Genomic DNA, 57,671 nt, shown 5'->3' with positions numbered 1-57,671 from the left:
AAGAATATCGCCATTCTCAAGTGAAGTTCTTTTACCTTCCGACGATTGATGGGGCAATAAAACAAACTTTGTCTCAATCAAATCTAAATAGATAGACTCACGCGACATGTTGGTAATCCTAACGAAAATATTTCCATGTGAGGCATAAAATGAAGCCCAGCCTCGTGAACCACTTGTTACAAACGGATTAAAATCTCCTATCGCACAGCAATCCCAATCCTCCGGAATCACCCCCACTTCTGTCTGTTTATACCCTGGCGGATACAAGCCCCCAACCGGCACGGCTTGCCTGACCTCATCCGCCAAATACTTGACATTCGCCTCGGCGACTCGATTCTTGCTTGTCATGGCGCTTCCAAAATCAGTAAATCCGTAGGGTGGATAAGCGCCAGCGCATCCACCGATTTTCCAATAAGGCAAGGTTTTGCTGTTTGGTGGATGCGCTGGCGCTTATCCACCCTACGCTTCTTGCATTTGCATGTGGGTTGGGTCATTCGATCTCCAGGTCGTCTATATTGCTTGGCGGTTGGCTGCCCCAATCCGCATCGTACCAACCTTTTTTCACTGCGCCGGCGAACGACGACCACGGCCAATGTCCGGGGTGTTGCACCAATCCGTGTTTGACTGGATTGTAATGAATATAGTCCATGTGCCGCCGCCAATCGTCTTCGTCGCGTAGAGCGTGTTCCCAAAATCGGCGCTGCCACACACCAAACGTTCTTGGCGAGCGTTGGTGGTGGTGTCGATTTGGCGGGAAACCATTTTTTTAATCTCCCGCCAGCGGGATGAATAATCCGCATCATTTTCCGGCAGCCGCCAAATGCAATGCAGGTGGTCGGGGAGCACGACCATGGCGTCGATTTGAAACGGCCGCGTCTGCTTGACTTTGCGCAAGGCATCCCGGAGCATTTGAACGCGCGCGTCGTCGATAAAAACCCGCCTGCGCCGCCAAGTGACGACGGTAAAGAAATAACAGCCACCAGTGATACGCAAGCGTTGATAGTTGCTCATGAGTTATTGGGTTGGTGGATGCGCTGACGCTTATCCACCCTACATACTTTTATTAAGGGCTGTAGATTGTTGGTTAAATTCATCGAATTGACCCCGTCCGCGAATGGGTGCGAAGCCTTTTGGCGGTCTAGTCGCTTCATTCTTTACTCTCTATTTTCAACTCTCCACTGAGCCGAATTCCCATGGCTTCCAAGTGTCGATAAACCCGCTCGCTCAAGGCCGCGACCGCTGTTTCAATGCCCGGCAGCGGCTCGCTGTAGCGCTCTTCCAGTTCTTTAACGCGATTGGCCAGTTGTTGGGTGACGCGCTCGATTTCGGCTTGAATATGAGCTTGTAAAGTAGCCTGCCATTTATCCTGAACGATCAGCGTTTTAATGGCGTCTTCATTCAACTGGGCGTATTGCTTGAATACTTTTAAATCCAGCGCTTCCTGATGTTCCTTCAGGGATTTTTTGGCTTCGGCTTCGGTGTCGAACAGGCTTTGCGCCTGTTGCAGTACGGCGATTTCTTCCGTCTCGCTGGCGACTTTTAATCGGGTTTTGACGCCGGCGGCGGTGACTTTGTCCTTGTCGTTCAGCGCCTCGCTCAGCAAACCGTCATCGCCGCTGTGTTCTTCGAGGTAGCTTTCCAGTTCCTGAGTGGCGGCATCCAGATCGGTTTGAATTCGGTCGATGACGGCTTGCTCTGATTGGAAGTAACGCGCCACGATCAACGCCGGCGGGATCAGTTCGGTTTTGTATTTGCGTTTGTTGATGACGAGGCCGGGCGCTTCCTTGAGCTTTTCGCCCTTGTTGGCAATCAGTTCACGCAGGGTTTTACCGGCTAGCCAGCCATCTTGCACCAACACGTAAACGTCGTCCTGCATCGTCTCCGACCAATAATCCATCAGGATTTGGTAGATGTCATAGTTGTTCAGCAGCGGCGTCCCCGCATAGGTTTGCAACAAGTCTTCGCTGATGCTTTGGATGATGGCTTTGGGATGCTGGCCGATGGTTATCTTCTTCAACGCCGCGCGTTCGCACCATGCGGCAAAAGGTTTAAGGCTTTGCCGGGCAAAGGCTTCGAATTCGGGATGATGCAAAATCGTGGTTTTGACTTGCGCGGCGGCAATCAAAGCCCGGCAATATCCGGGGCGGTCTTCGGCAAACAACGTGTCGCGCAAGTTGGGGAACTCTTGCCAATACGCTTGCAGCGCGTCGATGTCGCGCTTGGGGATGCCGCCTTGCAGGTGGGCGCTCAAGTCGTGCAGGTCTTCCGGCTCGCCGCTGTCGATATAGCGCGGGATATTCAGGTTGTAATCGTTGGCGGCAATTTCGCTCAAAGCCACCCTGCGGCTGTAGCGCGGCAAGGCCAGTTGCTTGGTAAACACGTCGACGATCTTGTGAATGTCCTGGGCGCGCAAGCGGTTTTTGTTGCCGTCTTTGATAAAGCCTTTGCTGGCGTCGATCATGAAAACGCCAGTGCGGTGCGCGGCGTTTTCCTTGTCGATAACGATGATGCAGGCTGGGATGCCGGTGCCGTAAAACAGGTTGGCGGGCAGACCGATGATACCTTTGATATAGCCTTGCTTGATCAGGTTTTCGCGGATGCGCGCTTCGGCGTTGCTACGGAACAGCACGCCGTGCGGCAGAATTACCGCGCCTTTGCCGGTGCTTTTCAGGCTTTTGAGAATGTGCAGCAAAAAGGTGTAATCGCCGTTTTTCTCCGGTGGAATGCCCCAGACGAAGCGGTCGAACTCGTCTTCTTGCGGATTAATGCCGCTGGTCCAGTTTTTGTTGGAGAACGGCGGATTAGCGACCGCGAAGTCAAAGGTTTTCAGTTTGCCGTTGCCGTCTTTCCATTGCGGATCGGCGATGGTGTTGCCCTTCCAGATTTTGGCGGTAGCGTTGTTGTGCAGAATCATGTTCATGCGCGCCAACGCGCTGGTGGCGTTGTCCATTTCCTGGCCGAAAATGGTCAGGCCGCGCGGGGCTTCGTCGCTGGCTTTCAGCAATAACGAGCCGGAACCGCAGGTCGGGTCGTAAACGGTGGCGTCTTGCGGCGTGCTCGGGTTAATGCCGATGACTTTGGCGAGAATGCGCGACACTTCCGCCGGGGTGTAAAACTGTCCCTTGGATTTGCCGGATTCGGTGGCGAAATGGCGCATCAGATATTCGTAAGCATCACCCAGCAGGTCGTCGCCGTCGGCGCGATTGGCGGACAAGTCCATCCCTTCGAACAGTCCGATCAGCTTGGACAGGCGGTCGATCATTTCTTTGCCCTTGCCGAGCTTGTCTTCATCGTTGAAGTCGGCGACGTCGATCACGCCTTTCAGGTCGTTCTCTTCGGCCAGCGCGCTGATGATTTTGTTGATTTTTTCGCCGATTTCCTTATCACCCTTCAAAGCCACCATGTCGTCGAAGCCGGCGCCTTGCGGTACCACGATCATGCCGTAAGGATCGCCTTTGTATTTGTCGGATACGTATTTCATGAACAGCAGGGTCAGCACGTAGTCTTTGTACTGGCCGGCGTCCATGCCGCCGCGCAGTTCGTCGCAACTGGCCCAGAGGGAAGAATAGAGTTCGGTTTTTTTAATGGCCATTTAGAGGGGGGCTTCCTTTGGTGTCGTATTCCGTTAGGGTAGGTCGGTAATTCGTGCCTGCGGTTTTCAATCGTTGCGTCAGGTTACGCAGCTTGCTAACTCGGCGTCAAGCTCTGGCGAAGGCCGGCGTCTTCGCCGAATTCTTTAGAACCGTAGGCCGGGCTGAGCAAGGCGAAGCCCGACAATAATCTGTTAGCCATGTTGGGCTTCCTGACGTCAGCCCAACCTACCGAGTTTCAACACTCGGCAAATCCCGCCCTGCAGGAATGACGTTGCAGCCTTAATTCAACGGAATTGTAATACGGGGTAATCAGTCCGGAAACACGCCGGTCGATAAATAGCGGTCTCCCCGGTCGCAGACGATCACGACGATCACCGCGTTCTCGACTTCCTGCGCCAGTTGCAGCGCGGCATACACCGCGCCGCCGGAGGAGATGCCCGCGAAGATGCCTTCGCGCGCCGCCAATGCGCGGGTCGTTTCTTCGGCCGCGTGCTGGTCGACCCGGATGATCCGGTCGACGCGGCCCGGATCGTAGATTTTAGGCAGGTATTCTTGCGGCCAGCGGCGGATGCCGGGGATTTTGGATTCGCCTTCCGGCTGAACTCCGACGATTTCTATCGCCGAATTTTTTTCTTTCAGGAATTGCGAGGTGCCCATGATGGTGCCGGTGGTGCCCATCGAGCTGACGAAATGGGTAATCGTGCCCTGGGTATCGCGCCAGATTTCGGGGCCGGTGCCTTCGTAGTGCGCGCGCGGATTGTCGGGGTTCGAGAACTGGTCGAGAATGCGTCCCTCGCCGTTCGCTTCCATCCGCCGGGCCAGGTCGATCGCGGCTTCCATGCTGCCGGCGGCCGGCGTCAGGATGATTTCGGCGCCGTAGGCCTTCATCGAGGCGCGGCGCTCGGCGCTCATGTTGTCGGGCATGATCAGGGTGATTCTGTAGCCTTTGATCGCGGCCGCCATCGCCAGCGCGATGCCGGTATTGCCGCTGGTCGCTTCGATCAGCCGGTCGCCGGGCTTGATTTCGCCCCGGGCTTCGGCATGTTGGATCATGCTCAGCGCCGGCCGGTCTTTCACCGAACCGGCCGGATTATTGCCTTCCAGCTTGGCCAGGATCGTATTGCTGTTCGGTCCGGGCAGACGCTGCAGGCGGACCAGGGGCGTGTTGCCGACGAAGGATTCGATGGTGGGAAACTTCATGTGCGATCGGGATAATTTCACAAAATTGGTGGAATTATCCCATAAAACGGGGGAAATGGGCGGCTGGAATTCAACGCGCGCAAAGGTTTGGGTTAAAAATAACTTCCGCTTATTGTTCCCACGCTCTGCTGGGAACACATTGAAAGACACTCTGCGTCCCGAACCGCAGGAGCGGTTCAGTCTGCATTCCCACGCAGAGCGTGGGAACGATGAAACATCCCAGACCTGCCAGGTTTTGAAAACCTGGCAGGTCTGGGGTAAGGGAGGCATATATGATCGGAAAGCGCCGGAAACTCGGCGCCGGAACGGGACGGATGTCGTCCGCCCCGGCTTGGGTTTAGCGGTTGTTCTGCAAGGCCGCGATTCGCTCTTCCAGCGGCGGATGGCTCATGAACAGGCGCGTCAGGCTGCCGTCGCCGTTGATCCCGAAGGCGGCCATCTGGCCCGGCAGCGTCGCGGTTTCCTGAGTGCGCTGCAGCGCGCGTAGCGCGCCGATCATTTTCTGGCGCCCGGCCAGTCGCGCGCCGCCCGCATCGGCCCGGAATTCGCGGCGGCGCGAGAACCACATCACCAGCATCGAAGCCAGGATGCCCAGCGCGATCTGCGCGGCGATCTGCACGATGTAGTAGGCCGGGCCGTAGCCGCGTTCGGTTTTGAACACCGCCCGGTCCACCACATAACCGATCAGGGTCGCGAAGAAATAGACGAAGGTGTTCACGACGCCCTGCATTAGCGCCATCGTGACCATGTCGCCGTTCGAGACGTGGCTGATTTCGTGGCCGAGCACCGCTTCGACCTCGTCGGCGCTCATCGATTCCAATAGGCCGGTGCTGACCGCGACCAGCGCGCTGTTCTTGTTCCAGCCGGTCGCGAACGCATTCGCTTCAGGCTGCCGGAACATCCCGACTTCGGGCATGCCGATATTGGCTTGCCGGGCCAGACGCGCGACCGTGTCGACCAGCCAGCGTTCGGTTTGATTCTGCGGCTGTTCGATCACGTACACGCCCATCGCGTTTTTTGCGGACCATTTCGACATCAGCAGCGAAATGAACGAGCCGGTCATTCCGATCACGGCGGACATCACCAGCAACGCATTCAGATTCAGGTTGACGCCTTGCGCATCGAGGACGCCGCTCAAGCCCAGCACGTTGAAAACGATACTGATCACCACCAGTATCGCGACATTGGTCGCTAAAAACAGGAAAATTCGCATCATGGTGTTTGCCTTTTATGAAGGGGTTGGTATATCGACAAAATAGGGACTGAATAAGTGAAATCAATACGGGTCAGAGTGATAATATACAAGAAAAGTTTAAAGGAGGGTGTTATGAAGCATTTGAAATCCATCTTGGTTTCGGCCCTGCTGTTCGGCTTGGGATTCTCCGCCTGTGCGCAGCAAACGGCTCCCGAAGACGTGATTGCCAAATTGAATGTGCCGCAGGGTTTTTCGATCTCGCTGTTCGCGCGGAATTTGCCGAACGTGCGCAGCCTGGCGTTCGGTGACGACGGTGTCGTGTTCGCGGGCACCGGCCGGGAAGGAAAGGTGTATGCGCTGCAGGACAAGGATCGGGACGGCGCCGCCGAAACGCTTTACGTACTTGCGGACGGTTTGACGATGCCGAACGGAGTCGCCTATAAAGACGGCGCGCTGTATGTGGCCGAAATCAGCCGCATTTTGCGTTACGACAATGTCCTGCAAAATCTGGCCAGCCCGCCGAAGCCGTCGGTCGTGTACGACAAGCTGCCGACCGACAGGCACCACGGCTGGAAATACCTGCGCATCGGTCCCGACGGCAAGCTGTATACCGCGGTCGGCGCGCCTTGCAATATCTGCAATCCGGAACGGCCGGTGTATGCGTCGCTGGTCCGGGTCGACACGGACGGCAACAATTTCGAAATCCTGGGCCGCGGCATCCGCAATACGGTCGGCTTCGACTGGCAACCCGGAACCGAGGGCCTATTTTTCAGCGATAACGGACGCGATTATCTGGGCGACGACCTGCCGCCCGACGAACTGAACCGCTGGTCCAGAATCGGCGAGCATTTCGGCTATCCCTTCTGCCACGGCGACGCGATCGCCGATCCGGAATACGGCAAAGGTAAGCAGTGCTCGGACTATACGCCGCCGGTCTGGAAGTTCAACGCGCACGTTGCCGCTTTGGGCATTCGGTTCTACCGCGGCGAGCAGTTTCCGGAACATTACCGGAACCAGCTGTTCGTGGCCCAGCACGGCTCCTGGAACCGTTCGGTGCCGGACGGTTACCGGGTTGTACTGGTGACTTTCAGGGATAATAAACCGGTTGACCAGGAAGTCTTCATCGACGGCTGGCTGACCAAGGAAGAAAAGGTGCTCGGCCGACCGGTCGACGTGCTGACCCTGCCCGACGGCAGCTTGCTGATCAGCGACGATCAGCTGGGCGTAATCTACAAAGTGCAATATAAACGAGGCAAATGAGCAAAACCTTTGAAATCATCAGCCAGGAAATCGGCTACTCGGGATTTTTCCGTCTGGAAAAATACCGGCTCCGGCATACCTTGTTCGCCGGCGGCTGGAGCGGCGAGATCGAGCGTGAATTGTTCGGCCGCGGCCAGTGCGTGGCGGTTTTGCTGTACGATCCGGAACGGGATGCCGTCGTTTTGATCGAGCAGTTTCGGATCGGCGCGATCGGCAATCCCGAGCGGGCGTGGCTGCTCGAAATCGTCGCCGGTGCGGTCGAGGACGGAGAGACTGCCGAAGACGTGGCCTACCGGGAAGCGAAAGAAGAAGCCGGCTGCGCGGTCGAGGAGCTGATCAGGGTCATGCGGTTTTATACGACTCCCGGCGGTTATTCGGAAATGATCACGCTGTTTTGCGGCAAGGTCGACAGCCGGGACGTCGGCGGCATTCACGGGCTGGATCATGAGGGCGAAGACATCCTGGTGCGCGCCGTGCCTTTCGCCGAAGCCTACGGGATGCTTGAAAGCGGCGAAATCGAGTCCGCTATTCCGATTCTGGCGCTGCAGTGGCTGGCATTGAACCGGGAAAAGCTGAGGTCGGAGTGGCGGCGCTAACTGCCCGGCCCGGGCGCCTCCAGAACGCGGATTGGGCGGCGCTAAACGGAATTTGATCGTAAAAAATTTTTGGTTTATATTCCAGCGAAATCGCTATGTGGTTAAGCGCACGGAAATTCGCGATCGATGAACAAGATCGGGATATTGTCTTCTTATCGCCCGTATGGATAACCTCGTACGGAGCTTATGCGGTAAAGCGAGGGCAGTCCTTCGGGCGTTTTTAGGCCATCCGTCTCGTTACAGTCAGTTTCTTCGCCCCGTTTATTCCGGGGCCTTCTTCATTTCTTTGGGCGCAAGGCCCGAAAGGCCTGGGGCGGCGCTATTGGCTCTATTGCCGTCCGAAATCGAACCGCCTGGGCTAAAGGCGGCGATATCGTTCGACTGGCGGCCGTGCCGCCGGATGGATTGGGCCGTTTTCAGTCTTCTCGCTAGCGGCGGCCCGAGGGAAGCCCTTCCTTGAAGGCTTGAGTTATACGAACAGTTTGAATAATAAAATAATAATCATTGCGGCGCCGCTTGAGAAACTCGGAAATGACCGAGCCGATGGCCGTTGCAATCGTTTCATCGTTTGGGGGAGAGAAAGGATCATGAAACTCGAATTGAAGTCCCGGCTGCTCGGGCTGCTGCAAATCCACTTTTTTGTTGCAGTGGCCCTTGGCGTCATTCCTCCGGCTTTTGCGGCGCCGGATAATCAGGGAAAAGCCTTCGTATTGGGCTTTATGGAAAATTATGACGGCGGAGGCAGCGTCAGCTTTTACCTGACCGCCGCCAAAGCCACGACGGTGACCGTGCAGGGTGCCGGGTTCGGGCCGGCGGACTTTTCGGTAGACCCGGGAACGATAACGCCGGTCAGCTTGCCGGTAACGGTCCGCGCCACGGGAAGCGGCAGAATCGAAGACAAGGGGCTGCTTTTGTCGGCGCCCGATGAGTTCGTCGTTTATGGATTGAACCAGAAAGTATTTACGACCGATGCTTATCTGGGTTTGCCGATCGACAGTTCGGGCACCGAATACATCGTGCCTTCGATGGCGAACGCGAAGAAGTCTTTACCTGGCGAGTTGCTCATCATCGCGTACGAAGACGGGACAGAGGTCACGATCACGCCGAAAGCAAAGACGCTCGAAGGGCCCGATGTAAAATCGATCAAGGCCGGCAAGTCCGCCCGTTTCACCCTGAACCGGCTGCAGAGCATTCAGTTTAAGGCCAAAGGCGGTACTGCCGCCGATTTGACCGGTTCGGCGGTCATCTCGTCCAAACCGGTATCGGTATTCGGCGGCCATCAATGTGGTGTCGTGCCGGCCCGGGCGTTGGCTTGCGACCATTTGGTGGAACAAATTCCGCCGATCGATACCTGGGGGACGTCGTTTTTGACCACACCCTTGGCTACCCGGACCGGTGGCGATATTTTCCGGATCCTGGCGGCCAAGAACGGGACCAAAGTCGACATTGACGGAAAAACCGTCGCCAAGCTGAAACGAGGAAAATTCAAACAAGTCGATCTGGCGTCCGGTTCGTTTCACCAAATTACCACCAGCGGACCGGCGCTGGTGGTTCAGTATTCCAAAGGGACCACGGCCGATCGCGTGGTATCCGATCCTTTCATGATGATCATTCCTCCGACCGAGCAGTTCGGCGCCGACTACCTGATCAGCACGCCGCCCGAAGATCCGGTTCGCTTCGAAAACTATATCAATATCGTCGCGCCGACGGACAAATTGGGAGGCTTGCGCCTGGATGGAAACGCGATTTCCGGGCCGTTTACCGCGATAGGGGCGACGGGATTTTCCGGCGCGCAAATCAAGGTCGATATCGGCGTGCATCAAATAAGCCATGATCCTCAGAATGTGCCTTTCGGCGTCTATTCCTATGGTTTTGCGGCCTCCGATTCGTATGGCTATTCGGGTGGGGCCAGATTGGCGAAAATCGCGGATGAGTGCAGCCCGACCGAAACGGTGCCGGCCGACGGCATTGACAACGATTGCGACCGAAGGATTGACGAAGAGCTGTTTAACGGGATCGATGACGATGGCGACGGCAAGATCGATGAAGATTTGGCGAGAGTCAGGCCGCCGATTGCCGATACCGGAGGAACGTATACGGTTAATGAAGGCAGTTCGGTTGCTCTTAACGGCGCCAATTCCGAGCATGATCCTTATGGCGATACGCTGACTTTCGAATGGGATCTGGACAATGACGGAAGCTTCGAAACATCCGGCGCAACGCCAAGCTTCCAGGGTATCGATGGTCCTTCTGTTCAGACAGTAGTCCTGCGTGTCACAGGACAGGGAGGGGTGAACCAGGTTTCTACGACCATCACCGTCGACAACGTGGCGCCGGCGGTCGATGCCGGCGCCGATGCGGCCATCGATGAAGGCGCGGCGTTTAGCCAAGCGGGCACGTTTATCGATCCCGGCACGGACAGCTGGACCGCCACCGTCGACTACGGCGACGGGACGAGCGGCGAACTGGCGCTGAACGGCAAGACCTTCGGCCTGGAGCATACCTACCACGCCAACGGCGCCTATACGGTGACCGTGACGGTGACCGATGACGATGGCGGCAGCGGCAGCGATACCGTCCAGGTCACCGTCAACAACGTGGCGCCGGCGGTCAATGCCGGCGCCGATGCGGTCATCGATGAAGGCGCGGCGTTCAGCCAGACGGGCTCATTCGTCGATCCCGGCCCCGGCCCCTGGTCGGCGACCGTCGACTACGGCGACGGGACGAGCGGTGAGCTGGCGCTGAACGGCAAGACCTTCAGCCTGGAGCACCTCTACCGCGACAACGGCAACTATACGGTGACCGTGACGGTGACCGATGAGAAGGGGGCGGCGGGCAGCGATACCGTTCAGGTCACTGCCAACAACGTGGCACCGGTGGTCGATGCCGGCGCCGATGCGGTCATCGATGAAGGCGCGGCGTTCAGCCAGACGGGCTCATTCGTCGATCCCGGCCCCGGCCCCTGGTCGGCGACCGTCGATTACGGCGACGGGACGAGCGGTGAGCTGGCGCTGACCGGCAAGCATTTTTCGCTCAACCATGTCTACGGCGATAACGGCGTCTATACGGTGACCGTGATGGTAACCGATGAGAAGGGGGCGGTGGGCAGCGATACCGTCCAGGTCACCGTCAACAACGTGGCGCCGATGGTCGATGCCGGCGCCGATGCGGCCATCGATGAAGGCGCGGCGTTCAGTGAGGCGGGCTCATTCGTCGATCCCGGCCCTGGCCCCTGGTCGGCGACCGTCGATTATGGCGACGGGACGAGCGGCGAACTGGCGCTGAACGGCAAGCATTTTTCGCTTAACCATGTCTACGGCGATAACGGCGTCTATACGGTGACCGTGACGGTGACCGATGAGAAGGGGGCGGCGGGCAGCGACACCGTTCAGGTCACCGTCAACAACGTGGCGCCGGTGGTCGATGCCGGCGCCGATGCGGTCATCGATGAAGGCGCGGCGTTCAGCCAGACGGGCTCATTCGCCGATCCCGGCCCCGGCCCCTGGTCGGCGACCGTCGATTATGGCGACGGGACGAGCGGCGAACTGGCGCTGAACGGCAAGACCTTCAGCCTGGAACACCTCTACCGTGACAACGGCAACTATACGGTGACCGTGACGGTGACCGATGAGAAGGGGGCGGCGGGCAGCGATACCGTCCAGGTCACCGTCAACAACGTGGCGCCGGTGGTCGATGCCGGCGCCGATGCGGTCATCGATGAAGGCGCGACGTTCAGTCAGGCGGGCTCATTCGTCGATCCCGGCCCCGGCCCCTGGTCGGCGACCGTCGATTACGGCGACGGGACGAGTGGTGAGCTGGCGCTGACCGGCAAGAATTTTTCGCTCAACCATGTCTACGGCGATAACGGCGTCTATACGGTGATCGTGACGGTGACCGATGAGAAGAGGGCGGTGGGCAGCGACACCGTTCAGATCACCGTCAACAACGTGGCGCCGGCGGTCGATGCCGGCGCCGATGCGGCTATCGATGAAGGCGCGGCGTTCATCAGCCAGACGGGCTCATTCATTGATTCCGGCCCCGGCCCCTGGTCGGCGACCGTCGATTATGGCGACGGGACGAGCGGTGAGCTGGCGCTGAACGGCAAGACCTTCAGCCTGGAACACCTCTATCGCGACAACGGCAGCTATACGGTGACCGTGACGGTGACCGATGAGAAGGGGGCGGTGGGCAGCGACACCGTTCAAGTCACCGTCAACAACGTGGCGCCGGTGGTCGATGCCGGCGCCGATGCGGCCATCGATGAAGGCACGGCGTTCATCAGCCAGACGGGCTCATTCATTGATTCCGGCCCCGGCCCCTGGTCGGCGACCGTCGATTACGGCGACGGGACGAGTGGTGAGCTGGCGCTGACCGGCAAGAATTTTTCGCTCAACCATGTCTACGGCGATAACGGCGTCTATACGGTGACCGTGACGGTGACCGATGAGAAGGGGGCGGCGGGCAGCGACACCGTTCAGGTCACCGTCAACAACGTGGCGCCGGTGGTCGATGCCGGCGCCGATGCGGCCATCGATGAAGGCGCGGCGTTCAGCCAGACGGGCTCATTCGCCGATCCCGGCCCCGGCCCCTGGTCGGCGACCGTCGATTATGGCGACGGGACGAGCGGCGAACTGGCGCTGAACGGCAAGACCTTCAGCCTGGAACACCTCTACCGCGACAACGGCAACTATACGGTGGCCGTGACGGTGACCGATGAGAAGGGGGCGGCGGGCAGCGACACCGTTCAGGTCACCGTCAACAACGTGGCGCCGGTGGTCGATGCCGGCGCCGATACGACCATCGGTGAAGGCGCGGCGTTCAGCCAGACGGGCTCATTCGTCGATCCCGGCCCCGGCCCCTGGTCGGCAACCATCGACTACGGCGACGGGACGAGCGGCGAACTGGCGCTGAACGGCAAGCATTTTTCGCTCAACCATGTCTACGGCGATAACGGCGTCTATACGGTGGCCGTGGCGGTGACCGATGAGAAGGGGGCGGTGGGCAGCGACACCGTTCAGGTCACCGTCAACAACGTGGCGCCGGTGGTCGATGCCGGCGTCGATGCGGCCATCGATGAAGGCGCGACACTCAGACAGACGGGCTCATTTGTTGACTCCGGCCCCGGCCCCTGGTCGGCGACCGTCAATTACGGCGACGGGACTGGCGTTCAGCCGTTGACTTTGGCTGGCAAGAATTTTTCGCTCAACCATGTCTACGGCAATAACGGCGCTTATACGGTGACCGTGACGGTGACCGATGAGATGGGGGCGACGGGTAACGACACCGTCCGGGTCACCGTCAACAACGTGGCGCCGGAGGTCTATGCCGGCGCCGATGCGACCATCGATGAAGGCGCGGCGTTCAGCCAGACGGGCTCATTCGCCGATTCCGGTACCGGCCCCTGGTCGGCGATCGTCAATTACGGCGACGGGACCGGCATTCATTCGTTGACTCTGGCCGGTAAGAATTTTTCGCTCAACCATGTCTACGGCGATAACGGCGTCTATACGGTGACCGTGATGGTAACCGATGAGAAGGGGGCGGTGGGCAGCGATACCGCCCGGGTCACCGTCAACAACGTGGCGCCTACGATTACGGATGCTTCATGGTATAGTTGCGAGGGAGGAGCTGTGGTTGTAACTTACTCCGATCCGGCAAACGCTCTTGAGTCGTACGTTCTTACCATTAACTGGTCGGTCGAGACCTGTTCGTCTAGTACCGAGTCTTGTTCTACGACGAATTATCAGCAAACCGTCAATAATTATTCCAGCGGCGACCCTGTTGCGCTTGATTACGAGCCGGAACACAGTGCTTTTATTGTGTATTCTGCTTCTGAGCCAACAAGCCTTACCGTATCCGATAAAGACGGTGGCAGCGATACGACGGCTACGTTGCCTGATCTTTGCGCTGGTTAGCTGAAGCGCTGGGCTATAGCGGGACGGGGTTTATAACCCAATATCCTTTACACAAATGTCGTCATACCCGCCGGGAAGCGGGTATCCAGAGCCAGGGATGGCAAGCGTAATACGTCCCTGTAGCCTGGATTCCGGCAATCCCTGCCGGAATGACGAACTTGTGTATAAGGGCATGATTTATAACTCCGTTCCCCACGATTGAAGACCTGCCGCCCGCATAAAATCCTCGTCTGGACTCGCGCGATTCCAAACGTTACGGACGGGATCAATGTTCCGTTCGGTATCTGTATCTTACGGGTTGTGGTACGCTCGACAGCGGGGATGCAGGAGGTACGACCCCAGGGATGGGGGAGGCAGATCGCGTCGGGAATACGCAATCGAGAGCAATGCAGGAGCAATTGCCGAGTAGTGCGTACCTTGCGACATTGATGGCACGCACAGCGTACCCTACGGGGCTGGACTTATATGCAGGGGATAAAATCCATCATGCCGAAGCGGTTTAAAACTCGGCGCGTACGCCCGCATTGATCGAATGCTCCGAAATATGGTCTCGCCCGACCATGGTTTCATAGAATAAAAAAGCGGAGGCGCCGTGCGTAAACGTTGCGGATAAGCCCGCCCCCAGATTTCCGAAATTACGGTCGGCGCCGTCGCTGAGATTGACGAAAGCAGTCTGGGTTGGAATATTGGCGAAGCTCCAGTTCACCGGCCTGCTGCCGTCGTGGAATTCGTGCACCCATTCCGCTCTCGCGGTCGGCATCAATACGCCGAATGAAGTGCTGATCGCATAAGAAAGTTGACCTCCCAAAGCGGTTTGCAGGGAAACGGCATTTTGCTTGCCGATCGATGTCACGGCGCCGAAGCCGGTCGAACCCGGGTTGCTCGTATTTTCCTGATAGCCGTCGATCTGGACGTTTTGATAACTGACCCGGCCATAGGGGCCATAGGTCAAGCCTTGCTGATGAAAATCGTAGCCGCCGGTGACATTGAAGGAATAATCGTTGCCGCGGGTATTGCCGAGAGCCGTTTGATTGAAGCCGGGCAGTTGGATGTTCCGGCGGGTGTCATATTCGTTCCAGCCGCCCGAAAATATGGTGTCGAGATAGAAGTCGTCGTTGTAATAGGTGCTGTAGAGCGAAAAACTGTAACCGTCCAGGTTCAGGTTTCCCCTGGATGCATCGAAATCGGATTTGATCGCGTTATAGCCGAAGGTGCCGCCCAGCACGAAATTATCGGTAAAGCGGTAATCGATCCCCGCCGTTACGCCCTGGCTGTCGTACTCGAACCCTAACTCCCGGTCGGTGCCGTCCTTATCGCCGACGCCGAAGTTGCCGTTAACGAATATGCCCAGTCTGTCGAACGGGCTGTCCTTGTCTCCACTGGCGCCGCCGCCGTTTGACTGGCGGGAAAATCCGGATAAGGAAGCGGGTAAAAGCGAGTCTGTCGACTGCTGATTGAGGCCGTTGACATCGATCCCGCTGCCGAGGCCGCGGCGCAACAGTATCAGCCGGTTTTTTACGTTCCGGAATTGCTGATTGGCGATTGAAATTGCCAGCGTCGTTTGCGCAAGCGCCTGGTATGGCGTCAATTGGTCACCGGCATTCTGGTACCTACAGGTCGATACAAGATCCTCTTGCGCCGAGGTAAGCGACAATTCGCTTTGAACGAGCTCGCTGAACACCGTGGCACAGGGATCGGGGGCGGCATGGGCTTTGGCGGCTACAAGCGCTAATCCCGTCGTCAGAACTCCGTAACCGATATGTCGAATTAATTTTGGCATAGCCGCATCCCCGTATAAATCTGTTGAAAATTCATGATTTCGCTCAAGACTTCAGTTAAGACGCCCAACTTCTGTTTGGGTGATTGTTTAGAAGGAGTCTGGCTGCGATTAAATCGCTAAGCGTTTTTCTTGTCAAGAACAATATCTCTAAGAATCAAAGCAATATTAATGATTGTTGGTAAAATGATTAAAGAGTTGCTTGATCCGTTTAGCGAATCCCGGTTTCTAGCATCCCGCGAGGACGATCGTGGTATTATCCCGCGCTCCCCGGGCCAGGCAGAGTTCCAATAATTCGGGGGTAGTGGATTAAATCTGTAATTAAGCATGAATATCCAAGCCAAACTCGACTTTGTTAATCAGTAACCCGATGACCGTATCATGCATTATTTCCAGCTTAGAAAAACAAATCGTTTTCCGAGTGAGCCGCTTAATCCAGGTTCTGAAATTTAAATTTTTGCGTTCAATCTTTTGCGTGTTGCGCTTCCCCCTTCATGCTGGTCGCTGTCAAGATGACGCTCATAAGCGCCCCAATCTCAGTGTAATAACGACTGACACCTAAGAAGCTGTCTGGCAAAACATTAAACGCATTTTGCAAGTGTTATTTTAAGCATGGCGATGCGAATCATGTTTTCGGAAGTGGCAGTGAGAATTTCGACCTCTTTGGAGAGGCGACGAAAATTGCCAAGCCATGAAAAAGTGCGTTCAACAGCCCAACGTTTCGGCAGAACCGCCCAGCCATCTTTGATTTTCTTGGAGATGTGTTAAAGGCTTGTGCAATGTTTCCGTGCAAAATGTTACCGCAGTGCCGCCATAGCCGGCATCGGCCGGAAAAGCTTGCAATGAAGGCCATTTATCAACCGTTCTCTGCTACCTCGCAGGCGCTTTTTGTGTCACTGAGATTCGCGGCATGGACCATGACAAACAATTAAGTTACCCAAGAGATCCACGACAATATGTCGCTTGTGCCCTTTGACCTTTTTGCCGCCGTCAATCCCGCGCTCTTCACTGGCGTAGACGGTCTTTACGCTTTGCGCATCCATAATGCCATAGCTCGGTGCGGCGGCACGACCTGCCTGTTCACGGCGATAGGCGACCAATCGATCCGAACAGGCCTCCCAAACGCCACGTTTGTTCCATTTGCTGAAATGATCATAAACCGTTTGCCACGGCGGAAAACCGTTGGGCATCATTCGCCACTCTATTCCGCCTTTGACAATATACAGAATCGCGTTGATTACCGTTCTGATGGCATGTTTGCGTCAACTCCCTCGACGACTCCGCGGCTGAAAATCTGGTTCTATTAATGCCCATTCCGCATCCGTGAGGTCACTTTTGTATCCCATTTGCTATATCACAATAAAAAAATCTTGATTTTACAATATCTTGTTTTGCCAGACAGCTTCTTGGGATTTTTTCTTTGAATTAGAGTCGGAACTCGATTAACATAATCCGGCGCTTTACTGTCCCAATATGCTGAACAGACTATTTATGGCTGACTTGGATGAGTTACTCGAAGAAATTTCACCGGATAGTCCTTGCGGGGATTACTTGGAGTATGACTCCGCTTATCTGGAGTTAGCCAAAGATATCCAGGGTAAACCGGAAGATCCGATCACCGGCGAAAAGGCACAGCCACCAAACTGGCGGGACATTCAAAAATCGGCGCTGGCGATCCTGAAACGGAGTAAGGATCTGCAGGTCGCCGTCTACCTGACGCGAGCGTTGATTCCGCTTGAAGGGATCCCGGGTTTTCGGGACGGCCTGTCGTTATTGCTGGGTTTGCTGGAAAAATACTGGGTCGAAATTCATCCTGTCCTGGATCCGGACGATAATCTCGATCCCACCATGCGGATCAACATTCTTGAGGAATTGAATAACTTTGATTCCGTGCTCAGGCCTTTGAGTTTGGCGCCGCTAGCCGATTCGAAAGCGGTTGGTCGCTATAGTTTACGCGATATTCAGATTTCGACCGATAAGATCAGTTTACCCGAGGGAGAAACAAGAACCGACCTGGGTGTGATCAAAGCCGCCTTTCAGGAACTGCCTCCTGAAAGCATTGCGTTCATGTATCAAGCCATCGTCGAAAGTGTGGATCTGGTTCGGCGACTCCAGGACTTTGTCAACATTCAGGTGGGAATCGGTAATGGAGCCGACTTATCGTCCTTGGCTTCTCTCTTGAAAGAGATGCAGTCAGCCCATAACCAGTATGCGCCAATGGCCGCGCAGGAAACAGCGGAACTGTCCGGTGAAGAAGAACCTGCCGGCGATCAAGCTTCGCAGCAAGCTAATTTGCCCCGTAAACAAAACGTTGGAGTCGGAGAGATCAATTCGCGCCAGGATGTGTTAAAAGCCCTTGATCTAATCTGCAAATATTATAGGGAATCCGAGCCTTCGAGCCCTGTGCCTATTTTACTGCATCGAGCAAAGCGTCTTGTCACCGCCGATTTTATGGAAATTCTGCAGAATTTATTGCCGGATGCGATTTCCCAAATGGATATGATCAAAGGTCCGGAAGCGTCGGAATAATAATTTTTTTATCAAACTAAAAATAGAGAGGGTAGAGGCATGGCCGAAAGTAGTCAAAAGTTTATCCAAAGAAACCGTGCGCCTCGCGTGCAGATTGAATATGATGTCGAAGTGTACGGTTCGCAGAAGAAAGTTCAGCTCCCTTTCGTAATGGGAGTGCTCTCGGATTTGTCGGGCAAGCCGTCTGAGCCTTTGCCACCCGTCGCCGACCGCAAGTTGCTCGAAATTGACGTCGATAATTTTGATGAGCGGCTCAAATCGATGAAGCCTCGGGTCGCTTTTCCGGTTCAGAATAGCTTGACCGGCGAGGGCAACCTGAGTGTCGATATCACCTTTGAAAGCATGGATGATTTTTCACCGGCTGCAGTTGTCAGAAAAGTTGCCGGACTAGACAAAGTGCTCGAAGCCAGACAGCAATTGGCCAACTTGATCACCTACATGGACGGGAAAACCGGCGCAGAAGAATTGATCGGTAAACTGATCAACGATCCGGCTCTGCTACAGTCGCTTGTCGCATCGGCGAAACCTGCTGAATCCAGCGGTGACGCAACCGCTTCAGAAACTACCGGAGGTTAGTCATGTCGGTATTGGAAAGCCAAGTCTCACAAGGGGCAACAGAAACCCTGGAAATTGATGAATTTTCCGCGCTGTTGGCAAAGGAGTTCAAGCCTGGCACCGAGGCGGCCAGTCATGTGAATACGGCCATTTCTACCCTCGCGCAATATGCCTTGCAGGACGTCACGAAAATTTCCGATGACGTGATCGGCAGCATACAGGCGATTATTGCTGGCCTGGATCAAAAGATTTCCGAACAGCTCAACCTGATCATGCATCACCCCGATTTCCAGAAGCTCGAAAGCGCATGGCGGGGATTGCACTATCTGGTCAATAATACCGAAACGGACGAGATGTTGAAGATCCGCGTGTTCAACATTTCAAAAAATGAGCTCGGTAAGACATTGAAAAAATTCAAGGGGACTGCCTGGGACCAAAGCCCGCTCTTCAAAAAGCTTTATGAAGAAGAATACGGTACGTTTGGCGGAGAACCTTTCGGTTGTCTGGTCGGCGACTATCATTTCGATCATTCTCCTCCCGACGTCGAATTGCTCGGCGAAATGGCGAAGGTCAGCGCGTCCGCGCATACCCCGTTCATTTCTGGCGTGGCGCCGGCGGTCATGCAGATGCAAAGCTGGTCGGAACTGGCCAATCCCCGCGATTTGACCAAGATTTTCACCACGCCGGAATATGCCTCTTGGCGTTCGCTGCGGGAGTCCGAAGACGCGCGTTATCTCGGTTTGGCGATGCCGCGCTTTTTGAGCAGGCTGCCGTATGGCGCAAAAAGCGATCCGGTCGAAGAGTTCAATTTCGAGGAAGATACGGAGAGCAGCGACAGCAGCAAATACACGTGGTCCAATGCGGCGTATGCGATGGCAGTCAACATCAACCGCTCGTTCAAACTGTACGGCTGGTGCTCGCGGATTCGCGGTATCGAATCCGGCGGCGCAGTCGAAGGCTTGCCGGTGCATACCTTCCCGACCGACGACGGCGGCGTCGACATGAAATGCCCGACCGAGATCGCAATCACCGATCGGCGCGAGGCCGAGCTTGCCAAAAGCGGTTTCATGCCGCTGATCCACAAGAAAAACACTGATTTTGCGGCATTCATCGGGGCGCAATCGCTGCAAAAGCCGGCCGAATATGAGGACCCGGACGCGACCGCCAATGCAAATCTGGCGGCACGCCTACCGTATTTGTTCGCGACCTGTCGCTTTGCGCATTATTTGAAGTGCATGGTGCGCGACAAGATCGGCTCATTCAAGGAGCGCGAAGACATGGAGCGTTGGCTTGGCAATTGGATCAATCAATATGTCGACGGGGACCCGATCAACTCCAGCGAAATTACTAAGGCTAAAAAACCGCTGGCGGCTGCCGAAGTCGTTATCGAGGAGGTCGAGGGCAACCCAGGTTATTACAGTGCCAAGTTCTTTTTAAGACCGCATTATCAGTTGGAAGGACTGACGGTCTCATTGCGTCTGGTTTCGAAATTGCCTTCCGCAAAAAGCGGCTAATTAGGCGTGCGGAAAGCTTTTTCGCTTTGCCGGCAAAGTATTTTAAATGCTTTACTATTCATTAATCACACTAAGTAGGAGATTGAAATGGCTGTAGATATGTTTATCAACATGGGATCTAAAATCAAGGGAGAGTCGAAGGATAAGGCTCAAGGAGCAAAAGGCGATATCGACATTTTGGCTTGGTCTTGGGGTATGTCGCAATCGGGCTCGTTTCATGTAGGTGGCGGCGGCGGCGCCGGTAAAGTCAATGTGCAGGATATCTCGTTTACCAAGTACATTGATGCGGCGTCTCCGGCAATCCAATTACATTGTTGTGGCGGGACGCATATAGATCAAATGGTTCTATTATGTCGCAAGGCAGGGGAAACACAGGAAAAATATATTGAAATCACGCTGAAAAAGTGCATTATCTCCTCGGTTTCGACCGGAGGGAGTGGTGGCGAGGATCGTTTGACCGAAAACGTGTCGGTGAATTTTGCCGAATTCAAGTTTGAATATTTCAAACAGGATGATAAAGGTAAAACTGCTTCTGCGGGCGTATGCGCATGGAACATCGAAGAAAACGTCAAATCAGGCTAAGCCTTTGCTAAAAAATGACCGGGCAATTTTTTTGCCCGGTTCTTTTTATTGCCGTTTAAGGATTATTTGCCGTGAGCGCTGAATCAAGTTTACAAATGGGCGATTTGGATGAATCGCTGAAACAGTTACAGGATCAGGTTAGAAAAGACTCCGCCAATCCGAAACACCGGGTATTTTTGTTTCAGTTGTTGGCGGTGTTGGGCAATTGGGAAAGAGCGTTGGCGCAATTGAATGTTGCCGGCGAATTGTCTGCCGAAAACTTTCCGATGGTGCAGACCTATCGCGAAACGATTCGCTGCGAACTGCTCCGCGAGAAAGTGTTCAAGGCGCACACGATGCCGATCATGTTCGGCGAGCCGCAACAATGGCAAGCACTGTTATTGGAATCGCTAAAATTGCTCAATGCGGGCAATTACGAAGCCGCGTTACAGGTTCGAGATCAGGCCTATGAACAGGCACCGACGGTCACCGGCACGGTCAACAATGAGCCTTTTGACTGGCTGGCCGACACCGACACCCGCTTGGGACCGGTGCTGGAGCTGATCGTGAACGGTAAATATTATTGGGTGCCAAGCACAGCAGTACGCAAATTGGCAATCGAAGTGCCGGTCGATTTGCGCGACTTGGTTTGGTTGCCGGCCCAAGTGACTTGGGTAAACGGCGGCGGCGCTGCCTGCTTTATTCCCACGCGTTACCCCGGTTCGGAAACGTCGGCAGACTCCGCGATCCGCTTGGCGCGCAAGACCGAATGGCTGGAACCGTATCCAGGCCATGCGTTTGGTATCGGTCAAAAAGTCTTGGCCACGAACGATCGCGATTATGCGCTGTTCGAAATCCGGGAATTGGTTTTCAATCATCCCGACAGTTGACGCATCATGGCCGAATTGACCCATCAAGAGCGTTTGCAGCCGTCCTTACTGGACCGTTTGACCGACGGCGCCCCTGATAAATCAATCGAAAGCCGGGAGCAACGGGTGTTGTCTTTGCGCCAATTGAGGCAAAGCGTACTGCGCGATTTGGGTTGGTTGTTGAGCGCTTCCGCGTTCGATACCATGGTCGATCTGACAGCTTACCCTTTTGTCGAACATTCGGTGATCAACTACGGTACGCCGTTATCTTCCGGTACTTCGGTCAGCAGCATGGATGCGGCTAAAATTGAGCGCAAGATCAAACAAGCGATTCTCGACTTTGAGCCGAGAATTCTTGCCAATTCGCTGACGGTCAAATTGGTGTCCGATGAAGGCAAAATGAACCAACAAGCGGTATCTTTTACGATAGAAGGCGAGTTATGGGCGCAGCCGTTGCCGACGCATTTGTTCATCCGCAGCAGTTTTGACCTCGAAACGGGAGAGGTGACGGTCAAGGATCTGGGAGGTTAGGGTATGGATCCCCGCTTATTGAATTACTACAACCGCGAATTGCAGCATGTGCGCGAGATCGGCGCCGAATTCGCGGCCGAATATCCGAAAATCGCCGCCCGTTTGGGCCTCGATACCTTCGAGTGCGCCGATCCGTATGTCGAGCGTTTGTTCGAGGGCTTCGCGTTCATGGCGGCGCGCGTGCAACTCAAGATCGATGCCGAGTTTCCGCGCTTTACGCAGAATTTGCTGGAAATCGTTTACCCGCATTATTTGGCGAGCACGCCGTCGATGGCGGTCGTCGAGTTTGCGCCGAAATTGAGCGAGTCCGGTCTGGCGGAAGGCTTCGTGATTCCTAGGGACACCGTGCTGCGCGGCCAAATCGGCAAAGGCGAGCAGATCGCTTGCGAATACCGCACCGCGCATCCACTCAAATTGTTTCCGCTCGAAATACGGCAGGTCGATTATTTGCCGACCCTGGCGGCCGTATCCGCCTGCGGCCTGACGTCCGGCAAACATTTGACGAACGTCAAAGCCGCGTTGCGCATCGTACTGAATACCACGGCCGGCGTGCCGTTCGATAAAATAGCACTCGACACGTTGACGCTGTTTTTACGCGGCACGGCCGGCATTCCTTACCGTCTCTACGAGCAACTGCTGGCCAACAGCAAAGCGGTGGCCGGCAAATTTCGCGTCAACGAGGTCGCTCGGGTGAACTATGCGGAGAGTGCCGGGCTCGTGCGGGGCATGGGATTTGCCGAAGACGAAGCGATGCTGCGCAACACCCCGCGCTCGTTCACCGGTTACCGGATGCTGCAAGAATATTTTGCGTTTCCCGAGCGGTATTTGTTCGTCGAACTTTCCGGTCTGGCGCCGTTGTGCGGCACCTGTCCGGGGCACGAGTTGGAGTTGTTCGTGCTGTTCGAACGCAGCGACGCCAACTTGATTCATGCGCTGGACAAGTCGAATTTCGGTTTGTTTTGCGTGCCGGCGATCAATCTGTTCCCGAAGCGGAGCGACCGCATTCACGTCGACCCGCGCCAATCCGAATTCCATGTCGTCGTCGACCGGACGCGGCCGATGGATTACGAAGTCCACAGCATCGAGCAGATGACCGGTTACGGCAGCGAACAACGCAGCGAGCAAACGTTTCTGCCGTTTTACGGGTCGCGCAGCGCCTATCAAGGCCAAGGCGAAACCGCGTTTTATACGCTGAATCGCCGCAAACGCGTGTTGTCTTCCAGGCAGCGGCGCGAAGGCATCCGCTCCAGTTATATCGGTAGCGAAATGTTCGTCTCGTTGGTCGATGCGGCGGAAGCGCCGTTTTCGCCGAACATCTCGATGCTGGGCCTGGACATTTTATGCACGAACCGCGATCTGCCGCTGTTGATGCCGGTCGGCGTAGGCGACACCGACTTCACGTTGCAGATCGGCGCGCCGGTGCAAACGATCCGTTGCGTCGCAGGGCCCACGCGGCCCTTGCCTGCCGCATACGAGGGTGATACGGTCTGGCGTCTGATCAGCCATCTTTCTTTGAATTATTTGTCGCTGATCGACAGCGATGCCGGTCAAGGCGCCGTGGCCTTGCGCGAGCTCTTGAGTCTTTACGCCGATCAACGCGATTCGGTCAAGCGCAAACAAATCGAAGGCGTCGTGTCGGTCGGCGCCAGAAACGTCGTGCGCCGGATCGATACCAAAGGACCGATCGTGTTCGGGCGCGGTTTGGAGGTGTCGTTGACGCTCGACGAATCGGCGTTTGAAGGCGGCGGTTATTTTTTGATGGGTAAAGTCCTGGAACAGTTTTTTGCGCAGCACGTGTCGATCAATTCGTTTGTCGAAACGGTGGTGCGTTCGACCGACCGCGGAGAGGTGGCCAGATGGCCGGCGAGAATCGGACGGCGGCACATTTTTTAAGCGCCGAGCTGGAAGAGGCCGCTTACCGCTTCGATTTTTTCGAGGCGATGCGCTTGATCGAAACCTGGCATCCCGATAAACCGAAATTGGGCGACAGCTTGAAGGCGGCCGACGATCCGGTGCGTCTCGGGCAAGTGCCGGAGCTTCAATTTCCTGCGTCCGCCTTGGCGCATTATTCCCGTGACGCCGCGCCGCCGCGCCTGGCGGTGCATTTTTTCGGTTTGTTCGGTCCGAACGGGCCTTTGCCGCTGCATTTGACCGAATATGTGCGCGATCGGCTCAGAAACCATCACGATTCCACCTTGTCCGCGTTCGCGGACGTTTTTCATCACCGCATGCTGTGCCTGTTTTATCGGGCCTGGGCCGACGCGCGCCCGGAAGTCGCCTACGACCGGCCGTCTGTCGACCGCTTTCCGTTTTACGTCGATACGTTGTTGGGGTTGGGCGGCCAGGCTTTTCGGGCACGGGATGCGTTGCCGGATCGGGCGAAGCGGTTTTATGCGGGCCGTTTTGCCGAGCAGGCGAAAAATCCCGAAGGTTTGCGGGCGGTCGCCTCGGATCTGTTGGGCGTCGAAGTCCGCGTCGAAGAGTTCGTCGGTGAATGGATGAAAATCGAAACGGAAGAACATACGCGCCTGGGTTATTCGCCGCAGGTGGCGACGCTCGGCCAATCGGCGCTGCTCGGCGCGTACGTCTGGGGCTGCCAGCATAAATTTCGGCTGACCGTGGGGCCGTTGTCGTTGACGCAGTATTTGGCGCTGTTGCCGGGCGCGGAAGCGTTGGCGAAGCTGACCGCGATCGTGCGCAATTACGTCGGCGATGCATTCGTCTGGGACATCAATCTGATTTTGCGCTGCGACCAGGTGCCCCGGGAAGTCTCGCTGGGGCGGCCCAAGACCGAACGGCCCGACAGCATGAACGGCGGCGCGCAGTTGGGCTGGAGCGTGTGGTTGGGACCCAGGCCGGGTTTCGGCGACGCGGACGATTTGATGCTGAATCCGTTCGTCAAACAAAGTAGGCTTTAACGTTTTGAGGTCTCCCATGATTTTTTTAAGAGAAATAAAAACAACCGCTTGCAAAATCGCCAAACACCTTCTTTCTGGGGGAAGCGTGTAAAGCACCGGTGTCGAGACCCGCGCTTTAAAGCCGGACGGCACACACTATAACAACAATCGATCAGCAGGAACGAGTCATGGCAGAAATAAGCCGAGTCAAATTATTTGGAAAGTTAAACCGGGTTTGCTACAAGGCCGTCGAAGGCGCGACCGTGTTCTGCAAACTCAGAGGCAACCCCTACGTCGAGCTGGTGCATTGGCTGAGCCAGCTCTTGCAATTGCCCGATTCCGATTTGCACCGCGTGCTCAAACATTACAGCCTCGACGCCTCGGTGCTGGCGCGCGACGTGACCAACGCACTCGACCGGTTGCCGCGCGGATCGACCGCGATCTCCGATTTTTCGCCGCACATCGCCGATTCGATCGAGCGCGGCTGGGTGTACGGTACGTTGATGTTCGGCGAAAGCCAAGTGCGCGGCGGCCACCTGTTGGTTGGCATCTTGAAAACCCCCACCCTGCGCAACCAATTGGTCGGCATTTCCCGCGAGTTCGAAAAAATCAAGCCCGACGTGCTCAGCGACGAATTGTCCAACATCGTGGCCGGTTCGCCCGAAGACGGCTTGGCCGCGAGCGACGGTTTTCAAGCCGGGGCGGCGCCCGGCGAGGCGAGCGGCGCGATCGCGCCGGCCGCGATGGGCAAACAGGAAGCGTTGAAGCAATTTACCGTCGATTTGACCGAACAGGCGCGGCGCGGCAAGATCGACCCGATCGTCGGCCGCGACGAAGAAATCCGTCAGGTGATCGACATTTTGATGCGCCGCCGGCAAAACAACCCGATTCTGACCGGCGAGGCCGGGGTCGGCAAAACGGCGGTCGTCGAAGGCTTCGCGCTCAAAATCGTTGCCGGCGACGTGCCGCCGTCGTTGAAAGACGTGACGCTCAGAACGTTGGATGTCGGCTTGCTGCAAGCCGGCGCGAGCATGAAAGGCGAGTTCGAGAACCGTCTGCGTCAAGTGATCGAAGAAGTGCAGTCGTCGCCGAAGCCGATCATTCTGTTCATCGACGAAGCGCACACCTTGGTCGGCGCGGGCGGCGCGGCCGGCACCGGCGATGCGGCGAACCTGTTGAAGCCGGCCTTGGCGCGCGGCGCGTTGCGCACGGTCGCGGCGACGACCTGGGCCGAATACAAGAAACACATCGAAAAAGACCCGGCGTTGACCCGCCGTTTTCAAGTCGTGCAAGTGCACGAACCGAGCGAGGAAAAAGCGATCCGCATGATGCGCGGCGTCGTCTCGGTGCAGGAAAAACACCATCAGGTCCTGGTGCTCGACGAGGCGCTCGAAGCGGCGGTCAAGCTCTCGCACCGCTATATTCCTGCTCGGCAATTGCCGGACAAAGCGGTCAGCCTGCTCGATACCGCTTGCGCGCGGGTCGGCATCAGCCAGCACGCGGTGCCGGCCGAGGTCGACGATTGCCGGAAGCGGATCGATGCGCTGAATACCGAGCTCGGCATCATCGGCCGCGAAAAAGCGGTCGGCATCGAGGTCGCCGGGCGTGAACAGGCGGCCAACGAAAAACTCGAAGCCGAAAAAGCCCGCCTTGCCGAGCTCGACACGCGCTGGCAAGCCGAAAAAGAATTGGTCGGCAAAATTCTCGATTTACGCGCGAAACTGCGCGCGGCTGGACACGAAGTCGACAAAACCGGCGTAGCGCCGGCCGAAGAGGCAAACGACCGCGAAGCGTTATTGGCGGAACTGAAAGATTTGCAGGAAAAACTGCACGAACAGCAGGGTGAAAATCCGTTGATTCTGCCGACCGTCGATCAGCACGCGGTTGGCGCGGTCGTGCAAGACTGGACCGGCATTCCGGTCGGGCGCATGGTCAAAAACGAAATCGAAACGGTGCTGAAATTGCCCGGCTTGCTCGAACAGCGCATCGTCGGCCAGCGTCATGCGCTCGAAATGATCGCCCGGCGCATTCAAACCTCGCGCGCGGGGCTCGACAACCCGAACAAGCCGATCGGCGTATTCATGCTGGCCGGCACTTCCGGCGTCGGCAAGACCGAAACCGCGTTGGCCTTGGCCGAAGTATTGTACGGCGGCGAGCAAAACGTGATCACGATCAACATGAGCGAATATCAAGAGGCGCATACTGTCTCGACCTTGAAAGGTGCGCCGCCTGGTTATGTCGGTTACGGCGAGGGCGGCGTGTTGACCGAAGCGGTGCGTCGCCGCCCGTACAGCGTAGTGTTGCTCGACGAAGTCGAAAAAGCGCATCCCGACGTACACGAAATTTTCTTCCAGGTGTTCGACAAAGGCTGGATGGAAGACGGCGAAGGCCGGGTGATCGACTTCAAGAACACGCTGATCCTATTGACCACGAACGCCGGCACCGACCTGATCGCGGGGCTGTGCAGCGACCCGGAACTGATGCCGGACCCGGAAGGCATCTCGAAAGCGCTCCGAGAGCCGCTTTTGAAAGTGTTTCCGCCGGCCTTGCTCGGCAGGCTGGTCGTGATTCCGTATTACCCGCTCAGCGACGAAATGATCGGCGCGATCGCCCGCCTGCAACTCGGCCGCATCAAGAAACGTATCGCCGAAAGCCACAAAGTGCCGTTCACGTATGACGACGAAGTGATCAAGCTGATCGCGAGCCGTTGCACCGAACTCGAAAGCGGCGGACGTATGATCGATGCCATCCTGACCAACACGGTGCTGCCCCGGATCAGCGAAGAGTTTTTAACCCGGATGATGGAAGGCAAGCCGATCGATCGGGTACATGTAAGCGTCGCGGATGGGGATTTTGGGTATGGGTTTGAATAAGCAACTCGCTTCATCGCCCGTTTTTTCCGTTCGATAACGAATCCGGGAGCTATCTATGCCGGAACCAGGTGTTTCTTTGGTTTGTTTAAGGAAAAATGATGGTGACGAGGAGATGCAGACAGATGCAGAGTTGCAAAGAAAACCTACAAAAATACCTTCGAGAATGCGCCTGCTCGAAAAAAAGGGCTGCCCGATTTTTTCGGGTATGCCATAGAGAAAACGATTCTTAATCGAATGGATTCGCACCAAGAGCTGACGAATAATCAAGGGTGGGTTCGAGTTTTGGAATAGTAAGAACCGAACCTGCCGGTTTTGCATCGGCGCTTCCCGAAACCACATCATACATAACCGAAACGCACAGAGGAGTCATCGAATGGCCAAGAAGCATCTGAACAAGAAGGAATTGGTTCACCCTTGTCTGTTGATCAAATACAGCGACCAGAATAAGCCCGACAAAGCTACCAAGAAGAAGCTGGTGGAGGCCGTGAAGTTATCGGCCGAGATCATGCGCGCCACCGTCTGGAAGATGGATCGCGTGGTGTTCTTTCAGCGTCCTGAAACCTATTTGACGGATATCGTAACCGAACACTTCCATTTGGGACAGCCGGGTGAAACCAAGTTTCAGCGGCTGCGCTACCTGAACAAGATCAGGGCGTGCATGTTGTCGACTTCATTTCACATCAACACGGGCATGTATCTGCTCGACATAGACGGAGGCAACCGCAAAACTATGGGTGGCTCTCCGCTCAGCGCGCAAGACGTGATTGACATGCCTTACATCGAAGGCTACGTGAGCACCCGGAAAGCGCTCTTCCTTGAGCTTGCCGGGCCGGTGCACGTGGCGTTCGATCTGGCGAAGCAATATTCCAGTCGCGGGCTGGCGCGTCTGATTATCCACGAAGCGACCCATTCATACTGGCATACCGACGACGTCTTTTACGGTCACGAAGGCGGCTACGCCACGATGACGCCGGATGAGTCGGTGCGTAACGCTGACAGCTTTGCTTATGCGGCCCTGTCGATTCACGCCAAGCAAGTGCAGACTTGGGCTACGCTTGACGCGAACGGCGACCATTAAGCGCCGAAAACGCGAGCAAAAAACCGAATGACGGCGACAGTTTTATCGCCGTCCGACGATCAGGAAGGCTGATAAGATGACCGCAATTTTGAAGCTGGATGGAGACCGCTGGCGTCAAAAACATGCCCGGCCTACAGCTCATTAACTTAACGGCATTGCCTACACACGGCGGTAGCCCTAAATCAACAGCTAAGTGAATAGAAATTAGATAAATGAAAGGGGAAAAGCGAGATAAATGGAAATGAAACGAAATGAAGAGGGATAAAACGGAACAAAAAATAAAAATAATTTCCGCAGAGCGAAAATAAAAAAATCAGCTTGTTTGATCCAAAATTCCGAGTGTTTTTATATCCACAAACGTATCACGATATTTGATCTCATCAAGATAATGAGGATCGTCTAAACGCGCTTCTTGGGCCGCCATACCGGCCTTGTCGCTTCGCAACTGATAAAGCTCCCATAAATGAAGCAGTCTATTATCATGATGCCGCGAACTATGCTGTTCATAATCTTGCCGTGATGAAAACGCATCACGAAACAAAATGAAAAACTCTTCTTGGGTAGCATGATGCGGAGCATCAAAAATAGACTCAATCATATTCTCTCCCTGCCAAATGCTTAATTTTGGTTTGAATGTGGTCTCGAAATTGAGGATATTTCGCAGCCAGTGTCTTGATCAGATCGTCTTGCATCGTCCACCAATTTGCATGCCGATCGATATGAAAGAAATTATCCATCACCTCAGAATCAATAACGAGAGTCACCGGATCCATCGCGCCAATCTCGACCAACAAATTCTTAAAAGTACCCGCACTTTTAGTATAACTCAGCTGGGTAGCCCGATGTTTCAATGCTTCCGGGCTCTGAAATGTCGGGCAGAAAAGCGCTGCCCGATCTACTCGGCTATTTGTAAGACCATAAGCCGCGCCACAGAATGTGCCGACGTAAGGAGGCGCATCGTTCGCGATCGATGCGCTTCGCTATCGTTCATCCGATGGCTTTTTTTGTAGATATAAACGACTGTAAATAAGAGGGCAAGCATGCTAATCGATGTCAACCACGAGGGTAAACTGAAGAAAGAAGGCTACGGTCAGTACAATACGGCAACGTGTTGGCTTTCGTGTTACCGTATGATTTACAAATGGCCGGCAAGGACGAATCGACGATTCCCGGTAAATTGACTGCTGCCGGTTTGGATTACAAGGAATTATGCAAGCGTGGCATCTATATTGAAGAATGGCCGGTTGCAGGTTCCGCGCTGAGAATGTGCGGTTGGGAAGGTCGTTTGGTCAAAGCGTGGGACGACGAACAGCTCGTTTATGTGTTGAAAGGCTACGGTCCCTTGTTTTTTACCTGGGATTACGGTTCTTCGGGGCATGCCTTGCTGATAGTGGGCTTCGAGGCCAAAATGAAAAAATTCAAGATTTACAACCCTTACAATCAATTTGAAGTCGGAACCGTCGATGTGGAGTGGGCTACCGCGTCTCAACTTCGCGAAAAACTGCATAAGGCGCGTTGGGCGCTTCAGGCGTGGTACGGATGACGAAACGCGCATGAGTATGGATCATGGAGTTGAATCGCATTATTATCGATTTTGCTGGAAAATATTCACTTTTTTAAACCATTTAAAATCGGAGGCGTTATGGATATCTTTACCGAGGTATACACCAAGATAATCGATATCTTGAAAACCAAGTCCCTCGATAGCAGTTGGTCCGATATCGAGGCGGAGCTGAAAGCGTTATGTGTCGATACCGGCCCAAACGCGGCAAAGAGCGAGGCTTTGAGCAAAGCCCGGAAAAAAATCGAAAGCGCGGCGGGTATTTTCGATCTCTTCAATCCCGGCAGCGCCCATGCGGGTGAAATTTTGAAAGCCGCCAAGTCCAGCACGACGGGTTTCCAGAACCGGGCGGCCACGCTTAAAACGTTTAAGCATGTGTATTTTGTAGCCAAAAAAGGTAACCAAAGCATTTGGGTGGTTGACCATCCCAAGACTTACACCCAATGGGCGTTTGACCAGTTCGATGGAAAGCAGCTAAAAAACGTCGAAACGATGTTGGCGGAAGAGGAGGAAACCTTCGGCGCTTCTCGTCGCAAAATGATGTCCGATGCATTGCAACTGGCGCGCAAATGGTCTATGGATATCGTGATCAAACTGGGCACCGCAGACGCAAGCACACTGGCTGTCGTCAAGCGTTGGTTTCATACCGACAGTGCAACTGAACAGGAAGTCAAAGCCACCGCGGCCGTTTTGCTGGACGGCTATAAAAAAATCGAAGCGGTCTGCAACTCCACGACCGTTATTTTTTCAGACAGGCCTCATAAGCGGGCCGATAAGGACTGGAACGATACGACTTTTGCGTCGGTCCGCGCGGACGACACTCTGCCGGTCATCTACATTTTTCAGGCTTTCCTGGACGCAGGAAAGCGTACCTTTTTCGGTAACATCCCGAAACTATGGCTGTGTGCGTTGACGGTGGTGCATGAGTTGTCGCATAAAAAAGTCCATACCGACGACATAAGATACGACTATGACGGTCTCAAACCGGGCAGCGGTATCAGTCCGGCAAATGCAATCAAAAATGCCGACAGTTGGGCGTATTTTGGCGCAGATTTAGTTGGCGTCCTGTCCGAGGCCACCGTTAAAAACGTTTTGAAATGAACGCGGTCGATTTTATTCGCATTTGCTGCGGCGTTGGTATGTTGTCAATGGCTTTGTCCGCCTGCGCCAATGATCCTATTCCCCAAACACAGCCCAAAGAGGTAGTCCCTATGGAAGAAAAAGCCAAACGAAAGGCACCGAAGCCTGTTGATCCAGTAGAGATCGATCACATCCGCTACGAAGTCGTGCGCGGTGCGAAGTCACGCGGCTTCGATCAGAATGGCGGTGTCATCGCCGCCATCGATATGACCAAAAACGAAGAATTATGGACCCTGGTTGTCTATCGAACGGTCTACGACCCCAACGAAGAGAAGGATGTGCAGGAGGTCCATATCACCGACATGACTGCCAGCCCGGATAAAAGTCAGTTACGCATCGAAAACGAAGCGCATAAAATCTACTTGCTCGACCTGAGGACACGGGACGTCACGGAAGAAAAATAATCGACCGATACAGTTTCCAGCATTGGCTTCGATTGAAGTGTCGAGCGATGAAACGCCGCTCGACCTACTTTGCCGGGAATCGGCGGCGAGTTTTACAGGTGGATGATGCCAAGTAGGCGGTGCGAACGATCGGTGGATGTGTAGATGTGGGTAATGGATTTGAATGATGTAAACGGTATTGCGAACGAAAACGCCACGTTAAGTACGTTCGTGTTGCATTGGCCGTTGTCGATGCAATGGAACGACGAACGGTTTTTCGAGTTTTGCCAAGCCAACAACGCATGCGCATCAAGCGCGGCGCTTTAGGAGGCGGGGGGAAGGAAACCGGTTCGAGAAATACCCGTCTAACCAGGCATACGATATTCATTTGAACAATTCGATTAGGTATGAAAGATGAAAATATTTACCGAAGCCTATAAAAAAGCAAAAGAATATAGTCGACACCAAAGAGTTTTCATCTCCTGATTGGCAGAAGTTTTTGAAGGACGAGGCACAAATAGCGAGTCTGTTCGGGCCTGATGGCTTTAGTTCTGCCCACTTTAAAACTCCCGATAAGGTAAGAGATAAAATTTACTCGCAAACGTCTTATGCAATCGTTCGTTTTTTCGGCGCGGGAAAAACGAGCGGTGACGTGATTTACGAGGCGGCAAACAATACCGCCAGCCCGACGGCAGTGAATGACCGCGCCGCGACGTTGAAATTCGTCAAGCATTTATACCGAGCTAAAAAACGCGGGGCACAAGACGTTTGGATTTACTCGCCGCCGAGTGAGCATGCGGGTTGGATTTTCGACGAGATCACCGGCAATAAAGAAACCGTGATAGCCAAGTTGAACAAGGAGGCGGAGCTTTTCTCCGAGACTGACAAGAACAGCATGTGTTCGGCGCTTGCGTTGGCGCTCAAGATATTCGAGGATACCAAGATAAAGCTTGCAGATAACAACGAAACGACCAAAAGTTTTGTAAAACGCTGGTTTATGGATGAGGATTGCGGCGACACCGAAATTAACGAGGCGATTGCTAAATTGTCTGATGGATTCAAGAGAATCGCGGTTTGCTGTAATTCAAATACCTTGGTTTTTACGGATTATCCCGATTGGCGAGACCGTAGAAACACGCTGATGGGGGGAGCGATTCCAGGCGGGGGCCGATTATTTATATTGAAGGCGCTTTTACCGACCTGGCGAACAGAAGCGGGAATTTGTGGACCTGTGCGAGAACCATTATCCATGAGTTCTCACATCATGAGATTCGTACCGAGGATCATCGATACAGGCATCAAGGGTTGAAGCCCAATAAGTCGAATTTGCCTTATACAAAAACGATCACCAATGCGGATAGTTGGGCCTGTTTTGCCGTAGATTTGGCGGGCTATATGCCCGAGTCCGATAGGAATAGCTTTCTTAAATGATATGCTCGGATGGAGGCTTTTTCTTATGTCTTCATTTATGATGAGACAAACTGTCTTTTTAAAATTGACAGCCCTTATAATTATCTGTGTGCATATGAACTATGCGTATGCAGGACAAGATGCCAAAATGGCGCCTAAAAATTCAAAAGAGGTTAATGTGATGATGCAAGCAGATAGGATTCCACCGGCTAATGTATCGCCCATTATTATAGAGGGTATTAGATATGAAGTCATTCATTGGGGAAAAGATTGAGGTTTATGACAGAACGGAGGTTATATCTCGGCCATTGAGATGGCTAGCGGGAAAGAGCTGTGGGTATTAAAGATTTATGATGTGACCTATGATCCAGGCATGGAGAAAGATGTTCAAGATATCTTTATTAAATCCATGTCAAAACCCTTTTTTAGCAAAAAACTAAAAATTGTTGATGAGAAGGGGCGAAAATTCATCGTTGATATCACCAATCGCTCAGTGCGGCAGGAGTAACAGGGGCGTTTCAGAACTCAACTCTCGCGAGCCCGGTAGGGTGGGCAAACTGACTTACCTCGTTTTCAATATTGGGGCTTTGTCAGCGTTCGTGAGCCCTACAAGCGCAGCGTAGGCGGAAGCTATTATTTGACCCAATGCTAATTTCCAAGATACGTGAATCACTTGAAATGCGGAAACGTCAAGCGTGTGGCCGATTGACCGTATTCCACCTTTCATCGACATGTCGCGAATGGCATTTTTTCTATGGATTGGTGTGGTATTTAAATGATGCGTTTGATGGCGATGAATAAAATTTATTTTCGGAGATTAGCATAGCCCATTTCCGCAAAATCGGAACACGCAATCAGCCAGGGTTCGATACCGGCTCGAGCCGACAATTATTGCCTCGTGGTCAAGAGACAAATTTTTACCTTGTCGCTGGACCCGATCTTTCCATCCAAGTGGATGATGAAGCAGTCGCGAGGGTGTTTAGCGGTTCAGGTGATCATTTGGTTGAAAATGTTAAGGTTTACCCCTACCGAATAGATTATGCACCCGAATCAAAAATGCGCTAACAGTGCTGAGAGAATACAACGATAGATCAGTCATCTGGCTTGGCTCTCTTCCACGATCACAGGGCGAACGCCAAAATGGAACATCCGGCCGTGGATGCCGAAAGTTAATTCTTGGAAGCCCTTTATTTCTTTATGAAGAATATTTATACTGAAATATATTTATACTAATAAAGCGCACAACGGGGTTTGCTGGTTTTCATACGGTAAACGATTTATGCGATAGCCTTGGATGCCGATATGTCACACAGTTTTTCCAAAGAATATGAAGCGGCGCGCGACAGCATTTGCAACGGCGCTTTTCCTGCCGACAAGTCAGTTGATGATCTGATCAAAAAGCTGAAAAAATTGCTCGCTTCCGATGGCTTCGATGACGCCAGTTCGGATGCGCTCGAGCTGCTCAGAAAAGAGATCATGACCTTCTCGCTGAGCCGTGTGGTGCTCGGAACCAGTTCCGGAGAAGCCGCGAAAATTCTCGGAATGGCCGGCGCCTACGATACCGCGAAAAAATTCAGCGGTAATGCCGTTCTGGTACAGCGCGCGAGCGCGCTGAAACTGCTGCGCCACAGTTACTTCATTTCGAAAACCGGCGCCAAAAGCCTCTGGGTGATTTCAGTGCCGAAAGGGTATACCGATTGGCCAAGCCTTGAGCTGAAACCGTTGGCCAGCGACGAAACGCGGTTAAAAGACAACCTAGGCAAAGTTCGCGAATATTTCAGTTCGTCGCAAAAGAAACACATGCACGAAGGCGCTCAGTTTGCGCTGGCGTGGGTGCAAAAAACATTGATAGTTCTCGCGAATGCCGGCAAGGACAAAGGCGAATCAATGACACTGGTCAAACGCTGGTTCAAAACCAAGGGCACGTCCGACACCGATTTGACGTCGATTGTCAGCGAGCTGACTGCGGGCTTCAAAAAAGTTCAGGGGGTGCTTAACGGCAACCGTTTGATCTTTACCGATAACCCGCCGGATCGCGGCACCGCGGACGAAACTAACACTGAAGCTTTCGTCTGGAGCGGCGGTTGGAAGGACAGTTTGAAAGTCGTTTACATCGAAAAGGGATTTTTTGCCCGTGGCGCGAACGTGTTGTCCGGGCGCAATAATTGGGCGCGCATCATCATCCATGAGCTGACGCACAGCGAGTTGGATACGAAAGACTACCCGCGCGACAATTCTTACGGTTGGCAGGGCATCAATCCGATGGACCCGAAATTCAATGGCAACAAGGCGATTACGAATGCCGAAAACTGGGCTTACTTCGCCGCCGATTGTGCGAATGCACTGTCCGATAGCGAACGCAAGACGGCATTGAAAACGCCGTAAAGGAGGCGTTCATGCGGATTGTTAGTTTCATGCTCGCCGCGCTGTTCATGTGCCGGAGCCTGCCAGGAGAGGCCGGCGTTTCCGCCAACCAGCCGGCACCTTTCGCTCCTTCCGTTTTTTCAACAGAATCTCACGAGGTACTCATCATGACCGATGCTTCAGACGGCCGCCCTATACGTTCATCCAGCCGGATTCGCGCCCCCGAGGTTGCGCCGGTCGTGCACCAGGGCATACGCTACGAACAAATCAAGGCTCCTTCGTCAAAGGGATTACCGCCGGGGGGCTACGTCAGCGCGACCGAGGTCGCGACGGGTAAACGCGTGTGGCTCGCCAAAGTTTACGATACCGCACTCGATTCGAACCGCGAGACCGACGTGCAGATCGTTTTTTTCAAAAGCCTTGTGTTAAACCAGGGCGGCGATGCGCTGCTGATCGAAGACGAAAAACAACGCAAATATCGGGTTTCGCTGGTGGACGGAGCGGTCCAATCCGTTCCGTGAAGAACGGATTAGACTTTTGAGAAAGGAGAACGAGGCACCTCTTCGTCCCCAAGCGAATGGGATATGATCGGTTCATCCTGGGATTCAGTTTAACCGTCAGTAACAGATGCACAAAGACGGTAAAATTCGAAGTGCTAAAAGCTATACGCCGTTCTGTCGGAGCTGGAGTTCGAAATCATCCGTAAAGCATTGAACGATGCGATCGGCTTCGACATGGATCAACACGGCGGAGGTTCAGTTCGCTGGGCATGGCGACGAATCGATTAAGGTGTCATGCCGGACGGCCCCGCCTTTGCAATATTCAATTCTCGGTAATGCCGAAGCGGTGCAACGTCGATATATGGATCTAAACCGTAATTGATCGCCAAAATAGGAAAGGATGCTTTGGGCGATAAGAGCCGTTGGTTCTGGTATGACGATCATGGCAATCTATTTCTGCCGGAACTGACAGGACCGTCCGGAAGTAGTCTAAAGAAACGCCATCTGGTCATAGCTTGCCGCTTGATTTCATGTTAAAGTCGGCTCTTTCATTTACTGCCGATATCGCATGCGACGGCATGGAGTCAGTGCGCGCTGCGGGAGTTCGAAAGACAAGGGGCAAGAAGAACAAATGGCCGGTTTTGACGTATTGAAGAAAGTTGTTTCACCGAAAGCTGCGGCGCTTTGTCAGGACATCGACCTCGATCCGGCGGCGGTGCAGTGTCTTGCGAGTGACCCCTCGCCGGTTGAATTTCTGAATGCTTTGTTTGAACGCGAGTCTTACCCCGACGCGGTACGTTTTCTGGCGCGCGTGCTGCCCAAACGGGAAGCGGCATGGTGGGCGTGTATTTGTACGCGCGGCGTGCTGGGTCCGGAGGCGCCACCGGTAGCCGTCCAAGCACTTGCAGCGGCGGAACAATGGGTATACAAGCCGACGGAGGCCAATCGCAGGCTGGCCGAGGCGGCGGCACAGGCCACGGCTTTCGACAGTCCTGCCTCCTGGGCGGCGATGGCGGCGTTTTGGAGCGAGGGCAGCATGGTACCTGAAGATGCCCCGGCGGTGCCGCCGGCGGATAATTTGACGGCCAAGGCGGTCGCGGGTGCGGTGATGCTGGCGGCCGTGATTGGGCAACCGGCGTCGATCCAGGAAAAATACCGTTTCTTTTTGACCCAGGGCGTCGACATAGCGAACGGCGGCAATGGGCGTCCCTGGCAAGGTTGATTTGGAGGCTATAAACGATGGGCCAGCCTGCGGCACGTGTTTCTGATATGCATGTTTGTCCGATGTTTGACGGTCCTAAACCGCATGTCGGGGGGCCAATTTTGCCGCCGGGAGAACTGACGGTGCTGATTGGCAAACTGCCTGCGGCAAGAGTCGGCGACATGGCAACCTGCGTAGGCCCTCCGGATGCGATTGTTCTGGGATCTTTCACCGTATTTATCGGTGGCATGCCGGCCGCCCGAATGGGAGATTCGACCGCCCATGGGGGAATGATTGTTTTGGGGTATCCCACGGTTTTGATCGGCTAATAAATAACAACAAATAACGCAGTGAATTCCGGGAAATATCAAATGGCTCGTTTTAGTGGGGCCGTTATAGTCCATTGACAAATTAAAGCCGAATTGATCAGGAATTGTTATGCCCATTTCTCAAGCAGGCCGTGTGGCTTCGGTTACAACACCGCTACCTGAAAACGATTTATTTCTGTGGCGCGTATCCGGCAGCGAGCAGCTGAGCCGGTTGTTCGAATACGAACTGGACCTGCTCAGCGAAAAAAATAATATTAATTTAAAGCCTTTGCTCGGCAAGAGCATGACCATCAAGTTGAACCTTCTGGACGAAGCCGGGCAGCGCTCGATCAATGGCATGGTGATCCGGGCCAGTCGGTGTGGGATGATGGGCCGATTTTATCATTACCGGGCTACGCTCAGGCCCAAGGCCTGGTTATTGACGCGGCGCAGCAATTGCCGAATCATGCCCACCCTGAAGACCGTGCCGGAGATCGTCAAACTGATCCTCGAAGAGCACGGAGTTTCGGAGGTTGAACTGAAACTTTCCCACGAATATTCGAAACGCGAATATTGCGTCCAATACCGCGAATCCGATTTTGATTTTATCAGCCGCCTGATGGAGGACGAGGGGATCTATTACTATTTCGATCATGGCAATACGAGCCATACTTTGATGCTCTGTGACTCAGTATCCTCACAAAAAAGCGCTCCGGTTAATGCCAATATTTTGTATTTTCCCCAAGCCAACGAAAATCGCCGCAAGGAAGGGCACATATACGAATGGAGTTTGAGCCAAGAAATACAGCCGGGAAATTACGAATTGGACGACTTCGATTTTGAGGCGCCGAGCACTGATTTAACCTCCAAGTCATCCAATCCTGGAGCGCACTCTGAAGGGAGTAAAGAAGTTTACGATTATCCGGGGGGCTATAAAAAGAAGCCCGAGGGCGAACACTACTCTAAAGTACGCCTGGAAGAGTTGCGCAGCCAGTTCGAACAAATCTCCGCGCGCGGGAACGCACGTCAGCTCGCGGCCGGGATGAAATTCACCCTGGTCGATTTTCCGGTAGCCGACCAAAATCGCGAATACGTAATCGTTTCCTCGGATCTTCGGATTCAGAACAACGGTTACGAATCGGATGGAATCAGCGATTGTGCCGAGGAATACGAGTGCGCTTACCGCGTGCTTCCTGCCAAAGCGGAAAACCAATACCGGCCGGTCCGCCTGACTCCTATCCCGGTCGTGCAGGGCGTACAGACCGCTATCGTGGTCGGTAAATCCGGAGAGGAAATTTACACTGACAAATACGGACGGATTAAAGTCCAGTTTCATTGGGACCGAGAGGGTAAAAAGGATGAAAACAGTTCCTGTTGGGTGCGCGTCGCCCAGATCTGGGCCGGTAAAAACTGGGGCGCGATCCATATTCCGCGTGTCGGCCAGGAAGTGATCGTTGATTTTTTGGAAGGCAATCCCGATCGGCCGATCGTTACAGGGGCAGTCTATAATGCCGACCAGATGCCGCCGTACGAACTTGAGGCGAACAAAACCCAAAGCGGGATAAAATCCCGCAGCAGCAAAGGGGCAGGGGCGGAGAATTTCAATGAAATCCGTTTCGAAGACAAAAAAGGCGAAGAAGAGCTTTATATTCATGCCGAAAAAAACTTCACACGGATTGTCGAGAACAACGACGTGCAAAAGATCGGCTTCGATAAGAAAGACGCCGGCGATCAAGCCATTGATATCTACAATCACCGGACTGTTACGTTGGATCAGGGTAACGACAGCCTGACGGTAAAAACGGGCAACCGGACGGTCAGCGTCGATACCGGCAATCACGAACTGACGGTGAAAACCGGAAATCGCTCTGCCAGCATCGACACCGGGAATGACAGCGTGAAGGTCAAAACAGGCAACCGTACGGTAAAGGTCGATCTCGGCAGCATCGAAGAAGAGGCCATGCAGTCGATCGAACTGAAGGTTGGCCAGAACAGCATAACGATCGATCAGAAAGGGATTACCTTGAAGGGCATCATGATCACGATAGAAGGACAGGTTAAGACCGATCTCAAAAGCCCGATGACCACCGTTAACGGCGACGGTATACTAACCATGAAGGGTGGAATCGTAATGATCAATTGATCTCCTTTAGAAAAATCGGATCGCCTTGAGTATCTACGAAGCTCTCGAATGTAAGTGTTAAAAGTGGAAATGAGTAAATGAAACGATCCCGTTTTGTACCGGTTTTGAGTTTTGTATTGTTGCAGGCTTGCGGCAGCGCGCCTCCGGCGCCCCCTGCCCCCGTGCCGGAGCCGCCGACCGTCGTGAATTTAAAGATCAGCAGCGCGGCAAACCTGAATGCGGACGCGATCGGTGCCGGCGCCCCGGTCATGCTCCGGATTTATCAATTGCGGGAGACCAGTGCCTTTAATTCCGCCGACTTTTTTTCGCTGTTCGATAAGGATCAGGCGACGCTGTCCGCTGAAATGGCAAGGAAACAAGAACTGCTGATCAAGCCGAACGACCATCTGTCGCTTTCGTTGCAGCTGGAGCCCGACATCAAAACGCTAGGAATCTTCGCCGCTTTTAGGCTGCTGGATAACGCGCAATGGCGCGCCATGCTACCGGTGACAGCTCACCAGACGCAAACGGCCGAAATCAAACTGCAAGGCAATACGGTGCGCGTTGAGCCGCTCCAACCGGGCATAAACAAGCCATAAGGAAGATGCTTGTTGAAAATATGGCAATATTTGTATCATAGGCGTTTTTAATGATTGGCTGTTTTCTCGGTTCGATGCTCTGGTCCGCTTCCCCTTATCTGTCAATTCAGTTCTCCGCTCATTTGTCCGTGCTGCCGTTCAATCGTTGGTGGGGGCGAAGATGACATTGATCATTAAAGCCGTCAGTTACAAGGATGCGCCGCTGACGTCAGAAATCAGCGTTCGGTTTGAAGAGCAGGGCGGTTCGATCGGACGTTCGCCGGATAACCAGATGGTGTTACCCGATCCCGAAAAGTACATCTCCCGCCTGCATGCCGAGATTCAATACGAAAGGGGGCAGTATTTCATTCAGGACTGTAGCGCCGGAGGGACTTACCTGGAACAGCAGGGCCAGCAGCTGCAGCAGGCCCGAGCGGCTTTGACCGATGGCGAAAAACTGCGCATCGGTGAATATGAACTGGTGGTGACGATAATCGAATCGGCGCCGGCATTCTCGCAGCCTTATCAGTCTTATGTAGAGCCTGTCCGTCAGCTGGATTTGGCCGATAGCAGCGCCTTGGGCGGACTTTCTGGCCCTCAACCCAGTGTCGCAGTAAAAACCGAAACACATCAAAGTTTCATCGAACAGCCCGATGCTTCGGTTTTTCATCAAAGCTTTACCCCACCGGAAGCCCAAGCGGATCCTCGGCTTCAGAAGAAGGAAGAGGTGAAAGATGATCTCGACTTCGGCGATCTACTCTCGACCCTGGATCATTTGTCGGCTTCCCCGTCTGCGCCGGACGGCCGCGCTTTTAAGCCGTCAGCCTCGAGCCCTTCATTGCTTTCCGATTTCCCCGAACTGCCAGCCGATTTTTTTGAGGAAGAGAGTATGCTGGAATCCGCTAAGATGTCGGCTGCCACTTCGCCGCACCTTGATACGGCGGATTTGCCGGCTTCGCCGTTTAATACCGCGGCAACCGATCAAGAGGAACTGGTAGCGGCGAACGAGCTACCTGCGTCTCCATTTTCGTCAAATCCATTCCCAGAGGCAGGTTCCGGACGCGAAGCTGATCCAGCCGCGCCCTTTAGCTTGGAGACGGCAATTCACAGTGTCGAGGCGAGAGAACCGGAGGCGGTAGCTCCAATACCGAAGCCCCATGTGGCTCCTCAGGAAGCCCGGGTGCGCATGACCGCCCCTTCCAATACTGAAAGAGCGGCAGCGGACAGCGAACTGATTCGTGCATTTCTAACCGGGGCAGGGATTGACGATTCCCAGTTTTTGTCACCGGAACAATGGTCGGAGTTGTTCCGGACCTCTGGCGAACTGCTGCGCAGCATGGTCGAAGGACTGATGTGCGTACTGCGCGCCCGCGCGGAGCTGAAAAGCCAGTTTCGCGTTTCGGTGACCACGATGCGGTCGGTCGACAATAATCCGTTGAAATTTACCCCGAATGTCGATGATGCGCTGCGCCTGATTCTGGCGCCGACGAATCCCGGCTTTTTGACGCCGAAAGAAGCGGTGCGGGAAGGATTTGCGGACATCATGAATCATCAGATGGCGATGACCGCCGGCATCCAGGCCGCGCTGGCGGATATTCTGCGCGGTTTCGATCCCGAATTGATCGAGAAAGCCCAAGGCGAAGGGATCCAGTTTCAGAAAAAAGCCAAATGCTGGGAGCACTATACGAATCAATACCCGAAGCTGAAGGCTTCCGCCCAGGAAGACTTTTTCGGGGACGCTTTCGGCGATGCTTATGAGCAGCAAATGCAGTTGCTGAGCCGCTCCTCAAAACAATAGCCTTATTACCGCACTTCTGCCGGGAAACCACAATATGTCTGAACACAATAGGGTAGTCTGGTCCGAGGGAATGTTCCTTCGTCCCCAGCATTTCCAGCAGCATGACCGCTATTTTGAAAGCCTGCTGCATGGCTTGTCGCTGGGCATTCACGCCTATGCCTGGGGCTTTGCAAGCCTGAAACTCGACCAGGGATGCCTCGCGATCGGCAAGGTCGGGCTTTGCGAATGCAAGGGCGTCTTTCCGGACGGCACTCCCTTCAACCTGCCGCAAGACGATGATCTGCCGATGCCGCTGGACGTACCCGAAAATGAAAAGGCCAGTATTGTCTATTTGGCCTTGCCGCTGCGCCGGTCGGATGCTACCGAAGTCGACAGCGAGGCTTTTCCGGACAACATGGCCCGTTACCGCCTGACCGAACGCCAGGTCCGCGATCATAACAGCGGCTCCGACGGACGCTACGACGTACAGATCGGCGCACTGAAGCCGCGCCTGATGTGCGAAAGCCAGGAGCGTTCGGGCTATGTCTGTCTGGGTATCGCCAGGGTCGTCGAAGTGCGCGCCGACAAGACGGTAATTCTCGACAAACAGTACATTCCGCCGGCCGTGCACTGCGCCTCTGCGGGCCTGTTGGGCAGCTTTGCCGGCGAGTTGCAAGGCTTGCTGCATACGCGCGGCGAAGCGTTGGCGGGACGAGTCGCCGGCAGCAGCCAGGGCGGCGTGGCAGAAATCGCCGACTTCATGCTGCTGCAGCTGATCAACCGCTACGAACCGCTGCTGGCGCATCTGGCCAATACTTCGGTGATGCATCCGGAAGATTTTTTCCGGCTTTGCCTGCAAATGGCCGGCGAATTGGCGACCTTTTATCGCCCCGGCAAACGGCCGATTGCGTTTCCCGATTACCGGCACGACGACTTGAAAGCCAGTTTCATTCCGTTGATTGACGAACTGCGTAGCCTGTTGAGCATGGTGCTGGAACAGAATGCGGTGCAGTTGCCGTTGGCCGAAGCCCGGCCTGGCGTCTATGTCGCAAAACGCCCGGAATTACAGTTGTTGGAGGGTGCAATTTTTGTGCTTGCCGCGAAGGCTCAGGTATCTTCCGAATTGATCCGCAGCCATTTCCCGCCGCAGGCTAAGATTGGCCCGGTCGAAGACATTCAATTGCTGGTGCGTTCGGCGCTGCCCGGCATTGCGATTCAGGCCTTGCCGGTCGCGCCGCGGCAGATTCCTTACCATGCCGGTTACTCTTATTTCGAGCTGAACAAGCAAAGCGAGCTATGGGCAAAAATGGCGGCTTCCGGCGGCTTTGCGATTCATGTCGGCGGCAGTTTTCCGGAATTGGAACTCGAGTTTTGGGCAATTAGAAAAGGTTGAACGGTATGAATCCAAGCAATCCTTCAGGACCCTTCGATGACGGCGATCGTACGATCATCCGGCCGATGCCGGGTGGACGCAAGCCCGCCGCCGCACCGACGGTAACGGATATTCCGCCGGTGCCCCCCATTTCTCCGGCACCATCTTACCGTCCCACAGCCCCCGTGGAACTACCCCCTGCCGAGTTTAAGCAGAATCCGATCGTTGCGGCGGCGCTGTCGCTGATCTCGCTGGCCGGGCGGCTGCGGCAAACCGCGGTGTATCCGGCGGTTGAGGAACTGCGCCAACGGATGAGCAACGAAGTGACTCTGTTTGAAAACCGGTTGCTGCAATCCGGGATCAGCGCCGACCATACCCGTATGGCCAGTTATGCGCTGTGCAGCTTTCTGGATGAAACGATTTTGAATACCCCGTGGGGTTCGCAAAGCCAGTGGGGTCAGCAAAGTTTATTGATCTCTTTCCATCGCGAAGCCTGGGGCGGTGAAAAGTTTTTTGATATTGTCGCGGCATTGGTCAAACAGCCGGCCCAGAATCTGGTGCTGATCGAATTGACCTATCTTTTTATCAGTCTGGGATTCGAAGGCAAGTACCGGATATTGACGAACGGTGCGAACGCGCTGGAGAAATACCGCGCCGAACTGTATCAGTTGATTCAGCGCGTGAAGGGCGATAGCGAACGCGAACTGTCGCCGCGCTGGCAGGGCTTGAAGGACGTGCGCAATGCGCTGGTCCGGTATGTGCCGCTCTGGGTGGTCGGCGCGGTATTGGGCGTGCTTTTGCTTCTGGTTTACATCGGGTTTGTTCTGGCATTGAATGCGAGGTCCGACCAGATTTATAAGGACCTGTTCGCGCTGGCCAAACAGCCGGTCGAGATCGCGCACGCGGCGATTCCGGCGCCGGTCGTAAAACCGGCGGATCCGGATCGGAAGGAACGTTTCAAGCGGCTGCTCGCGAATGAAATTGCGGCAAATATGGTAGAAGTCGTCGACGACCGGCTGCTTCGGATCCGAAACTCGTTTGCCTCCGGCAGTGACCAGTTAAAGCCGGAATTCAGGCCGATGCTGAGAAAGATCGCGGATGAGTTTGCTGCCGGCAAGGACAATGTGCTGGTGACCGGGCACACCGACGACAAACCGATCGTGTCGGCGCGCTTTCCTTCCAACTGGCATTTGTCGCAATCGAGAGCCAAGCAGGTCAGCGAAATATTGAATAGTCTGGCCACGCAAAGCGGGAAGATCCGCTATGAAGGACGGGCCGAAAGCGAGCCGTTGATCCCGAACGATACGCCGGAGCACAGGGCGATCAATCGTCGCGTCGATTTACTGATTTTGTGAGAGCGCAAATGGGAAAGCTCAAGGCATTTTTTACCAATAAATGGGTGATTCAGTTTCTAGGGCTGGCGGCGCTCAGCTGCCTGGTATGGTTCGCGGGGCCGCTGATCGCGATCGCCGGCAGCGTGCCGCTGGAGTCGGCGCCGGCGAGGATACTGGTAATTATCGCTTTGTTCGTGATTTGGGTGATTTTTCGGCTGGTCATGCAGCTTCGTGCCGGCAGCACCGAGAAAAAACTGGTCGAGCAATTGGTCACCGGCGACAGTGATCATGTGGCGGCAGCGTCGGCCGATGAAGTCGATATGTTGCGTAAAGGCTTCGAGGACGCGTTTGCGGTATTGAAAAAATCGCGCACAGGCAGTAAATCCTCTGGCCAGTTTGTTTATCAATTACCGTGGTATGCGATCATCGGACCGCCCGGCTCCGGCAAAACGACTGCACTGATCAATTCCGGCCTGCATTTTCCGCTCGCCGAAAAGCTCGGCAAACATGCGATCCAAGGAGTCAGCGGGACGCGCAATTGCGATTGGTGGTTTGCCGATAATGCGGTTTTTCTGGATACGGCCGGCCGTTATACGGCTCAGGAAAGCCACAAGGCCGTCGATGCGGCCGGATGGGCCGGATTTTTGGCGCTGATCAAAAAATACCGTCCGCGTCGGCCGTTAAATGGCGTGATCGTGGCGACCAGCCTTTCCGATCTGCTGCAGCAGTCCGAGCAGGAGCGCCTGCTGCATGCGAAGGCCGTGCGTGCGCGGATTCATGAGCTTTATCAGCATCTCGGCGTACGGCTGCCGGTCTATATGATGTTTACCAAGGCCGATCTGGTGGCTGGCTTCAACGATTTTTTCGCCGATCTGACTCCCGAGCAGCGCGCCCAGGTTTGGGGAGAAACCTTTTCGGCCGACACCCTGACCGGCGATCAGGATTTACCTGCGCGTTTCGCGGATTCCTATGACGAATTGCTGCAGCGCCTGCAGAATCTGACGATCGGACGGATTCAGGACGAGCGCGATGTGCGCCGGCGTGGCGCGATTCTGGATTTCCCGCAGCAAATGACATTGCTGAAACCCGCGCTGCTGGATTTTTTACAGGCAACTTTCGCGGCAAACCGGTATGAGCAGCCGGTACTCCTGCGCGGCTGTTATTTCACCAGCGGTACCCAGGAAGGCACGCCGATCGACCGGATGCTGGGCATCCTGGCCGGCGCTTTTCACCTGGACCGGCAGGCTGTCCCGATGTACAGCGGCCAGGGAAAGAGTTTCTTTCTGACGCGCCTGCTGAAGGATGTGTTGTTTCCCGAAGCGGAACTGGCCGGTCAGGATCCGAAACTGGAAAAACGGACGCGCTTACTGCAGCTGAGCGCCTATGCCGGCGCCGGGCTCGTTTTTTTGGCCGTGATTTCGCTCTGGACGGTCAGCTATTTCAACAATCGGGCCGCGTTGGAACAGATCGAAGAACAGATTGAGCAATACCGCACGATCAAAATGTCCGCAAGCAGTACCCAGGATAATTTTCGGGTATTGTTGCCGCGTCTGAATATTTTGCAGACGGCGCGGAATGTATACAAAGAGGCCGGGCTATGGACCGGATACGGCCTGTCGCAGGGCGACAAGATCGAGGCGGCCGCAGGCCATGCCTATGAGGCAATGCTGCGCGAGTATTTTCTGCCTTCGATCATGCTGCGTTTGAAAGAGCGGATGCAGGGGGCTGAAGGCAATAAACTCGACGTGCTGTATGAGCTGCTGAAGGTTTACCTGATGTTCAACCAGACTGACCGGCTGGTGCCGGAAACTGCGATGGCCTGGGTGCGCGCGGACTGGGACCTGCAATACGCCGGCGATCCCGAAGCCGTTGCCCAATTGGCCGGGTATCTGGATAACCTGCTCAAACTGCAGCTCGACCCGGTGCAGATCGATCAGGCTTTCGTGAACTCGGTTAGAGGCAAGCTGACGCAGGTGCCGCTGATCGGCCAGATTTATTCACGCTTCAAGTCGGAGACATCGCTCGACCAGGCGCATGATTTCCAATTAGGCAAGGCCCTCGGTGTGGATGGCGCGCGAGTTTTCACCCTATCGGACGGCAAGGATTTTTCGTCTTATGCGATCCCGGCGGTGTTCACCGGTTACGGCTATAAAGAGCTGTTTTTGACCAAAAGCCGCGATTTCGTGAAGGATGCGGTCGAGCAGAACTGGGTGCTGGGCAGTCAGGCCAGACTGGAAATCGCGGAAGTCGAAAAACTGCATGCCGAATTGAAGAAGCTGTACGTCAACGAATATAAAACGGTCTGGTCGGACCTGATCGCCAAGCTGAAGCTTCAACCCGCGTTGACGACGAGCCAGACCGCCCAGATGCTCGACATTCTGTCCAGGCCCGACGGTCCTTTGCGCAAATTGCTGGACGGCATCGAGGCGAATACGGCATTCAGTCAGTTAAGCAAACAGGCCAGCGACTCGATGGCGAAAGCGGTCGGTAGCGCATTGAAGTCGCCGGATACGAAGACCTCGCAATTGCTCGCTTTGGCCAAAAACGCGGCCGGCGTCGATGCCGGGCCCGATCCGGCCCTTGCGGCGGAGGCGCAGTTCGAGCCTTTGAACAATCTGGTGCGCGGCGGGCCGGATAAACCGGTAGCGCTGGATTCGGTATTGCAGCAATTGAAAAGCCTGCGCGATTACTTTCTGCAATTGAGCAGCGCCAATACCGGCGGCCAGGCCTTGCAGAATCAGGCGAGCCTGTTTAGCGGCGCCGGCACGGACGTGCTGAAACAGGCGCAGCTCGAATTTGCCCGCCTGCCCGAACCGTTGAAAGGCTGGCTGCAAATCGTCGTGAACAGCGGTGGGCAAAAACTGTCTTCGGCAGCCAAGGGCCAGCTGAGCGAAATGGTCAAAACGGCCGTCGCCTCGCCCTGTAAAGCGGCTTTAACGGGACGTTATCCGTTCAATGTGAAAACGAATCAGGACGTCCTGCTGGCCGATTTTTCGAAAATCTTTGCGCCTTCCGGGCTGATGGACCAGTTTTTCCAGGCGAATCTAAAACCCTTTGTCGACACCAGCAGGCCCGTCTGGTCTGAAATGGTGGCCGAAAAGCCGTTAGGTTTGTCGCAGGAGTCAATCCGTCGGTTTCAGCTGGCGGCCAAGATCCGGGATGCCTTTTTCGCCGCCGGGCCTTCGCCTCAGGTGCAATTCGAGCTGAAACCGCAGGGGCTCGATACGAATGTCGGGACCTTCCGCCTGCAAATCGAAGGCCAAGAGGCGGTTTATCGGCACGGTCCGGAACAGGCCACCAGTCTGAAGTGGCCTGGGCCGACTCCCAGCCAGGGTGTGCGGATCGTCTTCGAAAGTCTCGACGGGCGTCAGGCCAGCCGCAGTAAGGAAGGCACCTGGGCTTTTTTCCGGTTGCTCGACGAAGCGACGATCGAACCGACTTCGGCGCCGGAAAAATTCAATCTGACGTTTCAACTGGACGGTATGAGCGCGCGCTATGAGCTGCGCGCGGCCAGCGTGACGAACCCATTCAATCTGCGGGAACTGCAAAGTTTCCGTTGTCCGGAAGGTTTGTGATTCAGCCGCAATCCGCGCCGGGCTTTTACGGCAAGATCCCGAGCCACGGCGACTTTTTATCCCGGCGTTTGCCGCGCCAGTTTATCGAACCCTGGGACCAATGGCTGCAGGCGGGTTTGACCGCCAGCCGCGAGCAATTGGGTCCGGCCTGGCTGGATACCTTTCTAATTAGTCCGATCTGGCAGTTCGCCCTGCCGGCGGGTCTGTGCGGGAACGATGCCTGGGCCGGGGTCATGATGCCGAGCGTCGACAGGGTAGGGCGGTATTTTCCGCTGACGCTGGCCGCGAAAGTCAATAACTGGCCGTTGACCGATCTGTTCGAGCCCGATTGCAGCTGGTTCGAGGCGTTGTCCCAACTGGCGCTGTTTTCGCTCGATTATGATTTCGACCTGGACAGTTTTGATGGCAGGTTAGAGCGCCTGCATCTTCGCGAATTCGTTTCGGTGCAGCCGATTCGCTATGGCCAGGAGCGGCTTGATACCGCTTCGGCTCGACAGGCTTTTCATTTCCGGCTCGATACGGCCGCGGATACGCCCCGGGCCTTGCGCCAGATTGGGAGCCGGTTGGGCGCACGTTTTTTGGAACGTTGCAGCTACTGGCGCTCGACCGCGCTTGAAGCTTCAGAGACTTCCTTTTTGCTCTGCGACGGGATGCCGCCGGTCGATGCTTTTGTCGGGTTTCTGAATGGCGTATGGCCGAATCGCCAATGGAACTTGTCGAATCTTAGCTTGGCCGGGAGTTTGCCGGTAACGGACACCAAGGTTTCGCAACCAGCGATCGAGGCCGAAGCTTCTTCAACCGGACCGGCCGCGGGCGATCCGGTTTGGGAGCACGGAGAGATTACGCGCGGCCGGGAGACGCGTGCCCCGTTACGACGCTCGGGCGCAAAATGGGTGACGGAGAGCGCCGGGTTGAGCGTGGTCGGGATGCGGCGTAAGCTCAATGAAGACGCGATCCTGGAGAGGTGCGAGGCCGGGATGTGGGCGGTGGCCGATGGGATGGGCGGGCACAGCGCGGGGGATGTTGCGAGCAAAACCGCGGTAGCGGCCCTGGCGAAGATTTCCGGCCAAGATGGCATTGACCGCTATCAGGAACGGGTCGAGGCATGCCTGCAGTCGGTCAATCGCGAACTGCTGCGTATGGCCGAAAGTCGGGGCCATGGCCAGATTATCGGCAGTACGATCGTAGTGTTGCTGATATCCGGCAAGCACTTCCGTTACCTTTGGGCGGGCGACAGCCGTTTGTATCGTTACCGGCAAGGGATTCTCGAGCAATTGACCCAGGATCACTCCTTATCACCGCCAATAGCGGACGGCGGGCTTGGCGCCTCCGAGGCTTCAGCCGTTCCGGTCCATGAAAATGTGATTACGCGTGCGGTCGGGGCGGATGAGCTGCTGGAGCTCGACGCTGGGGAAGGAGAAATTGCCGATCGGGATTTGTTTATTTTGTGCAGCGACGGGTTGATCAAGGAACTCGCGGATGCGGATATCATCGCTTATTGCATGGCAGGGTCCCCGGAAGAGATTGTTCGGAATCTGGTTCGCGAAGCGGAAATGAGAGGGGGCAGGGATAATATTTCGGTAGTCATCGTCTCGGTCGCCTGCGAAAAACTTTGAAAAACTCTTTAAGAAAGGGTTTAATGTATGTGAATTTAAAGAGCTTTACGGTTTTAATAAAGCTTGAATTCGGCAAGAAAACCTAATTGAAATGTTTGACGGACGCCGGTTTTGACGGAGGGATGGGGGCGGACGCTGGGTTTGATACGGATTTTTTACCTGCCGTTCCCGTACTTCTTTTTAAACCGTGCCAACCGCCGACGGATCCTGCAATAAAATTTTCAGTCATGGGCAATTTTCAATTACAGAGTGTGAGTAACATGACGCCAACCCTAAATCTTCATAAAAATTCAGCCTCAGGCCAATTACCGGATTGCCGTGCACCCAGATTGCTTCGTTATGCCGCGCATGCGGTTTTGACGGCCGAGGTCCCGCTGGGAAGTATCGAGTCGGCTTTCGCGAATCCCTGCAGCATATATTTTAATCAGAATTCACAATCCGAAGTTTCAGCGGCCCGATTTTTTCCGACTTTGGCAGAGCTGGATCTTTCCAGTACCTGTGCCAATGCCCTTTTTGGCGGGCCTAACGAATCAACTAATTTCGAGGCCCTTGCGCAATTGACTCCCTATCAAGCGCTGGCGCAGTCGACGCTGGCGATCTCGGTTGCCAACCAGCAGTTCCGCAACGTCAAGAACCGGCTGATGCTGCTGCGCCACAGCGACTGGGGCGGCTTCATCGTCAGCGGGGTGAGCGGTCCCAACCTGCTGGCGTCTGCAGGCCTCCCCGGCCAGTCCAGCGGCGGTGCCGGCGGCGACAAGGACAGCTCGCTCGACAGGCTCGGCGTGTTCATGAACGGCAACTTCGATGCCGGCGACAAGGATGCGACGAAGCGGGAGTTGGGCTTTGAGTACGACTGGTCAACTGGCAGTTCAACAATGATCCCGCGCAGAACGTCTTTACCGTCGTCAGCGACAACCCGGACCGCAACTATGCGAACCTGGGCGCCGGCATGTCGGCGACGTTCACGCACGGGCTCTCTGCGTTCCTGTTTTACGAAGCGATGGTGGGACGCGAAAACCTGTCCGAGCACTCGATTAATCTCGGCGTGTGCAGCGAATTTTAGGACTGGCCGATGCGTATCCTGATCCTGGGCGACTTCAGCGGGGCCGGTATGCGACGGGAAGCGAAGCGGCAAGGTTTTGGCGAGCGCGTCATTCATCAGGTGGACATCGATAATTTCGATGCGGTGATGGCGCGGATCGCGCCTCGCCTGCATCTCGATGCCGACGTGGAACTCGCGTTTCGGCAGATGGACGACTTCCATCCCGATACGCTGTTCCGAAATCTCGAAATATTCCAGGAGCTTGCCCGCGTCAGGAAGCGGCTGAACGACGACGCGACATTTGCGCAGGCGGCGGAAATGTTGCGCGGCCTGATGCAAGTTGCGGCGCCTCCGGTAACCGACGGGGAACCGTCCCCACCCGAAGACGATCAGGCGACCTTTGATCGCCTGATCGGAGGGCGCGCCGTGCATCCTGAAGGTTCCCGTAAGAATCCAGGCGCATCGGTTACGGCCCGGTATATCGAGCAGATCGTGGCTCAGTATATCGTGCCCGACCCCGGGCCTTTCAAAGCCGTTTACCTCAAAGCGGCGGACGAGGCGTTGAGCGTGAAAATGCGGGAGTTATTGCATCGGCCGGATTTTCAGGCGCTCGAAGCGGCTTGGAGAGCGATGTGGATATTGGTTTCGAATCTCGAAACCGGGGAGCATCTTTCGTTGCATCTGCTGGATGTCGGCAAGGATGAATTGTTCGAAGAGATAAGCGCTGCGAGGGAAAACCTGAGCCGCTCCGCTTTGTATCGCCTGCTGGCAGGGCAAAACGCCGGTTCGTTCGGCGGGGAATCCTGGTCCGCGATAATCGGAAATTATACCTTCGGCAGCGATCCTGAAGACGTCGCTTTGCTGGCGGCGTGCGGCTTGGTGTCATCTCAGGCCGGCGGCCCCTTTATCGCTGCGGCCGATTCCGGACTTTTGGGGTGCCGCGTCCTGGCCGAATCGCCTGATCCTCACGACTGGAGCGAGATGAGTCCGGAGGCGGAAAAACGTTGGGCGGCGTTGCGGCAGACGCCGATCGCTCCGTGGCTTGGCTTGGCGTTGCCCCGAATTCTGCTGCGCTTGCCGTACGGGGGCGATTCCGATCCGGTCGAATCTTTTGCGTTTGAGGAGACTGCACAACCTTACCCCCATGCGGACTTTTTATGGGGTAACCCGGCTTTTTTTTGCGCATTGCTGTTGGGTCGTTCCTATCTTGGGCGCGGCGATGCGATGCGGCCTGGGGATGACTTGCAAATCCACGATCTGCCGGCGTACATTTTAAAACAGGACGGCGGTTCAACGCTGTTGCCGTGCGCGGAAACGCATTTGACCGATCGGGCAGCGGAAAAAATTCTTGGCCTCGGAATCATGCCCTTCCTGAGCCACCGCAACGGCAATGCCGCGCGTCTGGCAAGGTTTCAGTCGCTTGCCGATCCGCCTGCGGCCTTGCGTGGCTTCTGGACCGGTTGAGGACTCGGTCCGTCCAATCGAAGTGATATTTTCAAAATGATGCCTGTCCTCCGCCGGCGAATATTTTCGTTGAACGCCTTCACCAAGTTTCCTTACTCCGGCCCGGCCAGCCAATCCGATGCAGGACGATAAAACCGTTTTCAAGCCGTCCCTCTCTCCGCCCGCCGTGCAGGACGCCGACCGGACCGTGATATTCCGCTCCGGTTTGCGGGTCTTTGTCCAGGACAGCACCGGCAGAACGCTGAAAGACTATCATTTTGCCGAGGGATTTACCGCCGGGCGCGCGCATGACAACTCGGTCGTGCTGGAGAGCGGAGACATAAGCCGCCACCACCTCGAAGTGAAACAGGAACAGGGCGGATGGTGGCTTGTCGATCTGAATAGCGCGAATGGAGTTTTTATCGGTGACGAACGGATGGAGCAAAAAGCCCGATTGGCGCTGCCGACTCGGGTGCGGGTGGGCAATGCAGAGATTTTTCTGCAAATTCAGGCGGCCGGGCGGGAGCCGGCCAAAGGACCGAGCCCGAACAAAGCTCCGACGCCGCCGGCTCCTTCTTCGGTCACACTGACGCAACAAGCCGCGGAAAAACACCATCTATCCAAAGAGGCGGTCAGGAATCGGCTGATGTCCCAGGAGGAGGCCGAGGATGCCGGCGAATACACCCGGATGGTGCGGACGCTGATTCGCGAAGACCGAGTGATCCGAAGCAAAAAATACAATAAATGGATCACGGTTCTGGCCGTGCTGTTTCTGGTTGCCGGCGGCATGGCGGTGTATCAAAGGATCGCGCTGTCCAATGCCCGCGCCCTGGCGATCGATTTGTTTTACGATATCAAAACGCTCGAAGTCAGCCTGTCGCGTGCCGAGATCACGATCGAATCCAGCGCGGAAGTGCTCGAACAGACGGTCAAGACAGTCGCGCAGGAAAAGTTGAAGGCCGAGCAGGAACGCATCAAGGCCGAACAGGCAAAAGTCGCCGCGGAGAGCCTGCGGCTGGCGGAGGAGCGCAAACGGCTGCAACGGATGAAGGTCAAGTACCAGGAGTACGTGAAGGAAGCGGAATCCCTGCGTATCCGTTTTCTAAGCCCGGCGCGTTACGAAGAAGAACTGATCGTCAGGGTTGCCCGGGAGTTCGGCGAAAGCGAACTGGAGCTGCCCGAGGATTTCGTCGAAGAAGTCAAGCGTTATATCAAGTACTGGCAATCCACGCCGCGCATTGGGCAGGCGATGGCAGCGCTGGAGGGCAACGGTTATGCCCCGATGATCCTGGCGGCTCTGGAAAAGGAAGGCTTGCCGCCGCATTTCATTTATCTGCCGTTGCAGGAAAGCGGCTACGACAGGATGGCGGTCGGCCCGGAAACCCGCTTCGGGATCGCGAAAGGCGCGTGGCAGCTGCTGGCGTCGACCGGTGAGGATTTCGGGCTGAAATCCGGCCCGCTGGCCGCGACCCGGGAATACGACGAGCAGGATCAGCGCTTCGATTTCGACCGCGCGACCCGGGCCGGAGCGAAATATTTAAAGCTGATCTACGGGACCGAGGCGCAGGCGTCGGGCCTGTTAGTGATCGCCAGTTACAATTACGGGCAAAATCGGGTCAAGGAAATGATCAGAAAGATGCCCGACAATCCGCGCGACCGGAATTTCTGGAAATTCATCCGCCAATACCAGATTCCGAAAGAAACCTACGACTATGTCTTCTATATCTTTTCGGCCGCGGTGATCGGGGAAGATCCGAAATATTTCGGTTTCAAATTCGCTCCGCCGCTGCTATTGAAGGAAACACCAAAGCCGGTTTAGAAACGGGCGGGACCTGTTCAGGTTCGCAGGGCTGAATTATTCCGGGCCGGGCGGGTCCGGACGCGTTGCGATCATGTCCAGGATCGCATGCCATCGATTCTCCCAACAGCAGTCATGATCCGCTTCGGGGATGACGACCCATTTTGCCGAAGGCTGGCGCCGTACGGCCGGATGAATCAAATCCGGCGGGATATTCGTGTCTTTTTCGCCGGCCAAGTGCAGTTGGAAGATGTTTTTGGGCAAGGGTGGCCGCCTGGCAGGATTTTCCGAACCGGTCAGCGGCGAATAATGGTGATGCTTGGCCCAGGCGTCAGGGTCCAGATTGCCCGCGATCGTGACGATGCCGTTCACAATATTCAGTTGTTCCGCCATCAGCATCGCCAGGGCGCCGCCGCCGCTGAAGCCGATCAATACCGTTCTGCGCGGATGCAATGACCGGTGGATTTGCCGGAAGGCGGCCGTCATCGATTCGACGACGGTTTTGGAATAACGCCGACCGGTCCAGAGATCCGCGGAGCAGGGCGGTTTCGCGCCGTAGCCGTGATAACACGGACGGCCCAGATAAACCGAGGGCATCGGGTCTTGCGCCATCAGCCTGAGCACGAGCGGATTGCGCGGGGTCGGATTGTCCGAAATCCAGCGGTGATGCAGCCAGGGCGAGCCGTCGCCGTCCAGGTAGACGTGCAGTTCGCCGGTTTGGTTCTGCGTTCGACTCAGATAGGCGACATGTACAAAATCGCTGCCCTTGACCACGGTCCGAATCAAATGCAGTCGTTCGGCTTCCCGGTCCAGGCGGATTTCGGGAGTCGCGCAACCGGCCAGCCACAGCGTCAGGCAACCAAGCAATAGGGCGCGTCGCGGTATGGACTTCAAGGTTGCGCGAGGCGCTTTTATTGTTGGCCTTCCAATTCCAGAATCTGCTTTTTCAACGCCAGCAGGCCGTCGTGTTTCGGCACCGCTTCCAGCCCTTCTTCGATCTTGGCCATGCTTTCGGTGATGCTGTTTTGGGCGAACAATTCTTCCGCCTGTTGCTCGCACAGGTTGGCGATTTTTTCGAGTCCTGCTTTGGCGGCTTTGTTGTATGGATCGATTTCGAGTACCTGCCGATAGGCCCAGAGCGCATTGCTGCCGGAAGGGGCGGTGATGAAGCCGACATCGTAGTGAATCTGTGCGAGTTCCAGCAGGTCCTTGATTTTGAGTTCCTGTTCGGGCGTCAACGCGATGACCTTGTCGGCCAGGGGATCGACATTGTAGTAGAGATAGACGTAAGCGCCCGAGGCGCTCAATAGCGCCAGCACGGTGATTGCCGATAAAATCCAGGTGATCCTCGATCGCGGTTCGAATTCGCTGATGAATTGAGGAATAGAGGGCGTGCGCTGCGCTTTTTTAAACGCGAGCGCATGCGTCAGCGCATTCCATTGCCGCCGCTTCAGGCCTGGGATGGCCGGCGGCTGCAAATTGACCGCGTAGGCTTTCGGCGCCTCGATTTTGCCGAACGGATGCTTGCCGGTCAGCAGTTCGTAAGCGACGCAGCCCAGTGCATAAATATCGTCGCGCGGGTCCGGCGGCTGATTTTCGAACATTTCGAGGCTGGCGTATTCGGGGGTCAGCGCGCCCAGGTCGCGGGCGTTGAAAACGGTCTTGTCGTGGTCCGAACGGGCCGCCGCGCAGGCGATGCCGAAATCGAGCACTTTGACGTCGCCGCCGGTCGTGATGAAGACGTTGCCGGGTTTGAAGTCGGAATGGACGATATTGTGTTTGTGCGCGTAAGCCAAGGCCAGGGCCAGCCCTTTGATGATCGGCCAGGCTTGCTTGAAGGGCAGGCCATCCGGCGCCTGTTCGCGAATGTATTGGCGCAGCGACTGGCCTTCCAGAATCTGCATCACCATGAAGACATTGCTGCCGTCCCGGTCGAAATCGTAGACTGTCACGATGTTGGGATGCGCCAGTTGCTGGGTTTTTTTGGTTTCCCGCTGCAGCGCGATAAACAGCTCCGGGTCCTGGCGGAATTCTTCGTTCAATACCTTGATGGCGACATCCGGGGATTCGTCCTGCGCTTCCTCCCGGCGTAAATCGGTGGCCCGAAATACCGTGCCCATGCCGCCGCAGCCGATGATTTCCTTAATCACAAAACGGTCCTTGATCACCGAGCCGATGGTCAGCGGCGCCGAGGGCGAACCGGTGGAAAAACTCAGCGTCTTGGCCATCGCCGCGGTGCGCCAAGTGGCGGGCGTGGGCGTAGCGGGCGCCGGACTCACGACGATCGTCTCGGCATCTTCATTCGGCGGGTTTGCGGGCGCCGGCGGCTGAGTCCCGGTTTTGACGGCGGCAATGACCGTCGCATCGTCTTCCGGGGCCGATGGCTGCGTACGGAACGAAGCGCTCAAGCGCGTCTTCGCATCCTGGGTATCCGCCGCGCTTGCCGAAGCCGCTGCTTGGCCGGCCGTTGGATTAGGCGGTCGCGGCGCAATCCGGGTCACATCATCGGCATCATCGTCGGGGTTTTTGTCGTTCATAAACGGCTCGTAATCGAGTTAACTTTTAGGTACGAAGAAGAAGGGACTGCCTTCGTGCCCGGCATGCTGCAAGGCGGAATATTCGGGCGACTGTTGAAAGCCGACCATCGAGGCGGATTTTTTGACCTGACCGGAAACGATCCGGAACAGCTCGTAATCGACCATCATGCCCTTGTTCGAATTCAGCGCGGCCAACAGCGCCTTGGCAAAGACCGAGTGGTTGCCGCCGCCGGAATCCAGCACCGGTTCCTCGCCGCCCGATGTCATGACGGTGCGGGCCTTGCGGTTCATCATGAACTTGAGCCATTTTTCGCGCTTGTCTTCCGGCATGTCCTTCGGCAGGCGGACGATCGCGCCCTGCGTCATGGCACCCGAATAACACGAATCCGCGATAACCAGAATATGCCTGGCCGGAATCACGTTCAGATATTTGGTTACGTTGAAGCTGGACAGCCAGTTCGCGGTATTGTTCGGTTCGGCGTCGGTCGGCAGCCAGTAGGCGCTTTCGTCGCTTTTGTCGATTTCGCCGTGGCCCGCGTAATAAATCAGCAGATTGTCCTGGGAGGTCAGGCTCTGGCGCAGGTCGTTGAAAGCGGTCATGATTTGGTGCCGGTTCGCGTTGACCAGCAGTTTGGTCTTGAAGCCGTAGCGCGAGCGCAGCACTTCA

General features: G+C 55.4%; 46 protein-coding genes and 2 pseudogenes (2 of these 48 cut by a window edge). 34 read left to right on the top strand and 14 right to left on the bottom strand.

Translation table 11 applies throughout. From position 1 onward, the window contains the following. The 5 genes and pseudogenes from METAL_RS15120 to htpX form a co-directional block, all read right to left on the bottom strand. Positions 1-348, bottom strand: partial view of a restriction endonuclease subunit S gene (locus tag METAL_RS15120; protein WP_005373643.1) — the 5' end (the start) only. The gene continues 1,044 nt to the left of window position 1, outside the view; 348 of the gene's 1,392 nt are visible here — the first part of the coding sequence; the start codon lies at positions 346-348; the stop codon falls past the left edge of the window. A gap of 142 nt (positions 349-490) precedes the next feature. Continuing rightward, positions 491-1,011, bottom strand: a pseudogene (locus tag METAL_RS15115) (REP-associated tyrosine transposase). 136 nt (positions 1,012-1,147) lie between these two features. Beyond that, a complete protein-coding gene (locus METAL_RS15110; RefSeq protein ID WP_005373640.1) occupies positions 1,148-3,592 on the bottom strand; it encodes a type I restriction-modification system subunit M in 2,445 nt (814 codons plus the stop codon). A 310-nt stretch (positions 3,593-3,902) separates the two neighbouring features. After that, on the bottom strand, positions 3,903-4,793 hold the full coding sequence (gene cysM, locus METAL_RS15105) for a cysteine synthase CysM (RefSeq protein ID WP_005373636.1): 891 nt from the start codon (positions 4,791-4,793) through the stop codon (positions 3,903-3,905). Between the two features lie 337 nt (positions 4,794-5,130). Continuing rightward, a complete protein-coding gene (htpX, locus tag METAL_RS15100; RefSeq protein ID WP_005373634.1) occupies positions 5,131-6,009 on the bottom strand; it encodes a protease HtpX in 879 nt (292 codons plus the stop codon). A gap of 111 nt (positions 6,010-6,120) precedes the next feature. Here htpX and METAL_RS15095 point away from each other — a divergent pair, with 111 nt between their 5' ends. From METAL_RS15095 to METAL_RS20115, 3 genes are all read left to right on the top strand, one after another. Continuing rightward, complete coding sequence (locus tag METAL_RS15095; RefSeq protein WP_005373632.1) at positions 6,121-7,248, top strand: PQQ-dependent sugar dehydrogenase; 1,128 nt, start codon at positions 6,121-6,123, stop codon at positions 7,246-7,248. Next, on the top strand, positions 7,245-7,844 hold the full coding sequence (locus tag METAL_RS15090) for an NUDIX domain-containing protein (RefSeq protein WP_005373631.1): 600 nt from the start codon (positions 7,245-7,247) through the stop codon (positions 7,842-7,844). The genes METAL_RS15095 and METAL_RS15090 overlap by 4 nt, the downstream gene beginning before the upstream one ends. A gap of 587 nt (positions 7,845-8,431) precedes the next feature. Beyond that, a complete protein-coding gene (locus tag METAL_RS20115) occupies positions 8,432-13,759 on the top strand; it encodes a PKD domain-containing protein (protein WP_005373629.1) in 5,328 nt (1,775 codons plus the stop codon). A 499-nt stretch (positions 13,760-14,258) separates the two neighbouring features. On the opposite strand, the gene METAL_RS15080 is transcribed toward METAL_RS20115, so the two are convergent. The 4 genes and pseudogenes from METAL_RS15080 to METAL_RS21675 all read right to left on the bottom strand — a co-directional run bounded on the left by METAL_RS15080 (position 14,259) and on the right by METAL_RS21675 (position 16,741). Then, the gene (locus METAL_RS15080; RefSeq protein WP_005373627.1) at positions 14,259-15,539 is read right to left on the bottom strand and encodes an autotransporter outer membrane beta-barrel domain-containing protein; all 1,281 of its coding nucleotides are present in this window, start codon (positions 15,537-15,539) and stop codon (positions 14,259-14,261) included. 318 nt (positions 15,540-15,857) lie between these two features. Then, positions 15,858-16,022: pseudogene (locus METAL_RS21105) on the bottom strand (IS1 family transposase); the annotation flags it as partial. 95 nt (positions 16,023-16,117) lie between these two features. Further along, positions 16,118-16,264, bottom strand: coding sequence for a transposase (locus METAL_RS21680; protein ID WP_245549542.1), 147 nt, complete (start codon positions 16,262-16,264; stop codon positions 16,118-16,120). A gap of 165 nt (positions 16,265-16,429) precedes the next feature. Beyond that, positions 16,430-16,741, bottom strand: coding sequence for a transposase (locus METAL_RS21675; protein WP_245549541.1), 312 nt, complete (start codon positions 16,739-16,741; stop codon positions 16,430-16,432). Between the two features lie 286 nt (positions 16,742-17,027). Between METAL_RS21675 and tssA the strand changes: the two genes are divergently transcribed. The 10 genes from tssA to METAL_RS15025 all read left to right on the top strand — a co-directional run bounded on the left by tssA (position 17,028) and on the right by METAL_RS15025 (position 28,943). Beyond that, the gene (gene tssA / locus METAL_RS15070) at positions 17,028-18,065 is read left to right on the top strand and encodes a type VI secretion system protein TssA (protein WP_005373625.1); all 1,038 of its coding nucleotides are present in this window, start codon (positions 17,028-17,030) and stop codon (positions 18,063-18,065) included. 39 nt (positions 18,066-18,104) lie between these two features. Beyond that, on the top strand, positions 18,105-18,641 hold the full coding sequence (gene tssB, locus METAL_RS15065) for a type VI secretion system contractile sheath small subunit (protein WP_005373623.1): 537 nt from the start codon (positions 18,105-18,107) through the stop codon (positions 18,639-18,641). A 2-nt stretch (positions 18,642-18,643) separates the two neighbouring features. Then, positions 18,644-20,134 (top strand): type VI secretion system contractile sheath large subunit, encoded by a 1,491-nt coding sequence (gene tssC / locus METAL_RS15060; protein ID WP_005373621.1) that lies wholly within the window; start codon positions 18,644-18,646, stop codon positions 20,132-20,134. Positions 20,135-20,221: 87 nt separating this feature from the next. Next, positions 20,222-20,716, top strand: a complete 495-nt coding sequence (locus METAL_RS15055) for an Hcp family type VI secretion system effector (protein ID WP_005373619.1) — start codon at positions 20,222-20,224, stop codon at positions 20,714-20,716. Positions 20,717-20,787: 71 nt separating this feature from the next. After that, positions 20,788-21,585, top strand: a complete 798-nt coding sequence (locus METAL_RS15050) for a type VI secretion system accessory protein TagJ (protein ID WP_005373617.1) — start codon at positions 20,788-20,790, stop codon at positions 21,583-21,585. A 6-nt stretch (positions 21,586-21,591) separates the two neighbouring features. Next, positions 21,592-22,095: a type VI secretion system baseplate subunit TssE gene (gene tssE, locus METAL_RS15045; RefSeq protein ID WP_005373614.1), complete on the top strand. Its 504-nt coding sequence runs from the start codon at positions 21,592-21,594 to the stop codon at positions 22,093-22,095. Between the two features lie 3 nt (positions 22,096-22,098). Beyond that, complete coding sequence (gene tssF / locus METAL_RS15040) at positions 22,099-23,988, top strand: type VI secretion system baseplate subunit TssF (RefSeq protein WP_005373612.1); 1,890 nt, start codon at positions 22,099-22,101, stop codon at positions 23,986-23,988. Continuing rightward, the gene (gene tssG / locus METAL_RS15035) at positions 23,952-25,013 is read left to right on the top strand and encodes a type VI secretion system baseplate subunit TssG (protein WP_005373610.1); all 1,062 of its coding nucleotides are present in this window, start codon (positions 23,952-23,954) and stop codon (positions 25,011-25,013) included. Before tssF ends, tssG begins: the two co-directional genes overlap by 37 nt. Before the next feature lie 167 nt (positions 25,014-25,180). Continuing rightward, on the top strand, positions 25,181-27,865 hold the full coding sequence (gene tssH, locus METAL_RS15030; protein WP_005373608.1) for a type VI secretion system ATPase TssH: 2,685 nt from the start codon (positions 25,181-25,183) through the stop codon (positions 27,863-27,865). 373 nt (positions 27,866-28,238) lie between these two features. Beyond that, a complete protein-coding gene (locus METAL_RS15025; protein WP_005373602.1) occupies positions 28,239-28,943 on the top strand; it encodes a M35 family metallo-endopeptidase in 705 nt (234 codons plus the stop codon). Positions 28,944-29,256: 313 nt separating this feature from the next. Here the strand turns inward: METAL_RS15025 and METAL_RS15020 are convergent, their stop codons facing one another. Together METAL_RS15020 and METAL_RS15015 are read right to left on the bottom strand one after the other, a co-directional pair. Beyond that, complete coding sequence (locus tag METAL_RS15020; protein WP_005373601.1) at positions 29,257-29,541, bottom strand: hypothetical protein; 285 nt, start codon at positions 29,539-29,541, stop codon at positions 29,257-29,259. Next, positions 29,534-29,794, bottom strand: coding sequence for a hypothetical protein (locus tag METAL_RS15015; protein WP_031429658.1), 261 nt, complete (start codon positions 29,792-29,794; stop codon positions 29,534-29,536). The genes METAL_RS15020 and METAL_RS15015 overlap by 8 nt, the downstream gene beginning before the upstream one ends. Before the next feature lie 269 nt (positions 29,795-30,063). On the opposite strand from METAL_RS15015, the gene METAL_RS15010 reads away from it, so the two are divergent. The 21 genes from METAL_RS15010 to METAL_RS14915 all read left to right on the top strand — a co-directional run bounded on the left by METAL_RS15010 (position 30,064) and on the right by METAL_RS14915 (position 54,488). Beyond that, on the top strand, positions 30,064-30,486 hold the full coding sequence (locus tag METAL_RS15010) for a papain-like cysteine protease family protein (protein WP_245549540.1): 423 nt from the start codon (positions 30,064-30,066) through the stop codon (positions 30,484-30,486). A gap of 51 nt (positions 30,487-30,537) precedes the next feature. Continuing rightward, positions 30,538-31,605: a M35 family metalloendopeptidase gene (locus METAL_RS15005; protein WP_157203358.1), complete on the top strand. Its 1,068-nt coding sequence runs from the start codon at positions 30,538-30,540 to the stop codon at positions 31,603-31,605. Next, positions 31,602-32,048 carry a hypothetical protein gene (locus METAL_RS15000; RefSeq protein ID WP_157203357.1) on the top strand — a complete coding sequence of 149 codons (447 nt, stop codon included), beginning with the start codon at positions 31,602-31,604 and terminating at the stop codon, positions 32,046-32,048. The genes METAL_RS15005 and METAL_RS15000 overlap by 4 nt, the downstream gene beginning before the upstream one ends. A gap of 478 nt (positions 32,049-32,526) precedes the next feature. Then, the gene (locus METAL_RS14995; RefSeq protein WP_051040407.1) at positions 32,527-33,336 is read left to right on the top strand and encodes a M35 family metalloendopeptidase; all 810 of its coding nucleotides are present in this window, start codon (positions 32,527-32,529) and stop codon (positions 33,334-33,336) included. Continuing rightward, positions 33,249-33,458 (top strand): M35 family metallo-endopeptidase, encoded by a 210-nt coding sequence (locus METAL_RS21670; RefSeq protein ID WP_245549393.1) that lies wholly within the window; start codon positions 33,249-33,251, stop codon positions 33,456-33,458. The genes METAL_RS14995 and METAL_RS21670 overlap by 88 nt, the downstream gene beginning before the upstream one ends. 37 nt (positions 33,459-33,495) lie before the next feature. Next, positions 33,496-33,711, top strand: a complete 216-nt coding sequence (locus tag METAL_RS21665; protein ID WP_245549392.1) for a hypothetical protein — start codon at positions 33,496-33,498, stop codon at positions 33,709-33,711. Between the two features lie 39 nt (positions 33,712-33,750). Further along, positions 33,751-33,945 (top strand): hypothetical protein, encoded by a 195-nt coding sequence (locus METAL_RS21660; protein WP_245549391.1) that lies wholly within the window; start codon positions 33,751-33,753, stop codon positions 33,943-33,945. A gap of 794 nt (positions 33,946-34,739) precedes the next feature. Then, positions 34,740-35,822, top strand: coding sequence for a M35 family metalloendopeptidase (locus METAL_RS14985; protein WP_005373586.1), 1,083 nt, complete (start codon positions 34,740-34,742; stop codon positions 35,820-35,822). A 146-nt stretch (positions 35,823-35,968) separates the two neighbouring features. Next, a complete protein-coding gene (locus tag METAL_RS20110) occupies positions 35,969-36,322 on the top strand; it encodes a hypothetical protein (RefSeq protein WP_157203356.1) in 354 nt (117 codons plus the stop codon). A gap of 610 nt (positions 36,323-36,932) precedes the next feature. Further along, the gene (locus METAL_RS14975; RefSeq protein WP_031429650.1) at positions 36,933-37,523 is read left to right on the top strand and encodes a DUF6931 family protein; all 591 of its coding nucleotides are present in this window, start codon (positions 36,933-36,935) and stop codon (positions 37,521-37,523) included. 17 nt (positions 37,524-37,540) lie between these two features. Next, complete coding sequence (locus METAL_RS14970) at positions 37,541-37,831, top strand: PAAR domain-containing protein (RefSeq protein WP_005373580.1); 291 nt, start codon at positions 37,541-37,543, stop codon at positions 37,829-37,831. A 109-nt stretch (positions 37,832-37,940) separates the two neighbouring features. Further along, positions 37,941-39,953 (top strand): type VI secretion system Vgr family protein, encoded by a 2,013-nt coding sequence (locus METAL_RS14965; RefSeq protein ID WP_005373578.1) that lies wholly within the window; start codon positions 37,941-37,943, stop codon positions 39,951-39,953. Positions 39,954-40,030: 77 nt separating this feature from the next. Then, positions 40,031-40,531 (top strand): type VI secretion system lipoprotein TssJ, encoded by a 501-nt coding sequence (gene tssJ, locus METAL_RS14960; RefSeq protein WP_005373577.1) that lies wholly within the window; start codon positions 40,031-40,033, stop codon positions 40,529-40,531. A gap of 160 nt (positions 40,532-40,691) precedes the next feature. Further along, positions 40,692-42,308, top strand: coding sequence for a type VI secretion system-associated FHA domain protein TagH (gene tagH, locus METAL_RS14955; RefSeq protein ID WP_005373575.1), 1,617 nt, complete (start codon positions 40,692-40,694; stop codon positions 42,306-42,308). 34 nt (positions 42,309-42,342) lie between these two features. Beyond that, complete coding sequence (tssK, locus tag METAL_RS14950; protein WP_005373573.1) at positions 42,343-43,680, top strand: type VI secretion system baseplate subunit TssK; 1,338 nt, start codon at positions 42,343-42,345, stop codon at positions 43,678-43,680. Between the two features lie 5 nt (positions 43,681-43,685). After that, on the top strand, positions 43,686-45,014 hold the full coding sequence (gene icmH / locus METAL_RS14945) for a type IVB secretion system protein IcmH/DotU (protein WP_005373571.1): 1,329 nt from the start codon (positions 43,686-43,688) through the stop codon (positions 45,012-45,014). Positions 45,015-45,022: 8 nt separating this feature from the next. After that, positions 45,023-48,568 (top strand): type VI secretion system membrane subunit TssM, encoded by a 3,546-nt coding sequence (gene tssM / locus METAL_RS14940; RefSeq protein ID WP_005373569.1) that lies wholly within the window; start codon positions 45,023-45,025, stop codon positions 48,566-48,568. Next, positions 48,565-50,184 (top strand): type VI secretion system-associated protein TagF, encoded by a 1,620-nt coding sequence (gene tagF / locus METAL_RS20105; RefSeq protein WP_005373568.1) that lies wholly within the window; start codon positions 48,565-48,567, stop codon positions 50,182-50,184. The genes tssM and tagF overlap by 4 nt, the downstream gene beginning before the upstream one ends. A gap of 227 nt (positions 50,185-50,411) precedes the next feature. Then, entirely contained in the window at positions 50,412-51,269 is an 858-nt protein-coding gene (locus tag METAL_RS22020; RefSeq protein WP_342633113.1) for a hypothetical protein, read from the top strand. Further along, positions 51,257-52,690, top strand: coding sequence for a type VI secretion system contractile sheath domain-containing protein (locus METAL_RS14920; RefSeq protein WP_005373563.1), 1,434 nt, complete (start codon positions 51,257-51,259; stop codon positions 52,688-52,690). The genes METAL_RS22020 and METAL_RS14920 overlap by 13 nt, the downstream gene beginning before the upstream one ends. Positions 52,691-52,808: 118 nt before the next feature. Beyond that, positions 52,809-54,488, top strand: a complete 1,680-nt coding sequence (locus METAL_RS14915) for an FHA domain-containing protein (protein WP_005373561.1) — start codon at positions 52,809-52,811, stop codon at positions 54,486-54,488. Positions 54,489-54,524: 36 nt separating this feature from the next. Here METAL_RS14915 and METAL_RS14910 read toward each other — a convergent pair whose 3' ends face one another. The 3 genes in view from METAL_RS14910 to METAL_RS14900 are tightly spaced (at most 44 nt apart) and all read right to left on the bottom strand, a layout consistent with a single transcriptional unit that may run on beyond the window. Then, positions 54,525-55,334, bottom strand: a complete 810-nt coding sequence (locus tag METAL_RS14910) for an alpha/beta fold hydrolase (protein WP_213069397.1) — start codon at positions 55,332-55,334, stop codon at positions 54,525-54,527. A gap of 44 nt (positions 55,335-55,378) precedes the next feature. After that, positions 55,379-57,004, bottom strand: coding sequence for a serine/threonine-protein kinase (locus METAL_RS14905; protein ID WP_005373559.1), 1,626 nt, complete (start codon positions 57,002-57,004; stop codon positions 55,379-55,381). A gap of 18 nt (positions 57,005-57,022) precedes the next feature. Then, a protein-coding gene (locus tag METAL_RS14900) for a caspase family protein (RefSeq protein ID WP_005373558.1) crosses the window boundary here: on the bottom strand, positions 57,023-57,671 show its 3' end. Its footprint extends 1,757 nt past the window's final position; only the last 649 of its 2,406 coding nucleotides appear in the window; its start codon lies off the right edge, out of view; the stop codon is at positions 57,023-57,025.

The sequence above is a fragment of the Methylomicrobium album BG8 genome (assembly GCF_000214275.2).
GTDB lineage: Bacteria > Pseudomonadota > Gammaproteobacteria > Methylococcales > Methylomonadaceae > Methylomicrobium > Methylomicrobium agile.
This window is presented reverse-complemented; position numbering and strand designations above follow the sequence as displayed.

What these genes read in the sequence shown, in the direction of transcription:
- METAL_RS15090 (WP_005373631.1), top strand. Translation starts at nt 7,245, where the DNA reads ATGAGCAAAACCTTTGAAATCATCAGCCAGGAAATCGGCTACTCGGGA.
- METAL_RS15025 (WP_005373602.1), top strand. Translation starts at nt 28,239, where the DNA reads ATGGCCAAGAAGCATCTGAACAAGAAGGAATTGGTTCACCCTTGTCTG.
- METAL_RS14970 (WP_005373580.1), top strand. Translation starts at nt 37,541, where the DNA reads ATGGGCCAGCCTGCGGCACGTGTTTCTGATATGCATGTTTGTCCGATG.
- tssK (WP_005373573.1), top strand. Translation starts at nt 42,343, where the DNA reads ATGTCTGAACACAATAGGGTAGTCTGGTCCGAGGGAATGTTCCTTCGT.
- tssE (WP_005373614.1), top strand. Translation starts at nt 21,592, where the DNA reads ATGGCCGAATTGACCCATCAAGAGCGTTTGCAGCCGTCCTTACTGGAC.
- METAL_RS15000 (WP_157203357.1), top strand. Translation starts at nt 31,602, where the DNA reads ATGAACGCGGTCGATTTTATTCGCATTTGCTGCGGCGTTGGTATGTTG.
- METAL_RS14985 (WP_005373586.1), top strand. Translation starts at nt 34,740, where the DNA reads ATGTCACACAGTTTTTCCAAAGAATATGAAGCGGCGCGCGACAGCATT.
- tssM (WP_005373569.1), top strand. Translation starts at nt 45,023, where the DNA reads ATGGGAAAGCTCAAGGCATTTTTTACCAATAAATGGGTGATTCAGTTT.
- icmH (WP_005373571.1), top strand. Translation starts at nt 43,686, where the DNA reads ATGAATCCAAGCAATCCTTCAGGACCCTTCGATGACGGCGATCGTACG.
- METAL_RS14965 (WP_005373578.1), top strand. Translation starts at nt 37,941, where the DNA reads ATGCCCATTTCTCAAGCAGGCCGTGTGGCTTCGGTTACAACACCGCTA.
- METAL_RS14905 (WP_005373559.1), bottom strand. Translation starts at nt 57,004, where the DNA reads ATGAACGACAAAAACCCCGACGATGATGCCGATGATGTGACCCGGATT.
- htpX (WP_005373634.1), bottom strand. Translation starts at nt 6,009, where the DNA reads ATGATGCGAATTTTCCTGTTTTTAGCGACCAATGTCGCGATACTGGTG.
- METAL_RS15095 (WP_005373632.1), top strand. Translation starts at nt 6,121, where the DNA reads ATGAAGCATTTGAAATCCATCTTGGTTTCGGCCCTGCTGTTCGGCTTG.
- tssH (WP_005373608.1), top strand. Translation starts at nt 25,181, where the DNA reads ATGGCAGAAATAAGCCGAGTCAAATTATTTGGAAAGTTAAACCGGGTT.
- tssC (WP_005373621.1), top strand. Translation starts at nt 18,644, where the DNA reads ATGTCGGTATTGGAAAGCCAAGTCTCACAAGGGGCAACAGAAACCCTG.
- cysM (WP_005373636.1), bottom strand. Translation starts at nt 4,793, where the DNA reads ATGAAGTTTCCCACCATCGAATCCTTCGTCGGCAACACGCCCCTGGTC.
- METAL_RS14975 (WP_031429650.1), top strand. Translation starts at nt 36,933, where the DNA reads ATGGCCGGTTTTGACGTATTGAAGAAAGTTGTTTCACCGAAAGCTGCG.
- METAL_RS22020 (WP_342633113.1), top strand. Translation starts at nt 50,412, where the DNA reads ATGGGCAATTTTCAATTACAGAGTGTGAGTAACATGACGCCAACCCTA.
- tssA (WP_005373625.1), top strand. Translation starts at nt 17,028, where the DNA reads ATGGCTGACTTGGATGAGTTACTCGAAGAAATTTCACCGGATAGTCCT.
- tssB (WP_005373623.1), top strand. Translation starts at nt 18,105, where the DNA reads ATGGCCGAAAGTAGTCAAAAGTTTATCCAAAGAAACCGTGCGCCTCGC.
- METAL_RS14915 (WP_005373561.1), top strand. Translation starts at nt 52,809, where the DNA reads ATGCAGGACGATAAAACCGTTTTCAAGCCGTCCCTCTCTCCGCCCGCC.
- METAL_RS15110 (WP_005373640.1), bottom strand. Translation starts at nt 3,592, where the DNA reads ATGGCCATTAAAAAAACCGAACTCTATTCTTCCCTCTGGGCCAGTTGC.
- METAL_RS15080 (WP_005373627.1), bottom strand. Translation starts at nt 15,539, where the DNA reads ATGCCAAAATTAATTCGACATATCGGTTACGGAGTTCTGACGACGGGA.
- METAL_RS14920 (WP_005373563.1), top strand. Translation starts at nt 51,257, where the DNA reads ATGCGTATCCTGATCCTGGGCGACTTCAGCGGGGCCGGTATGCGACGG.
- METAL_RS20110 (WP_157203356.1), top strand. Translation starts at nt 35,969, where the DNA reads ATGACCGATGCTTCAGACGGCCGCCCTATACGTTCATCCAGCCGGATT.
- tssF (WP_005373612.1), top strand. Translation starts at nt 22,099, where the DNA reads ATGGATCCCCGCTTATTGAATTACTACAACCGCGAATTGCAGCATGTG.
- METAL_RS20115 (WP_005373629.1), top strand. Translation starts at nt 8,432, where the DNA reads ATGAAACTCGAATTGAAGTCCCGGCTGCTCGGGCTGCTGCAAATCCAC.
- tssG (WP_005373610.1), top strand. Translation starts at nt 23,952, where the DNA reads ATGGCCGGCGAGAATCGGACGGCGGCACATTTTTTAAGCGCCGAGCTG.
- METAL_RS15055 (WP_005373619.1), top strand. Translation starts at nt 20,222, where the DNA reads ATGGCTGTAGATATGTTTATCAACATGGGATCTAAAATCAAGGGAGAG.
- METAL_RS15020 (WP_005373601.1), bottom strand. Translation starts at nt 29,541, where the DNA reads ATGATTGAGTCTATTTTTGATGCTCCGCATCATGCTACCCAAGAAGAG.
- tagH (WP_005373575.1), top strand. Translation starts at nt 40,692, where the DNA reads ATGACATTGATCATTAAAGCCGTCAGTTACAAGGATGCGCCGCTGACG.
- tssJ (WP_005373577.1), top strand. Translation starts at nt 40,031, where the DNA reads ATGAAACGATCCCGTTTTGTACCGGTTTTGAGTTTTGTATTGTTGCAG.
- METAL_RS21665 (WP_245549392.1), top strand. Translation starts at nt 33,496, where the DNA reads ATGATGAGACAAACTGTCTTTTTAAAATTGACAGCCCTTATAATTATC.
- METAL_RS21660 (WP_245549391.1), top strand. Translation starts at nt 33,751, where the DNA reads ATGGCTAGCGGGAAAGAGCTGTGGGTATTAAAGATTTATGATGTGACC.